Source organism: Pseudomonas sp. RT6P73, from assembly GCF_054897715.1.
In genome coordinates this window covers 3,074,929-3,131,050 of sequence record NZ_JBUBUV010000002.1, presented here as the reverse complement: position 1 = coordinate 3,131,050, position 56,122 = coordinate 3,074,929, and the positions used below count along the sequence as shown (strand labels likewise).

The 56,122-nt window shown below is 59.3% G+C and carries 53 protein-coding genes and 2 pseudogenes (2 of these 55 running past the window's edge); 22 read left to right on the top strand and 33 right to left on the bottom strand.

The genetic code is table 11. The annotated features are described in order from the left end of the window. Positions 1-9, bottom strand: partial view of a hypothetical protein gene (locus ACYZT6_RS14860; RefSeq protein ID WP_462027554.1) — the 5' end (the start) only. 732 nt of this gene lie to the left of the window's left edge; the window shows 9 of its 741 coding nt (coding positions 1-9); its start codon is at positions 7-9; the stop codon falls past the left edge of the window. Between the two features lie 132 nt (positions 10-141). Here ACYZT6_RS14860 and ACYZT6_RS14855 point away from each other — a divergent pair, with 132 nt between their 5' ends. Next, on the top strand, positions 142-702 hold the full coding sequence (locus tag ACYZT6_RS14855) for a MarR family winged helix-turn-helix transcriptional regulator (protein WP_462027553.1): 561 nt from the start codon (positions 142-144) through the stop codon (positions 700-702). 37 nt (positions 703-739) lie between these two features. Beyond that, positions 740-1,099 (top strand): hypothetical protein, encoded by a 360-nt coding sequence (locus ACYZT6_RS14850; RefSeq protein ID WP_462027552.1) that lies wholly within the window; start codon positions 740-742, stop codon positions 1,097-1,099. Here ACYZT6_RS14850 and ACYZT6_RS14845 read toward each other — a convergent pair. After that, entirely contained in the window at positions 1,096-1,488 is a 393-nt protein-coding gene (locus ACYZT6_RS14845) for a GFA family protein (RefSeq protein WP_462027551.1), read from the bottom strand. The genes ACYZT6_RS14850 and ACYZT6_RS14845 overlap by 4 nt on opposite strands. Before the next feature lie 219 nt (positions 1,489-1,707). Here ACYZT6_RS14845 and ACYZT6_RS14840 point away from each other — a divergent pair. Next, a pseudogene (locus tag ACYZT6_RS14840) lies at positions 1,708-2,463 on the top strand (MCP four helix bundle domain-containing protein); the annotation flags it as partial. Next, positions 2,458-3,321 carry a methyl-accepting chemotaxis protein gene (locus ACYZT6_RS14835; RefSeq protein ID WP_371922082.1) on the top strand — a complete coding sequence of 288 codons (864 nt, stop codon included), beginning with the start codon at positions 2,458-2,460 and terminating at the stop codon, positions 3,319-3,321. The pseudogene ACYZT6_RS14840 and the gene ACYZT6_RS14835, both read left to right, overlap by 6 nt. Positions 3,322-3,491: 170 nt before the next feature. Here ACYZT6_RS14835 and ilvD read toward each other — a convergent pair whose 3' ends face one another. Next, complete coding sequence (gene ilvD / locus ACYZT6_RS14830) at positions 3,492-5,174, bottom strand: dihydroxy-acid dehydratase (RefSeq protein ID WP_462027550.1); 1,683 nt, start codon at positions 5,172-5,174, stop codon at positions 3,492-3,494. Between the two features lie 91 nt (positions 5,175-5,265). Further along, positions 5,266-6,165, bottom strand: a complete 900-nt coding sequence (locus ACYZT6_RS14825; protein ID WP_462027549.1) for a LysR family transcriptional regulator — start codon at positions 6,163-6,165, stop codon at positions 5,266-5,268. Between the two features lie 128 nt (positions 6,166-6,293). Here ACYZT6_RS14825 and ACYZT6_RS14820 point away from each other — a divergent pair, with 128 nt between their 5' ends. Further along, the gene (locus ACYZT6_RS14820) at positions 6,294-7,697 is read left to right on the top strand and encodes an MFS transporter (protein ID WP_462027548.1); all 1,404 of its coding nucleotides are present in this window, start codon (positions 6,294-6,296) and stop codon (positions 7,695-7,697) included. A 245-nt stretch (positions 7,698-7,942) separates the two neighbouring features. Continuing rightward, complete coding sequence (gene treS / locus ACYZT6_RS14815) at positions 7,943-10,009, top strand: maltose alpha-D-glucosyltransferase (protein WP_462027547.1); 2,067 nt, start codon at positions 7,943-7,945, stop codon at positions 10,007-10,009. A gap of 251 nt (positions 10,010-10,260) precedes the next feature. Here treS and ACYZT6_RS14810 read toward each other — a convergent pair whose 3' ends face one another. The 15 genes from ACYZT6_RS14810 to rfaH form a co-directional block, all read right to left on the bottom strand. After that, on the bottom strand, positions 10,261-11,316 hold the full coding sequence (locus tag ACYZT6_RS14810; RefSeq protein WP_462027546.1) for an acyltransferase family protein: 1,056 nt from the start codon (positions 11,314-11,316) through the stop codon (positions 10,261-10,263). Positions 11,317-11,408: 92 nt separating this feature from the next. Beyond that, complete coding sequence (locus ACYZT6_RS14805; protein WP_462027545.1) at positions 11,409-12,884, bottom strand: family 16 glycosylhydrolase; 1,476 nt, start codon at positions 12,882-12,884, stop codon at positions 11,409-11,411. Then, positions 12,884-13,939: a UDP-glucose 4-epimerase GalE gene (gene galE / locus ACYZT6_RS14800; protein WP_462027544.1), complete on the bottom strand. Its 1,056-nt coding sequence runs from the start codon at positions 13,937-13,939 to the stop codon at positions 12,884-12,886. Before galE ends, ACYZT6_RS14805 begins: the two co-directional genes overlap by 1 nt. 29 nt (positions 13,940-13,968) lie before the next feature. After that, entirely contained in the window at positions 13,969-15,387 is a 1,419-nt protein-coding gene (locus ACYZT6_RS14795) for an oligosaccharide flippase family protein (RefSeq protein WP_462027543.1), read from the bottom strand. Between the two features lie 13 nt (positions 15,388-15,400). Further along, a complete protein-coding gene (locus ACYZT6_RS14790) occupies positions 15,401-16,354 on the bottom strand; it encodes a glycosyltransferase family 2 protein (protein ID WP_462027542.1) in 954 nt (317 codons plus the stop codon). A 17-nt stretch (positions 16,355-16,371) separates the two neighbouring features. Beyond that, positions 16,372-17,685 (bottom strand): O-antigen ligase family protein, encoded by a 1,314-nt coding sequence (locus tag ACYZT6_RS14785; protein ID WP_462027541.1) that lies wholly within the window; start codon positions 17,683-17,685, stop codon positions 16,372-16,374. After that, positions 17,682-18,794 carry a glycosyltransferase gene (locus ACYZT6_RS14780; protein WP_462027540.1) on the bottom strand — a complete coding sequence of 371 codons (1,113 nt, stop codon included), beginning with the start codon at positions 18,792-18,794 and terminating at the stop codon, positions 17,682-17,684. The genes ACYZT6_RS14785 and ACYZT6_RS14780 overlap by 4 nt, the downstream gene beginning before the upstream one ends. Further along, complete coding sequence (locus tag ACYZT6_RS14775) at positions 18,791-19,873, bottom strand: glycosyltransferase (protein ID WP_462027539.1); 1,083 nt, start codon at positions 19,871-19,873, stop codon at positions 18,791-18,793. The genes ACYZT6_RS14780 and ACYZT6_RS14775 overlap by 4 nt, the downstream gene beginning before the upstream one ends. A gap of 2 nt (positions 19,874-19,875) precedes the next feature. After that, complete coding sequence (locus ACYZT6_RS14770; protein WP_462027538.1) at positions 19,876-20,580, bottom strand: WecB/TagA/CpsF family glycosyltransferase; 705 nt, start codon at positions 20,578-20,580, stop codon at positions 19,876-19,878. A gap of 13 nt (positions 20,581-20,593) precedes the next feature. Next, complete coding sequence (locus ACYZT6_RS14765; RefSeq protein WP_462027537.1) at positions 20,594-21,934, bottom strand: UDP-glucose dehydrogenase family protein; 1,341 nt, start codon at positions 21,932-21,934, stop codon at positions 20,594-20,596. Positions 21,935-21,980: 46 nt separating this feature from the next. Further along, positions 21,981-23,372 carry an undecaprenyl-phosphate glucose phosphotransferase gene (locus ACYZT6_RS14760; RefSeq protein ID WP_462027536.1) on the bottom strand — a complete coding sequence of 464 codons (1,392 nt, stop codon included), beginning with the start codon at positions 23,370-23,372 and terminating at the stop codon, positions 21,981-21,983. A gap of 142 nt (positions 23,373-23,514) precedes the next feature. Next, the gene (locus ACYZT6_RS14755) at positions 23,515-25,827 is read right to left on the bottom strand and encodes a GumC family protein (RefSeq protein WP_462027535.1); all 2,313 of its coding nucleotides are present in this window, start codon (positions 25,825-25,827) and stop codon (positions 23,515-23,517) included. A 2-nt stretch (positions 25,828-25,829) separates the two neighbouring features. After that, positions 25,830-26,363 carry a polysaccharide biosynthesis/export family protein gene (locus ACYZT6_RS14750; RefSeq protein WP_462027534.1) on the bottom strand — a complete coding sequence of 178 codons (534 nt, stop codon included), beginning with the start codon at positions 26,361-26,363 and terminating at the stop codon, positions 25,830-25,832. Between the two features lie 11 nt (positions 26,364-26,374). Further along, positions 26,375-27,535 carry an outer membrane beta-barrel protein gene (locus ACYZT6_RS14745; protein ID WP_462027533.1) on the bottom strand — a complete coding sequence of 387 codons (1,161 nt, stop codon included), beginning with the start codon at positions 27,533-27,535 and terminating at the stop codon, positions 26,375-26,377. A gap of 36 nt (positions 27,536-27,571) precedes the next feature. Next, complete coding sequence (rfaH, locus tag ACYZT6_RS14740) at positions 27,572-28,108, bottom strand: transcription/translation regulatory transformer protein RfaH (protein ID WP_462027532.1); 537 nt, start codon at positions 28,106-28,108, stop codon at positions 27,572-27,574. A 614-nt stretch (positions 28,109-28,722) separates the two neighbouring features. Here rfaH and ACYZT6_RS14735 point away from each other — a divergent pair. Next, positions 28,723-29,700: an NAD-dependent epimerase gene (locus ACYZT6_RS14735; protein WP_462027531.1), complete on the top strand. Its 978-nt coding sequence runs from the start codon at positions 28,723-28,725 to the stop codon at positions 29,698-29,700. Between the two features lie 10 nt (positions 29,701-29,710). On the opposite strand, the gene ACYZT6_RS14730 is transcribed toward ACYZT6_RS14735, so the two are convergent. Both ACYZT6_RS14730 and ACYZT6_RS14725 read right to left on the bottom strand, forming a co-directional pair. Further along, the gene (locus ACYZT6_RS14730; protein ID WP_462027530.1) at positions 29,711-30,610 is read right to left on the bottom strand and encodes a bestrophin family protein; all 900 of its coding nucleotides are present in this window, start codon (positions 30,608-30,610) and stop codon (positions 29,711-29,713) included. Between the two features lie 298 nt (positions 30,611-30,908). Then, positions 30,909-31,673 (bottom strand): alpha/beta hydrolase, encoded by a 765-nt coding sequence (locus ACYZT6_RS14725; RefSeq protein WP_462027529.1) that lies wholly within the window; start codon positions 31,671-31,673, stop codon positions 30,909-30,911. A gap of 124 nt (positions 31,674-31,797) precedes the next feature. On the opposite strand from ACYZT6_RS14725, the gene ACYZT6_RS14720 reads away from it, so the two are divergent. Both ACYZT6_RS14720 and ACYZT6_RS14715 read left to right on the top strand, forming a co-directional pair. After that, entirely contained in the window at positions 31,798-33,075 is a 1,278-nt protein-coding gene (locus ACYZT6_RS14720) for an NTP/NDP exchange transporter (protein WP_462027528.1), read from the top strand. Further along, positions 33,072-34,016: an aldo/keto reductase gene (locus ACYZT6_RS14715; protein ID WP_462027527.1), complete on the top strand. Its 945-nt coding sequence runs from the start codon at positions 33,072-33,074 to the stop codon at positions 34,014-34,016. The genes ACYZT6_RS14720 and ACYZT6_RS14715 overlap by 4 nt, the downstream gene beginning before the upstream one ends. Positions 34,017-34,019: 3 nt before the next feature. On the opposite strand, the pseudogene ACYZT6_RS14710 reads toward ACYZT6_RS14715, so the two are convergent. After that, positions 34,020-34,136: pseudogene (locus tag ACYZT6_RS14710) on the bottom strand (glutathione S-transferase family protein); the annotation flags it as partial. A gap of 64 nt (positions 34,137-34,200) precedes the next feature. After that, positions 34,201-35,592, bottom strand: a complete 1,392-nt coding sequence (locus ACYZT6_RS14705; protein ID WP_462027526.1) for an aldehyde dehydrogenase family protein — start codon at positions 35,590-35,592, stop codon at positions 34,201-34,203. Between the two features lie 100 nt (positions 35,593-35,692). Here ACYZT6_RS14705 and ptrR point away from each other — a divergent pair, with 100 nt between their 5' ends. Continuing rightward, positions 35,693-36,571 (top strand): putrescine utilization regulator PtrR, encoded by an 879-nt coding sequence (gene ptrR, locus ACYZT6_RS14700; RefSeq protein ID WP_462027525.1) that lies wholly within the window; start codon positions 35,693-35,695, stop codon positions 36,569-36,571. Positions 36,572-36,767: 196 nt separating this feature from the next. Here ptrR and ACYZT6_RS14695 read toward each other — a convergent pair whose 3' ends face one another. Next, on the bottom strand, positions 36,768-37,664 hold the full coding sequence (locus ACYZT6_RS14695; protein ID WP_462027524.1) for a LysR substrate-binding domain-containing protein: 897 nt from the start codon (positions 37,662-37,664) through the stop codon (positions 36,768-36,770). Positions 37,665-37,810: 146 nt separating this feature from the next. Here ACYZT6_RS14695 and ACYZT6_RS14690 point away from each other — a divergent pair, with 146 nt between their 5' ends. Continuing rightward, positions 37,811-39,112: an NAD(P)/FAD-dependent oxidoreductase gene (locus ACYZT6_RS14690; RefSeq protein WP_462027523.1), complete on the top strand. Its 1,302-nt coding sequence runs from the start codon at positions 37,811-37,813 to the stop codon at positions 39,110-39,112. A 38-nt stretch (positions 39,113-39,150) separates the two neighbouring features. After that, the gene (locus ACYZT6_RS14685) at positions 39,151-40,239 is read left to right on the top strand and encodes a polyamine ABC transporter substrate-binding protein (protein ID WP_462027522.1); all 1,089 of its coding nucleotides are present in this window, start codon (positions 39,151-39,153) and stop codon (positions 40,237-40,239) included. A 46-nt stretch (positions 40,240-40,285) separates the two neighbouring features. Here the strand turns inward: ACYZT6_RS14685 and msrA are convergent, their stop codons facing one another. The 6 genes from msrA to ACYZT6_RS14655 all read right to left on the bottom strand — a co-directional run bounded on the left by msrA (position 40,286) and on the right by ACYZT6_RS14655 (position 44,330). Further along, complete coding sequence (gene msrA / locus ACYZT6_RS14680; protein WP_462027521.1) at positions 40,286-40,792, bottom strand: peptide-methionine (S)-S-oxide reductase MsrA; 507 nt, start codon at positions 40,790-40,792, stop codon at positions 40,286-40,288. Between the two features lie 5 nt (positions 40,793-40,797). Then, positions 40,798-41,259, bottom strand: coding sequence for a MarR family winged helix-turn-helix transcriptional regulator (locus ACYZT6_RS14675; RefSeq protein WP_462027520.1), 462 nt, complete (start codon positions 41,257-41,259; stop codon positions 40,798-40,800). Positions 41,260-41,403: 144 nt separating this feature from the next. Then, complete coding sequence (locus ACYZT6_RS14670) at positions 41,404-41,856, bottom strand: Ohr family peroxiredoxin (RefSeq protein WP_462027519.1); 453 nt, start codon at positions 41,854-41,856, stop codon at positions 41,404-41,406. 111 nt (positions 41,857-41,967) lie between these two features. Continuing rightward, positions 41,968-42,420, bottom strand: a complete 453-nt coding sequence (locus ACYZT6_RS14665) for an Ohr family peroxiredoxin (protein WP_462027518.1) — start codon at positions 42,418-42,420, stop codon at positions 41,968-41,970. A gap of 537 nt (positions 42,421-42,957) precedes the next feature. Further along, entirely contained in the window at positions 42,958-43,377 is a 420-nt protein-coding gene (locus tag ACYZT6_RS14660) for an organic hydroperoxide resistance protein (protein WP_462027517.1), read from the bottom strand. Between the two features lie 170 nt (positions 43,378-43,547). Then, the gene (locus ACYZT6_RS14655) at positions 43,548-44,330 is read right to left on the bottom strand and encodes an SDR family NAD(P)-dependent oxidoreductase (RefSeq protein ID WP_462027516.1); all 783 of its coding nucleotides are present in this window, start codon (positions 44,328-44,330) and stop codon (positions 43,548-43,550) included. A gap of 195 nt (positions 44,331-44,525) precedes the next feature. Here ACYZT6_RS14655 and ACYZT6_RS14650 point away from each other — a divergent pair, with 195 nt between their 5' ends. Together ACYZT6_RS14650 and ACYZT6_RS14645 are read left to right on the top strand one after the other, a co-directional pair. Next, entirely contained in the window at positions 44,526-44,975 is a 450-nt protein-coding gene (locus ACYZT6_RS14650; RefSeq protein WP_462027515.1) for a winged helix-turn-helix transcriptional regulator, read from the top strand. 145 nt (positions 44,976-45,120) lie between these two features. Continuing rightward, positions 45,121-45,573 carry a cupin domain-containing protein gene (locus ACYZT6_RS14645; protein WP_462027514.1) on the top strand — a complete coding sequence of 151 codons (453 nt, stop codon included), beginning with the start codon at positions 45,121-45,123 and terminating at the stop codon, positions 45,571-45,573. A 50-nt stretch (positions 45,574-45,623) separates the two neighbouring features. Here ACYZT6_RS14645 and ACYZT6_RS14640 read toward each other — a convergent pair whose 3' ends face one another. Together ACYZT6_RS14640 and ACYZT6_RS14635 are read right to left on the bottom strand one after the other, a co-directional pair. Beyond that, positions 45,624-46,751 (bottom strand): DmpA family aminopeptidase, encoded by a 1,128-nt coding sequence (locus ACYZT6_RS14640; RefSeq protein ID WP_462027513.1) that lies wholly within the window; start codon positions 46,749-46,751, stop codon positions 45,624-45,626. Positions 46,752-46,948: 197 nt separating this feature from the next. Beyond that, positions 46,949-48,052, bottom strand: coding sequence for an extracellular solute-binding protein (locus tag ACYZT6_RS14635; protein WP_462027512.1), 1,104 nt, complete (start codon positions 48,050-48,052; stop codon positions 46,949-46,951). Positions 48,053-48,163: 111 nt separating this feature from the next. On the opposite strand from ACYZT6_RS14635, the gene ACYZT6_RS14630 reads away from it, so the two are divergent. Then, the gene (locus ACYZT6_RS14630) at positions 48,164-48,937 is read left to right on the top strand and encodes a helix-turn-helix transcriptional regulator (RefSeq protein WP_462027511.1); all 774 of its coding nucleotides are present in this window, start codon (positions 48,164-48,166) and stop codon (positions 48,935-48,937) included. Between the two features lie 142 nt (positions 48,938-49,079). Here ACYZT6_RS14630 and ACYZT6_RS14625 read toward each other — a convergent pair whose 3' ends face one another. After that, the gene (locus ACYZT6_RS14625) at positions 49,080-50,021 is read right to left on the bottom strand and encodes a class I SAM-dependent methyltransferase (protein ID WP_462027510.1); all 942 of its coding nucleotides are present in this window, start codon (positions 50,019-50,021) and stop codon (positions 49,080-49,082) included. A 196-nt stretch (positions 50,022-50,217) separates the two neighbouring features. On the opposite strand from ACYZT6_RS14625, the gene ACYZT6_RS14620 reads away from it, so the two are divergent. The 7 genes from ACYZT6_RS14620 to ACYZT6_RS14590 all read left to right on the top strand — a co-directional run. Next, positions 50,218-50,838 carry a cytochrome b/b6 domain-containing protein gene (locus tag ACYZT6_RS14620; RefSeq protein ID WP_462027509.1) on the top strand — a complete coding sequence of 207 codons (621 nt, stop codon included), beginning with the start codon at positions 50,218-50,220 and terminating at the stop codon, positions 50,836-50,838. After that, entirely contained in the window at positions 50,835-51,614 is a 780-nt protein-coding gene (locus ACYZT6_RS14615) for a molybdopterin-dependent oxidoreductase (protein WP_462027508.1), read from the top strand. The genes ACYZT6_RS14620 and ACYZT6_RS14615 overlap by 4 nt, the downstream gene beginning before the upstream one ends. A gap of 52 nt (positions 51,615-51,666) precedes the next feature. Continuing rightward, the gene (locus ACYZT6_RS14610) at positions 51,667-51,942 is read left to right on the top strand and encodes a pentapeptide MXKDX repeat protein (RefSeq protein WP_462027507.1); all 276 of its coding nucleotides are present in this window, start codon (positions 51,667-51,669) and stop codon (positions 51,940-51,942) included. Positions 51,943-52,297: 355 nt separating this feature from the next. Beyond that, positions 52,298-52,810 carry a formaldehyde-activating enzyme gene (fae, locus tag ACYZT6_RS14605; RefSeq protein ID WP_462027506.1) on the top strand — a complete coding sequence of 171 codons (513 nt, stop codon included), beginning with the start codon at positions 52,298-52,300 and terminating at the stop codon, positions 52,808-52,810. A 10-nt stretch (positions 52,811-52,820) separates the two neighbouring features. Continuing rightward, entirely contained in the window at positions 52,821-53,855 is a 1,035-nt protein-coding gene (locus ACYZT6_RS14600) for an aldo/keto reductase (RefSeq protein WP_462027505.1), read from the top strand. Next, positions 53,852-55,285: an NAD-dependent succinate-semialdehyde dehydrogenase gene (locus tag ACYZT6_RS14595; protein WP_462027504.1), complete on the top strand. Its 1,434-nt coding sequence runs from the start codon at positions 53,852-53,854 to the stop codon at positions 55,283-55,285. The genes ACYZT6_RS14600 and ACYZT6_RS14595 overlap by 4 nt, the downstream gene beginning before the upstream one ends. A 158-nt stretch (positions 55,286-55,443) precedes the next feature. Further along, positions 55,444-56,122, top strand: partial view of an MFS transporter gene (locus ACYZT6_RS14590; RefSeq protein WP_462027503.1) — the 5' portion only. Its footprint extends 686 nt past the window's final position; the window shows 679 of its 1,365 coding nt (coding positions 1-679); its start codon is at positions 55,444-55,446; its stop codon lies off the right edge, out of view.

Here is a 56,122-nt window from a genome sequence, read left to right as displayed (position 1 = left end):
CGATTTCATGATGACCTCCATTCTCAGTGTGTGTTAAGTAGTTTCGAATCGATACCGACAAGCCTAAGGCAACGCTGAATTTTGTCAATATGGTTTTTATCCGATACTATTTATCAACACTCTTGATCTGGAAATTCCCCCGTGTTGTTCGATCTGCTGGAAAGACTGTCGAGCCTGACGCGCGTCTGGTTTCGCGAACACCCGAAACTGACGGATCTGCAGCCGATTCAATTGAGCGCGCTGATGTATCTGGGCCGCTGCAATCGTTACTCCAACACCCCGTTGGCGGTGACCGAATATCTGGGGCTGACCAAGGGCACCGTGTCGCAATCTCTCAAGGCACTGGAAACCAATGGGTTGCTGATCAAGACCCCGGACGCCAAAGACAAACGCAGCGTGCACCTGGAATTGACCGCGCCGGCCAGAGCCCTGTTGGATGCCGTGATGCCGCCGGATTTTCTGGTCGCTGCCGCCAGGCGAATGGGCGCTCGGTCACAGGATCTGGAAGGGCTGCTGCTGGAGCTGCTGAGGAATATTCAGCAAGGGGAAAATGTACCGGGTTTCGGGCTTTGCCGAAGCTGTCGCTTCCATCAGACAGTGGCAGGCGGGGCTTTTTGTGGGTTGACTCAGGAACCCCTGGAATCCGGCGAAATCGATTTGATTTGCAGGGAGCATCGAGTGCCCGAAGAGGTGCTCGATTGAGACTGATCCACAATTTCGACCATCAAAAGGATTCCCCATGGGTTTGAGCAAACGCGATCATGCACGCATCGAGCGTCGCCTGGTCGCCACTCTGACCGAGGCGTGTGAAACGGCCAAAGCGCAAATCGTCGGATTCGAATGGCTGACCCACGAAGTCGATTACGACGAATTTCCTTCCAGTCTGAGGGTTGTCTGGGTCTTTGACACCCAAGCCAACAAGGATCAGGCGCTGGCGAGCGGGCAGGGCGAGCGCATGGTCGAACTGACCGCTATCGCGTTAAACGAAGCGGAAGTACTCGTCAGCCAGGTCTCGGCCCATGTGCAGTTTGATTCTGAAGAGCAATGCCAGCGAGCCAATGGCGGCAATTGGCAGCAGCGTCTGGCACGAAAGCGCTAGGCCTGTAGCGAATCGGCTTCGTACCAGCAGACTTTTGACTCAATCCAGGTGTGTTTCTGCTTCAACGCCAGGAAAGGCGTATCCAGCGTACCGATCGCTATCGAAACCCACTCCGAAAACGCCCCCTTCGAATCTGACCAGAACAGCGAAGAGCCGCAGTTCGAGCAGAACTGGCGTGTGACGCCTTTGGACGATTCGTAACCCTTGAGCGCCGTTGCATCCGCAACGACAGAAACCGCCGACCTGGGAGCGCTCGCATACGTCGCGAACGCCGCTCCATGGCTCTTTTGGCATTGTTTGCAATGGCAATGGGTGACGGCTTTCAGCTCGGTGGATACGCGGTATTTAACGGCGCCGCATAAGCAGCTGCCTTGGTGAAGCTCGTCCATGGTCATGGGGTCCCTGATTTTCGTCGCGCTACTTTAGCGGTCTGGCGCAAGGTTTGGCCATGACTGCAGCGCTCAGAAAAAGACCGCACGGAATCAAGATCCCAGGTAGAACCTACCGCATGTCGCAAAACACCGAAAGTGCGGCGTCCGGCTTCAAAGAGTGGCCGACGCAGCCGATAACGTGTTCATAAAAGCGACGTACCGAGAGAGGGCTACCCCATGTCTATAAGATTACGCTTGTTGCTGCTGATTGGTACGAGCTTGCTCACCGCGTTGATCGTGAGCCTGGTCAGTTACGTGGGAAACACCCGAATGGCTGAAGCAGTGAATGACAACGAGGTCAGCATGACCGCGCTGCGCAATCACCTTGAAGCCGACATGATGCACGACGCCCTGCGTGCCGATGTGCTGTCCGCGATGGTGGTCGGGCTGGGCAAAAGCACCAGCAGCAAAGCCGAGGTGCGCAGTTCCATCGAGGAACATGCGGCGCATTTTCGTGAAGTGCTGGGTGAAAACCTCAAGCTGCCGGTCAACGACACCATCAAGACTGGCCTGAACAAGGTCAAGCCGAGCCTAGATACCTACATCGGTGCGGCCGAGCGCATTGTCGGTCTGGCCCTGGAAAATCCGGATTCCGCACAAAAGGAACTCGGCACGTTCAATACCGCGTTCAGCCAACTGGAAGACCAGATGGCGGCCCTCAGCGAACTGATCGAAACCAACACCCAACAGACCAGCCAAGGCACCGAGGAGGCCATCAGCAGCGCCAATTTCACGCTGGGAATCGTGCTCATCGCCAGCCTGTTGCTGCTGCTCATCCAGGGTCGCTGGGTGATTTTTAGCATCATGGGGCCCTTGCAGACCGCCAGCCGCATTGCCCAAAGCATCGCGCATGGCAACCTGAGCGAACCTATCGTCGAACCGACCCACAAGGACGAAGCCAGCGCATTGATCCGCAGTCTGGCGACCATGCAGCGTGACCTGCGCGGCATGATCGAGGTGGTGCGCAGCAATGCGCATGGCGTGAGTGGCATGAGCGTGCAACTGAGCAGTGGCTGCCATCAAGTCGCTGACAGCAGCCAACAGCAAAGCGTCGCGGCCAGCACTATGGCCGCCGCCGCGAGTGAAATGACTGCGAGTATCGAGGAAATCACCCGACACGCGGAGCGCGCGCTGAACATGGCCAACCAGGCCGAGGCACTGGCCAAGGATGGCGGTCGCGTGATTCATCAGGTGGTCAACGACATGGACGGTATTGCGCGTTCGGCGCAGCAATCGGCCCAAGTGATCCGCACGCTGGACAAGGAGTCCGAGGGGATTTTCAGCATCATTCAGGTGATCAAGGGTATCGCCGATCAAACCAACCTGCTGGCACTCAACGCCGCCATCGAGGCCGCTCGCGCTGGTGAGCAAGGCCGAGGTTTTGCCGTGGTGGCCGACGAAGTCCGCAGCCTGGCGGGGCGCACCAGCGCTTCCACCCAGGAAATTGCCAGCATGGTCTCGCGCATCCAGCAAAGTACCCGCGAAGCGGTGACCAGCATGGAGGCGGGCGTTGCGCAGGTCGACAAAGGCATGGCGGTGACTGCCGATGTCGAGCGCGCCATCCGAGAAATTCTCCAAGCCACGCTCAATACCACTGAGCTGGTGAATGACATCACCCGCACGATCGGTGAACAGAGTCTGGCCAGCAACGAAATCGCCCATCAGGTGGACATGATTGCCGGTATGTCGGAAGGCAACAGCAAGGTGATTGGGCAGACGGCTTCGACGACTGATGAGCTGTCGACTTTGGCGGGGAAGCTGTCGCAGTCGGTGGATCGGTTTCGGCTTTGAGGCTGATGTTTCGATCATTTGATTTTTGGTGATTGTCAGGGCCTCATCGCGAGCAGGCTCGCTCCCACATTTGTTTCGCGTTAAACACAAATCCTGTGTTCAATGAAGATCCAATGTGGGAGCGAGCCTGCTCGCGAAGGCGCCAGCTCAGACAGCGCAGCACCAATTCCTTAAAGGTATTTATCCGTAACTGCCCCCTCCGAGGCACTGGACACGGTCTTGGCATACTTGGCCAACACCCCGCGTTTGTACTTGGATTCCGGACGTACCCAACGGGCCTTGCGCTCGGCCAGCACAGCGTCGGAGACGTCCACCGTAATCTGCCGTGTTTCAGCGTCGATGGTGATCCTGTCGCCATCTTCAATCAGCGCAATCGGCCCGCCCTCAAAAGCCTCCGGCGTGATATGCCCCACCACAAAACCATGAGAGCCGCCGGAGAAGCGGCCATCGGTGATCAGCGCGACTTCCTTGCCCAGCCCTTTGCCCATGACCGCCGAAGTCGGCGATAGCATTTCACGCATGCCGGGTCCACCCTTGGGCCCTTCATAGCGAATCACGATGACATCACCCGCTTTGACTTCGCCATTGAGAATCCCGGCCAACGCGCCTTCCTCGCCGTGATATACGCGCGCCGTGCCTTCGAAGCGCAAACCTTCCTTGCCGGTGATCTTGGCCACCGCGCCAGTGGGCGAAAGGTTGCCGCGCAGGACCACCAAATGGGAGTCTTTTTTCACCGGGTGGTCGAACGGCAGGATCACATCCTGGCCTTCGGGGTAGTCGGGCACGTTTTCTAGGTTTTCTGCCAGGGTCTTGCCGGTCACCGTCAGCACATCGCCGTGCAGCATGCCGGCGGCGAGCATGCGTTTCATCAGCGGCTGGATGCCGCCGATGGCAACCAGCTCGCTCATCATGTATTGACCGCTGGGGCGCAAGTCGGCCACCACCGGGGACACCTTGCCCAGCTCGACGAAATCATCCAGCGTCAGCTCGACATCCACCGCATGCGCCATGGCCAGCAGATGCAGCACGGCATTGGTCGAGCCGGCGAGGGCGATCACCACGCGGATGGCGTTTTCGAAGGCCTTGCGGGTCATGATGTCGCGCGGCTTGAGGTCCAGCTTGAGCAACTCCATAACCTGCTGACCGGCGCGGAAGCTGTCTGATGCCTTATCGCTGCCGACGGCATCCTGAGAACTGGAACCGGGCAGGCTCATGCCCAATGCTTCAATGGCCGAGGCCATGGTGTTGGCCGTGTACATGCCGCCGCAGGAGCCGGGACCGGGAATCGCCACTTCCTCGATCTGCTTGACCTGAATCTCGTTGATATCGCCGCGTGCGTGCTGACCCACCGCCTCGAACACGGAAATGATATCGGTGTGGCCAGCGCCCGGGCGGATGGTGCCGCCATAGACGAAGATCGACGGGCGATTCAGCCGCGCCATGCCGATCAGGCACCCCGGCATGTTCTTGTCGCAACCGCCCACGGTCACCAGACCGTCAAACCCTTCGCAACCGGCCACCACCTCGATGGAGTCGGCGATCACCTCCCGCGACACCAGCGAATACTTCATGCCTTCGGTGCCGTTGGCGATGCCGTCGGAAATGGTGATGGTGTTGAAAATGACGCCCTTGGCGCCCGCGGCATTTGCGCCTTTTTCCGCTTCAACGGCGAGCTTGTCGATGTGCATGTTGCACGGCGTGACCATGGCCCAGGTGGAGGCGATGCCGATCTGCGGCTTTTTGAAGTCTTCATCCGTAAAGCCCACGGCACGCAGCATGGAACGGCCGGGAGCGCGCTCCACGCCGTCGACCACTTGAGAGGAGTACTTGCGTAAATCGACTTTGTCGCTCATGACGTTCCCTCATATCCAGATCGCTGGCCCGACCGGTGTGGCCCGAAGCAACGGATAGAGTCTAGTCCCGACAGCGACAAAAATCAGTGTGCTAGACAAAGGGCCCCGCACACACCTCCCGAATACATCCACGCAACCACTGGTGCGCGGCATCGGCGTCCATTCGTGGATGCCAGAGCATAGAAATGGTGATCACTGGCGTGGCGACTGGAAGGGGGAAACTGTGCAGGCCAGCGCGCAGATTATGGGTGTGGCGTTCGGGCACTGTGGCGATCAGGTCCGACGCCCGGGCTAGCGCCAGCGCTGCGGAGAAGCCGCCGACGATGGTGACGATCTCCCGCGCCAGTCCAAGCGGTTTCAAGGCGTCATCCATGGGCCCTTTGTCCCGTCCACGCCGCGAGACCAGGACATGCCGGCCGGACGCATACCGGGCGGGCGTGATCTTGCCCTTGCTCAGCGGATGTCCCTGGTGGACCACGCCGATGAAGCGGTCCTGGTACAACGCGCGGGTGCGCACTTCCGGGCTGGTGGTGTGCGCGACAACGCCGGTCTCCAGATCGACCGTGCCGTCACGCAGCAGCGAGCTGTCCTGGTTCAGTTTCTGCAAAAAATGCAGCCGTACACCGGGTGCTTCTTCGTTGAGGCGAGCAATCAGCGCCGGTCCGAAGTTCTCGACAAACCCATCGCTGGTGCGCAGCGTGAAGGTTCGCACCAGTTGCTTGAGGTCGAGTTGCTCGGTGGGGCGCAGCACCGCTTCGGCGTGCTGCACCAGTTGGCTGACGAGCTCGCGCAGCTCCAGCGCCCGGGGTGTCGGCACCAGGCCGCGTCCGGCGCGGACCAGCAGTGGATCGCCGGTCGTTTCACGCAATCGCGCCAGCGCCCGACTCATCGCCGACGGGCTCAGTCGCAATCGTTGGGCGGCACGCGCAACACTGCCTTCGGCGAGCAGCGCATCAAGGGTAATCAGCAGATTCAGGTCGGGAGTCGTCATGCTTCAACGGTAGCACGGCTGAGTGATGACATGGCGCCGCGTGCAGGTATCAAGTGCAAGTGGTGCGTCTTCCGCCATGTCAGGTGCGGGCATACGCTGGAGGCCAACACTTCATCAAGGCGCCAACCATGACACTCACCACGCAATCCGGCTCGGTCCGCTGGGCACTCGCCAGCCTTTCGCTGTCGATGTTGATGGCTTCCCTCGACACCAGCATCGCCAATGCAGGCTTGCCGACCTTGTCCCAGGCACTCGACGCTTCTTTCCAGCACGTGCAGTGGATCGTCCTGGCGTATCTGCTTGCGATCACGACATTGATCGTCAGTGTCGGGCGCTTGGGGGACATCGTCGGTCGCCGTCGCTTGCTGCTGGTCGGCATCGCCATTTTCACGCTCGCTTCACTGGCGTGTGGCCTGGCGCCGTCGCTGGGGTGGCTGGTCGCTGCCCGGGCGGTACAAGGCCTCGGCGCGGCAATCATGTTGGCGCTTACCGTGGCGTTTGTCGGTGAGACGGTGCCCAAGGCGCAAACCGCCAGCGCCATGGGATTGCTCGGCACGATGTCGGCGATCGGCACCACGCTGGGGCCATCGCTCGGTGGCGTGTTGATCTCCGGCTTCGGCTGGCAGACGATTTTTCTGGTTAACCTGCCGTTGGGTGTTTTGAACGGCGTGCTTGCTTACCTCTATTTGCCTGCCGATCGCCAAACGTCGAAGGCTCAGCGTGGTGGTTTTGACGTTGCAGGTACGTTGGTTCTGGCGCTGACACTCGGCGCTTATGCGCTGGCAATGACGATGGGTGGCGGTGACTGGGGTTCGATCAACCTCGCGTTATTGCTGATCGCGGCTGCCGGTACCGGGATTTTCCTGTTCATCGAGGCGACGGTTGCATCGCCGCTGATCAAACTGGCGCTGTTGCGTGATCGAGGGTTGAGCGCGAGCCTGGCCATGAGCATGCTGGTCTCGACGGTGATGATGTCGACGCTGGTGGTCGGGCCGTTCTATCTCTCGGGCGCGCTTGGTTTGAATGCAGCGCTGGTCGGGCTCACATTGTCAGTCGGCCCGCTGGTTGCCGCGCTGGCTGGCGTACCCGCCGGCCGTCTGGTAGACCGTTTCGGCGCACAACGCATGAGCGTTTCCGGGCTTGTTGTGATGGCGCTTGGTGCATGCGTTCTGTCCATGATGCCGACGCGTTTCGGCATTCTCGGCTACCTCGTGCCCATTGCTGTGATCACCACCAGTTATGCGCTGTTTCAGGCGGCCAACAACACGTCGATCATGACCGGCGTCAGCCAGGATCAGCGAGGCGTCATTGCCGGCCTGCTCAGCCTGTCGCGCAACCTCGGGCTCATCACCGGCGCCTCGGTCATGGGCGCAGTGTTTGCGTTGGCTTCATCGGCGACCGACGTCACCAGCGCACCGCCAGAAGCGGTCGCCCGTGGCATGACATTCACTTTTGCAGTTGCGGCAGGGCTGATTGGCCTGGCACTCGTCATCGCGTTGCCAGCCCTGAAACGTGAACGCGCAGTGGCGTAAATCCGGAGCACAAAAAAGCCCGCCAAAAAACGGGTTGGTTGGCAGGTTTTATGGCTCGGCTGAGTGAGTCGTTGCCGTTAGCAAGCCTGTTGTGGCAAGGAGGGCAATGCCCAATCCTGAATCCTCAAGCGTCAATGCAACGAATGCCGCCTCAGGGCCTCATATGAAAAGGACGGGTCCACCGGTGCAGGTACGCATGGGATGGCCGAGCGTAAATTTACCCCCGACAACAGGTGACTGTTTTTATGACTGCGGCTGACAAGAATCATGTGACCTGGCTGGTTGAACAATCGATGCTGCATGCCGCCAGGCAGCGCGCCAAGCTCTACTCCGGGCAAGGTCGGCTGTGGCAGCAGCCTTATGCCCATACCCGGCCCCGTGATGCTTCAGCCCTGGCGTCGGTGTGGTTCACCGCTTACCCGGCGTCCATCGTCACCCGCGAAGACGGCAGCGTGCTCGAGGCGTTGGGCGATGAAACCTTGTGGCACGCCCTGTCGAAAATCGGCATCCAGGGCATTCATAACGGTCCGCTGAAAATGTCTGGCGGCCTGACGGGCACCCAACGCACGCCGACCATTGACGGCAATTTTGACCGCATCAGTTTCGAGATCGACCCACAACTGGGCACCGAGGCGCACCTCCACGCGCTGGTCCGCATGGCCGCCGCGCACAATGCGGTGATCATCGATGACGTGATCCCTTCGCATACCGGCAAAGGCGCGGATTTCCGCCTGGCCGAGATGGCGTATGAAGACTATCCGGGTCTCTACCACATGGTCGAAATCCGTGAAGAGGACTGGCCGTTGCTCCCGGACATCGCCGACGGCCGTGATGCGCAAAACCTCAGTCCGCTGCAGGTCGACGTGCTCCGGGACAAGCACTACATCGTCGGCCAGTTGCAGCGGGTGATCTTCTTCGAGCCCGGGGTCAAGGAAACGGACTGGAGCGCGACACCGATCGTGATCGGCGTCGATGGCAAACCGCGGCGCTGGGTCTATCTGCATTACTTCAAGGAAGGGCAGCCGTCACTGAACTGGCTGGACCCGACCTTCGCCGCGCAGCAGATGATCATCGGCGATGCCCTGCACGCCATTGACGTCATGGGCGCGAAAATCCTGCGTCTGGACGCCAACGGATTCCTCGGCGTGGAGCGTAAGCTCGACGGTACGGCCTGGTCTGAGAGCCACCCGTTATCGATCACCGGTAACCAGTTGCTGGGCGGGGCGATCCGCAAGGCCGGCGGTTTCAGTTTTCAGGAACTCAACCTGACCGTCGACGACATCGCCAGCATGTCCCACGGTGGCGCCGATCTCTCATACGACTTCATCACCCGCCCGGCCTACCAGCACGCGTTGCTGATGGGCGATACCGAGTTTCTGCGCTTGATGCTGCGCCAGATGCACACCCTCGGCATCGACCCCGGCTCGCTGATCCACGCCCTGCAAAACCACGACGAACTGACCCTGGAGCTGGTGCATTTCTGGACGCTGCACGCCCATGACACCTACCTCTATCAAGGACAGACCTTTCCGGGCAGCATTTTGCGTGAACACATTCGCGAGCAGATGTACGAACGTCTGGCGGGCGAGCACGCGCCTTACAATCTGAAGTTCGTCACCAACGGCGTGTCTTGCACTACCGCCAGCATCATCACGGCGGCATTGGGGATTCGAGATCTCGACGCAATCACGGCGGCGGATATTCAGCAGATTCGCCAGGTACATTTGCTGTTGGTGATGTACAACGCCATGCAACCGGGCGTGTTCGCGTTGTCCGGCTGGGACCTGGTCGGCGCGCTGCCGTTGCCGGCCGAACAGGTTGAGCACTTGATGGGCGACGGCGACACCCGCTGGATTCATCGTGGTGCCTACGATCTGGTGGACCTCAATCCGGAGGCACCGCTGTCGGCGGGCCAAATGCCGCGTCCGAAGACTTTGTATGGCAGCCTGCCCAGCCAATTGAAAGACCCGGATTCGTTCGTCTCGCAACTGAAAAAAATCCTCGCCGCGCGCCGCGCCTACGACATCGCCGCCAGTCGTCAGATCCTGATTCCGGATGTCCAGCATCCAGGGCTGCTGGTCATGGTCCACGAATTGCCGGCCGGCAAAGGCACGCAAATCACCGCGCTGAACTTTGGCTCGACGCCGATTACCGAAACCCTGCACCTGCCCAATATCGCGCCGGGGCCGGTGGTCGACATTATCAACGAGCGAGTCGAAGGCGATCTCACGCCTGAGGGCGACTTCACCATTACGCTGGATGCCTACGAAGGGTTGGCGTTGCGGGTGGTGAGCAGCTCGCCGATGATTTAAAGGGGGGCCGGAATTCGTGTGGTGTTCTTCAGTCGAGTGGGATCGGCGAGATTGCATCGGAACCTGTGGGAGCGAGCCTGCTCGCGATTGCGGAGTGTCAGTTGACAACAATGTTGGATGACACGCCCATCGCGAGCAAGCTCGCTCCCACAGGGTTTAGTGCTTGGCAATCAGTCTTGGTAGACCGGAAAATCACTGCACATCGCAGACGGCTTGTCTGGCGACGGTTCCACCTGACACAAGGAACTCTGTCAGGGGTGATCAGCCTGAATGCGGTTGAAGGATAATAGAAGGAGTTTTTTCATTAGCCTGGCAATGGGCGTTTCTATTTGTTTGTGGATGATATAAGAGGCGCCTATCATCAAGGCCATGGTGCCCCATAACAATAGGTGCGGGTTCACAGCCGGATAAGCAATATTAAAGATCATAAAGCCGATCATTTGATGTAATAGATAAAGTGGGTAGGTTAGTGCTCCTAATGCAGTCCAGTTCAATGCCCCTATGGTTGCCATTTTGTCCGTTGCGACCAAGAAGAACGTTATAAAGAAAAGGGTGATTACACTGCATACGATCAGAAGATTGTAGTCGGTTGCATATTTTGTTTCGAGCAGTTCGGCCCATACAATTGCGGTGTAGCAGGCCAATGCCAATGCACCCGCCAACAGGAGAACGCGTGTTTTTGTGATGCCCTTTGCCCATATTATGTAGAACGTTGCACCCGCTATGAAATAGGCCGCGTAATCGGTGACTAATATCGAGCGCATCTTTTCTAAAGTGAATGCTTCAGCTATCGCAGAGATCAGCAGCCACAGCACGAGGTAGGTCTCTATTTTTTCTATTTTCTTGAAGGCCAACACAATGGAGATCATTAGATAAAATTTTATTTCTGCAAATAGAGACCAATAAACGCCGTCAATCGGCGTGACACCCATCACGTCGCTAAGTAATGTCATGTTCGCGATGTATTGATAAAGATCAGCGGTATATCGTGGTTGTCCAATGGCAAGTGTGATTAGGAAAGTGATGGTGCAGCACACCCAGAAAGCCGGGCAGATACGAACGACTCGGGATATGAAAAATACTTTGAGATTATTGCTCGAAGCGGTCATCAGAATGACGAATCCGCTGATCATGAAAAACAGTTCGACGCCCAAGTAACCGTATTTGGCAGGCTCAGCCAATAGCGGGTAGGGCATTGTCGACATGTCGCCCTTTGCATATCCGCGAAAGGCATAGTGAAAAAACACGACTGCGATAGCCGCCAGGAAGCGCAGCAAATCTAATTCTTTCAGCCGGCGCTTGATCATTTGAATGCGCTCCAGACGTGTTAGCGCTAATTGAAAACTGACCATCTGCCGATTGAGACTTGAACCGGGCGGTTGTCGATTGGGTGTGGCGGCTATCGACTGCGTTGCCACACCTTGACGTAGTCGACGCTGAAGGTAGAGGGCAAGTCAGCATCGTCCACCACGCCGAACCACTGCCACATGGCCTCACTGTCGAAGACGATCTGCATCGGGAAGAAGAAATGGCTGTTCTTCGATTCCCTGACCAGCACGCCATCGACGTACCAGCGCAGGGTGTCGGGCTGCCAGTCGAAGCCGTAGACATGGAAGCTGTCCGCCAGGCGCCATGGACTGACCCAGGTGCTGCCATCGGCGACATGTTCGGTGCTTTGCGGCGTGGCCCACAGGTGGGCATTCATGTTGTAAAAACGGTCCAGGGCAGCGTCTTTGGTCTTGCCGCCGATTTCGAAGATGTCGATTTCGGTGGCGTTGTCAGTCATGCCCGTCCACGCGAGCCAGAATGCGCTGGAGCCTGCCGAGTCCATGGGTTTGGCGCGCGCCTCGTAATACCCGAAGAGCCCACGCGAATGGGTGCGAACCATCGCCGAGGAGTAGTCCTTGAAGCCGAGCTTGACGTACTTCTGCGGCAAGGTGTCCTTGCGGAAGACGATGTTCAGGTTGCCGTTCTTGACGCTGGCATTGTCCGGCTTGAACAGCGCCGGTTTGCGTCCGAGCGATTCGTTCCCTTGGGCATTGTTGACGTGCCAACGTACAGGATCGAGGGTGCTGCCGTTGAAGTCGTCGGACAGGTTGGTGTCGAGTGCCCACTGGCCGGCATTGGTCTGATCGGACAGCGGCAGGTTGGGGTTGCTATGGACCGGCAACGTGCCCAGCGGTCCGACACGGGTCCAGGTGTCAGCCAGTCTGGGAACGACAATGGACCATTTGTCTGCCAGGTACTCAAACGCTTGTTGCCGCTCTGCTAGGGAGGCGAACGGGCGGTCGTAGACCAGCACTTCGGCGATGTCGCCGCGGAAGTTTTCGGCCTTGCCGACCACGTTGCGCCCGACGGCGTACGGACCGATCGGCACATCGAAAAGCTCCAGCACGGAAATGGTCGGCGCATACGCGGTGGTCTGTCGCAGGCTGATGGCGAAATTCGGCAACACGTTATCGTTGTTGGCGATTTGCGGTCGCGAACTGAACAGCCGCTGCCAGGGATCAACATTGGCTTCTGCTGGCCGAAGGGATACGAGCAACACCGTGACCGGACCTTTTGCGCTGCGGATGTTTTTGCCCACAAACCCCTCAACGCCAGTGAAACGCACCACCGATTGACCATTCAGGGCGTTCGCCACCTGCTTCGGTCCCAAGGCGGCATCGTCTGCCGTGGCGTCGTTGGACTGGCCGGATTTGTCGCGCCAGTTCTGCACACGGTCCTGTGCATCGACGGTCATGGTCGATGCATCGGCCGCGTCGAGCCACAGCATCAGCCCGCTGGCCGGCGGACGGGAGGGCGCTTGCGCCGCCGTGCCGGCCAGTGAAACTGACCACAGCAGGACCAGCAGATATTTGCTGAGCATCTGCATTACTTCGCCGTCACCAGGGCCGGTATGTCGAGTGACGACTGGTACCCCAGTGGATTGCGCGACTGCCACCGCCAGGTATCGACGATCATCTGTTCCAGGTCACGTTGCGCGCTCCAGCCCAGGTCACGTCCTGCCTTGCTCGGGTCGGCCCAGCATTTGGCGATGTCACCGGCACGTCGCGGGGCGAAGCGGTAGGGGATGGTGATGCCGGTAATGTCCTCGAAACTCTGGATCATCTGCAGCACGCTGTAGCCGATGCCGGTGCCCAGGTTCCAGGCGTTGATGCCCCCTTTGCCCCGCAACACCTCCAGAGCCTTGAGATGGCCGATGGCAAGGTCGACAACGTGGATGTAATCGCGCACGCAGGTTCCATCCACCGTGGGATAGTCGCAGCCGTACACCGTGAGTTCGGGAATCCGTCCGATCGCAACCTGGGTCAGGCACGGCAGCAAATTGGCGGGGCGGCCGCTGGGGTCTTCGCCGATCATCCCGCTTTCGTGGGCGCCGATCGGGTTGAAGTAGCGCAACAAGGCAATGCTCCAGCGCGGATCCGCGTGGCACAGGTCGGTCAGCAACTCCTCGATCATGAGTTTGGTACGGCCATAGGGATTGACCGGTTTTCCGGTACCGATGTCTTCCAGGATCGGGGTTTGCGCAGGGTCGCCGTACACCGTCGCCGAGGAGCTGAACACCAGATTGAACACTTCATGACGCACCATCGCCCGGCAAAGATTGAGTGTCCCGGCGACGTTGTTGGCGTAATAGTCCAAAGGCTTGCGAATGCTTTCTTCGACGGATTTGAGGCTCGCAAAATGCACCACGGCATCGACGTCGTAACGGCTGAAAATCTCGTCGAGCAAGATCGAGTCACCAATATCGCCATTGATGAAATCGACCCGGGTGTGGGTCAGCAGCTCAAGACGCGCGATGCACTCTCGACAGCTGTTGCACAGGTTGTCGAGCACCAGCACAGAGTGCCCGGCATTGATGAGCGCCAGGGCGGTATGGGAGCCAATGTAGCCGGCCCCGCCAGTAATCAGCGTGGTTTTAGGCATGGTGAGGTGTTCCTGTCTCAGGGGGGAATTCAGCGCGCGGTGAAAACCGTTTTGAATTCTTGCGGCCAGCGCGGGTGCAATACGCTGTACGCCACGGCATAGGTCAGGGCGCCAATACCGATGGTGAAAATCAGGTTCAGATAGCCTTGAAAACCCACTCGGGGAGCCACCATCACGACGGTTGCGGCCATGACGAGCGAGGCAATCACGCTGCGGTAATTGGCGTCGAAGAACCGGTGCCAGCCATAGCCGATGGCCGTGTTGAGTCCGCGGATTTGCAGCGGCGTGATGATCAGCATTCTCGCCAGCAAAGCGAGGGCGGCCGCCATGCCGCCATAAAGACTGCCAAAGCTGTAAACCAGCGCCAGTGCCAGTAACGTGGTTGCCACTTCGGCCTTGATGGTCAGGTGGCTGCGATTGACGGCGATCAGTGCGGTCGTGGCATACATGGCGGTATTGCCAATGGCTGCGGTGCACGCCAGCACTTGCAGCAGGGGAATGGCTTCGGTCCATTTGGCGCCGAAGATCAACAGGATCACGTCGTGCGCCGTGAGGGCGATGCCGATGAACAGGGGCGTCAGCAGGAAGCCGCTGACGGCAGTCGAATCGCTGATGATCGCGCGTAACCGTGAGGGGTCGGCGCTGCGTCGGGCAAACACAGGCAGCGCATAACTGATCAGACCGTGGTAGATCGCCGTACGCGGCAGATCGATGATGCGCATCGCCATGTTGAACATGCCCACCGCGTTGGTGCCGGCTGTCATGCCCAGGACCACATTGACCCCACGTTGCAGCGCTTGCGAGCTCAGCGCGTTGACGGCCACCGGCGCACCGGACTTCAACAGTTCGCGCAAGACCGGGCCGTCAATACGAAAGGCAATGCGTCGCGGGTCTGCGCGCATCAATACGATGATGGAGACGAACTCCATGATCAGTGCCTGGGCAACGACCGCCCAGGCCCCCAACCCCCACAGCGCGACAGCGATACCGCCGACGCCACCACACACCTTGCCCATTAAAGTGCGTGAAGCCAGCATCCTGAAGTTACCGCTGCGGCGCATTTGCGCCACATAGACCCGCGCCATCATGGTGAACAGGATTTTCACCGAGGCCACAGCCGTCATCCATTGCAACACCGGATCGGGCGTGTAAAGCATCGCTGCGCCCGAGATGACGACGATGGACACCAAACTGACGAGTACCGCCGCCCAGAACGCCGTGGTGATGTGCTTGTCCTCCAGCCGTTCGAGTCGTACCAGCGGGTCTTCCAGAACCGATGAATACATCAGACCGATCAACTCGACGATGGCAATGATGACAGTGCCCACACCCAGCTCTGCGGGCGACAACAGCCTGGCATACGCGACAAAGGTAATCATCGACAGGAAGATCAGTCCGAATTTCTCGGTGAAGATCCAGAGCAATGTCACCAGACGGTGATTGGCCATGGCGGATACCGGTTCAATGAGCGGTGGTTGATGCCGTTGCCTTGCGCAAGGTTCGAGCGCAGGCATAGAGGTAGCGCAAGGTCGGTTTGCCGCTGGCGAAGATCAGCGTTTGCCAGGAATACTCCAGCATTCGCCGGTACACGCCGATCACTTCGGCATGCTCGCCACGTCGGGAAAAGGCATTGAGAAAATCGGTGTGGTTGCCCAACACAAAATCGATCCGTTGCTGCTTGCTGAGCTGCGCGCCATAGCGGGCGAGGTACACGTCGATGAACCTGATTTTGTTCGCATAGTATTTTTTCGGTTGCGCGGTCATGTTGCCGCCGTTGACTGTGCGTTCCAGCAGCACCTGTGGCACCGTGTGGACCTCCCAGTGTTCGGCGATCCGGGTCCACATGAAACGGTCTTCGGAGTAACGCAGGCTGGCATCGAAGCCGCCGTATTGCATGATCACCTCGCGCTTGACCAGCGCGGTGGAGACGCCATTGAGCACGTTGGCGTGGATGAAATCGTAGAAATGCCGGCCGTTCTTGAGGTGGTTGTCCAGCTGCCGCCTGCCGTCGCTGTAATTGACCTGGGTGTAACAGTCGATCAGCCCCACCGACCGTCCCTGACGAGTGAGTTCGTCGTACAGCGCCAATTGCAGCTCGAGCTTTTGCGGACGAAATTGATCATCGGCATCGAGCAGCGCCACAAACGTCTCTTCACTGTGCCGCAATCCGTGGTTGCGGGCACTGGCCTGGCCTTCGTTGGCCTGCTGCAATAGCGTCAGGCGGAATGGCGCCACGAAGTCTCTGACCCGTTGTGGTCCGTCATCGGTGGAACCATCGTCGACGACGATGACGTGATCGGGCAGTCGGGTTTGCCCGACCAGGGACGCCAGTGTTTGCTCAATGCTGTCGGCGCCGTTGTACAGCGGGATCACGACGCACACTGAATGCGCTAAAGGGGGGGCTTGGTTGGGCACGGGTGTTTCTCCTTTTGTCACGCCTGGGCTGAATCGCGCGCTAAACCATTGCCAGACGGACGCTGACGCAGGGTTGTCGGTGATAACTCGGGGAATGTCGCGTGGTGATGCCGAAAGGAAAGGGCCAAGGTGCAGAACACCAGGAACTCGGCGGAGCGATAGTTGGGAATCACGTACGCCACATAATTGGTGACGACGAACAAGCCGATGATGACCAGGGCGCTGGCGCGAAACCGCGCCGCCTGGTTCGCCGTCACGGCGCGGTATTGTTTGAGCAGCGCTTCGCCCAGCAGCAGCGCCAGCGCAGTCAACTGGATAATGCCGCCGTTGAGCAGGGTCTCCATGTAGCCGCTGTGGGCGTTACCGATGTAGCCCCAGCGAGTGATGAAGGCACTGGCATCGGGGCTGGCCCAGAAGGCACCGAAACCGTAACCCTTGAGCCATTGTTCGTCGACAAACGGCGCGAGCAGCTCCCAGATCATCGTGCGGTCAGTGAGCGACGGATCGCGACCGGCGATCTCCAGCAGCCACGCAACGTGGCTGTACAGCAACAGGCAAACCAGCAGAAACACCAGCGTGCAACCGAAGAACAGCCACTGCGAGCGGTTGATATGCAAGCGGATCAGGGTGAGGAAATACCAGTAGCTCACCGTACCGGAAATGATCAATGCCACGCCGGTCGCCGACTGGGCGAGCAGGATGGCGATCAGCGAAAAAAACGAGCAGAACAGGGCCCAGCGATTGCGTTGGCGGATCATCGGCAGCAATAGCAGGATGGCGATTGCGTTGAGTCGTGCCCCGGCGTTCTTTTCGGCGAAAATCCCCTTGAATGCACCGTCGCGAATGCCACCGGACAAGAACGCGACGTCAGGCATGACCACGGCGAGCATCAACCCGATCAACGCTGCCACGCCGATGGCACAGCCGAGCATGAAGGTGATTTTTTCAAGGGGGTAGTTGTAGGCAATGAAACCGGCAAAAAACACCACGCTGAGCATCGCGATAAAGCGCTTGAAACTCAGCATCGGGTCGTGGGACCAGCCGATCGATGCGATGACACAGAACATGAACATCAGCAGAAAGAAGTTGCTGCGGTAAAAGGTTTTGCTGAGGAACACCTTGTTGCGGATGAAGAAGAACAACGGCACCAACAATGTGATGAGACCACAGACCTGGTTGGCGACGTTGCCTTCCAGGTCTTTATCGATGTCGCCGAAGCTGGACGCTCCACCCAGGCTGAGGACAAACGTGATCACCTGGATGTAGAACAGCACACCGAACAGAGTGAATGCGTCGCGTAGTGTGGAATATCGGATCTCCAGTGTGCTCATGGTGATGGCCTCCGGAGCAACGCGGTGAGGTAGGTTTCTACCGCGCTGGCATTCATGAAACGCGCGGCGGCATCGATGCGGGACTGGCGTTGCAGGTCTGGCGGTGTCGAGAGTTGCAGGGCGATGGCCTGCGCCAATGCGCTGGGGTCGTCGACGGCCACCAGCGGCGCGACGAGGCCACCGATGAGAATGTCTTGCGGGCCATGGGGGCAGCGGGTCGACACCACCGGGGTACCGGTGGACAAGGCCTCGACCAACGCGTTGGGGCTGCCCTCGAAACGTGACGACAGCACAAAGCAGTCGGCCGCGGCCACTTCTGCCATGGGATCGCGGGTGTGGCCTGGCAAGTCGAACCGATCGGCCACACCCAGCCTGCAGGCCTGCTCAAGCAACTGCGCCCTGAGCGTGCCTTCGCCAAAAATGATCAGGCGAACGTTCGCGTCCGGCAACCTCGCGAAGGCGTTGATCAAAGTGTCGAAGCCTTTTTGCGGGGCCAGGCGACCCACGGCGACAATCACCGGGCTGGACTTCTGCAACAGCCAGCGGTGACTCGGCCGACCCGGCGGCTTGTCGCGAAAGTCGTCGTCGAGGACCGGATTGTCGGCAATGGTCACGTCCTGGAGACGTGCAAGGGTGGTGTCGACCAGGTCCTGGGCGACGCCTCGCGAGACGCAGATCACCGGGTTGGGGATGAGCCGATACAGCAGGGGTGCCACCCGATACGCCAGCCGAACCATGAAGCCTTGGTTAACGTGCTTGTCATGGGAAAACGTGTTGCGTTCGCTGACGTGCAGCCGTGCCAGTGTCCCTGACAGTGAGGCGGCGAGGATGGCCACCACGTTGACGTGAGTGAGGGCCGCCAGTAGTGCGTCGAAGCGATTGGCGCGAAGAAATCGCGCGAGGGCTGGCACCGCACGGGCGGTGCGCTGGCTTTGCAATTCGACTTTCTTGACCCGCGGGTCGAGGTGCACCGCATGGACGCCGCCGCCGGTGAGCATCAGCAATGTCACATCATTGCCAGCGTCCACCAGGGCACTGGCGAGGCGCGCCATCATTTTTTCAGCCCCGCCGGCGCCGAGGTCATGCAGGATAATCAGCAACTTTTTCATTGGTTCCATACCTGGTAATACGCTTGCGCGGCGTACCGACTGGTGTACGGATGGATGGCATCACTGAGCATTTTTGCGCTTGGCGCAACGCCGCTCTGTGCCTCCAGGCTTTGAAGCATTCCCCGCGCCAACGCCGGTACGTCGTTGACGGCGACCAGTTGACCCAGGCGACCGTTGTCCAGCAGTTCCCTGGGCCCTGTCTCGCAGTCGCATGCCAGCACGGGCGTACCCAGTGCCAGCGCCTCGATCAGGACGGTCGGCATGCCTTCCTGCACGGAGCTCAGAATGAACAGCCGTGCGTGCCTCAGCAGTGGATAGGGGTTGCTCAGGAAACCGGTGAAATGCACCCGGTGCGCGATGCCCAGTCGGTTTGCCTGAGTGGTCAGTGCATCGAGCAAGGGACCGTCACCGACGATCACCAGATCCGGCAGTGCTTCGCTGCGCAACGCCAGGGCGTAGGCATCCAGCAACAGATGAAAGCCTTTAGGTTCCACCAGTCGGCCCAGGCTCAACCAATAGTCGCGGGGTAAATGGGTGGACAGTGGCGCTTGTGCGGCTTCAAGCAGTTGTTCGGTGACGACGGCGTTGGGGCAAAAACGGATCCGTTGCCGGCCCCAGGGCATCCAGTCGACGAGGGACTGGCGCAAGGCCGTGGAGACCGTGACCACCTTGCCGCTGCCGCAGAGGTACAACGTATAGAGCAGGCGCAGGCTTGAAGGGCCGGTTTTCTGTTCAGTGCAATCCAGTGCCGCGTGGCGGCTATAGATGACTTTGCAAGGCCGGCCCAAGGTGGCGATCCAGGTGCAGAGATTGGCCTGCTCCTTGGCGGAAATCAGGTGGGTGACGCCCTCACGGCGAATGAGCCGACGCAACAGCACAATGGACTTGAGCAGGCCGACGATGCCGCTGCCGGTGCCGCTGGCGAGCATTGGCGCACCTTCAATGTCCGGCGTGTCACCGTTCATGACGAAAAAACTCACACGCTGGCCGTCCTTGAGAAACTGCTCGGACAACCGTTGCTGGACGCGCTCGACGCCGCCACCGGATTTGAAGTCCTTGAGAATGAACAGGATGTGCATGGTCATTCCCCAACGCTGATGGCAACTTTGCGTTGAACGATCATCCTCAACAGGTGCAAAAAATTGCTGGGGTAGTCGATGAGGTAGCGTTTGATCGTATGGGGTTCGCGATACATCCGATAAAACGCGCGCATATGCAGTTGATTGATCACCGCCGGGTAGTATTGCTGCGTGGCCATGGCTTCCTGGCGTATGAACCCGCCACAGGTGAAGGCGACACCCCGAAAACCTGCGCGCAGCGCATCCTGTTGGAACTGCTCCTGCAGCCCGGCACCCAGGCCGACGATCAGGATGTCTGCTTCGCTGCGGCAGATGTCCGCCTGAATGCACCGGGCCTGGGACGTATCGAAGTAGCCGTTGTGATAACCGGCGATGGTCAGCCTCGGATAGAGCATCTTGATCTTGCCGACAAACAGATCCAGTTCAGCCTGGCGGGCTCCGACGAAATACACGCGCTTGCCCTGTTGCTCGGCGCTGCTGAGAACAGCGTCGGCAATCGAGGTGAAATCAAAGCTGACCCGGCCGATCGTACGGCCGGTCACGCGTGACATGAACGTCGACATCAGCATGCCGTCGCAAAAGTAGGCGACGGTGCCTGGGGCCTGTTCGAAAAGGCAGCCGATAGAAGCAAAGTTGATGAAGGAATAGGCCTGGTTGGCGTCGAGTAACTTCGGTGAGTAATGCCTGACTATTTGCAACCTGATCATGGCGCGGCTCCCTTCAGATGACCGGGTAGGTCTGTCGACCCACGGAGACGTAGGTGAAACCGCGTTTGCTCAACCGCTGCGGATCGAACAAGTTGCGTCCGTCGAAAATCAGCGGTTGCTTGAGCTGCCGGCTGAGCAGGTCGAAGTCAGGCGCGCGAAACGATTGCCACTCGGTGACGATGATCAAGGCGTCGGCGTTTTTCAGCGCCGCTTCCTTGGTGCCCGCCAGCGTCAAGTCATCGCGCGAGCCATAAATACGCTGGGCCTCCTCCATGGCTTTGGGGTCGAACGCCTGGACGCTGGCGCCGGCACGCCACAAGGCTTCCATCAACACTCGGCTGGGGGCTTCGCGCATGTCGTCGGTGTTGGGTTTGAAGCTCAGGCCCCACAGGGCAAAGGTCTTGCCGCGAAGTGCGCCGTCGAAGTGATTGAAAATCCTGGTGTACAGGCTGGCTTTCTGTTCGTCGTTGCGCGACTGGACGGCCTTGAGTACCCGAGCATCGATGTCGACGCTGGCGGCGGCGTGTATCAGCGCCTTGACGTCCTTGGGGAAACACGAACCGCCGTAGCCCACGCCCGGATAGATAAATTGATAACCGATGCGCGGATCAGAGCCGATGCCATGCCTGACCATTTCGATATCGGCACCCAGTTTTTCGGCGAGGCTGGCCATTTCGTTCATGAAGCTGATCTTGGTCGCCAACATGCTGTTGGCGGCGTACTTGGTCAGTTCGGCGCTGCGCAGGTCCATGACGATGATCTTTTCGCGGTTGCGACTGAACGGTTCGTACAGTTCTCGCATGACCTCTTCGGCGTGCTGGCTGTCGGTGCCGATGATGATCCGGTCCGGGCGCATGCAGTCATCGACCGCGCAGCCTTCCTTGAGAAACTCGGGGTTGGAGACCACGTCGAAGGTCAGGTCGCCGCGACCGTTGTCGGCCAGCACCTGCTCGATGTGCGCCCGTACCCGGTCGCCGGTCCCGACGGGGACGGTGGATTTATCGACGATGATGTGATGCCGGTCCATGTTCAGCGCGATGGTTTGCGCAACGCTCAGTACATGTTGGAGGTCTGCCGACCCGTCTTCGTCAGGCGGTGTACCCACCGCAATCAACAGCACATCGCCATGGTGGACAGCGCTGGCAAGGTCGGTGCCGAACTGCAGTCGTCCACTTTGGTAATTGTTGTGGACCAGGCTTTTCAGGCCCGGCTCATAGAGCGGCAGCGTGCCATTCTTCAACGCCTGTACCTTGTCGGCGTCGACGTCCACGCACAGGACGTTGTGGCCCACTTCTGCCAGCGCCGCGCCTTGGACAAGTCCAACGTAACCAATACCGAATACGCTCACATTCATGATCAAACCTCGGGTCGTCGTGACAGCGATCAACGATGGGCAGGGGTCAATAGATGTTTTTCGAGAACAAGGTGAAGGGCGTCTTGATGAGGATCTTGATGTCCAGCCACAGCGACCATTGGTTGATGTAGTTGAGGTCTTGGGCGACGCGCAGCTGCATCTTTTCCACCGTTTCGGTTTCGCCTCGATGCCCGGTGATCTGGGCCAACCCGGTAATCCCCGGTTTGAGGCGGTGACGGGCCATGTAGGCGCGCACTTTGCCGGTGTAGTAAATGTTGTGGGTGACGGCATGCGGGCGGGGGCCGACCAGGGCCATTTGCCCGAACAACACGTTGAACAGCTGCGGTAACTCGTCGATGGAGCTGCGGCGCAGAAAGCGTCCGAGCGGCGTGACGCGATCATCGTCACGGGTGGCCTGGTGCACTTCGCGATCGTCGTGGAGGCGCATCGAACGAAATTTCCAGACCTTGATCACTTCGCCGTTGCAGCCGTGGCGATTTTGCTTGAACAGCACGGGACCGGCGGAGGTCAGCTTGACGGCGATCGCTACTGTCAAGAGCAACGGACTGAGGGCAATAATGGCCACGGCGGCCAGGCTGCGTTCGAACAGGTCCTTGCAAAACAGGCTGGCGGGGTGCGAGCTGATCAGGCTCTCGTTGAGGTAAATCGCCGGCATTCGCTCGATTTCAGAGATCGAGTGATTGAGCAGCACCATGCTGCCGAAATCCGGAATCCACACCACGTCGACGTTCATGTCCAGCAGATCGATATAGAGCGCTTCGATGGTGGCGGCATGCGCCATCGTCAGGACAATGTAGACGCGGCGTACGTCCAGGCGGGTGATGATCTCGCGGATCCCATCGACGTGACCCAGCAGGGGCAGAATGCTCGGTGCCGGGCCGCTGTTATCGGCGGCGGCGATGAAACCCAATACCAGCGCGCGGTTCGGCTGGGAGAGTTTTTTCGCGAGTTCATGGGCGGTCGGGCAAGTGCCGATGATCACCGAGCGGCGTTCCCTGCAGATCATTCGCGAATGCAGCCGGGCGAAATAATGCAAGGGCAGGAAAGTCGCCGCCTGGACGAAAAAGCCCAGCACTGCCCAGACCATAATGACCTGGCGCGAGTAAATCGCACTGGTCTGGGTGGTGAAAGCAATGGCCGCCAGCACCGCCAGCAGGATCAACCAGCCGGCGAGTAACCGGCCGAGCCCGACCACCAGGCCGTGTCGCTTGTGGTAGACCTGCATCATGCTGTAGATGGGCACCGAACCGAGCACGGTCAGAATCATCAGGATGCGGTATTCGCTGGTCAGACTGCCAACACGCCAATACACCAGTAGCGTCAGCAGCGAGATGGCCAGTGTCATCGCACATAACCACTGGCCCCAGAACGTCAGGCCTCGGCGATGTGCAATGTGAGCGGTGTATTGCGGAGTCATGGGCTTGACCTCGAGGCATGAGTGATCTATCGGCACTGAACGGCAGCCACGACGTGGCTTCCGCAGGGCTTTTCCGTAGCTCGGCAGAGGTGAAGCAGGGTGTGAGGAGCAGATAGAGGTAGAGCAAAAGCGTGACCGGCTGTTACCTGGGCACGAAGTCGTAGTTGTAGAACGTTCGGGAATGGTTGTAGCCGTACTTGCGCGCCTTGCGCAGATCGACTTGATTGAGCACTGCGCCAAACACCGGCACGTGGCTTTGTTGCAACATTGAAATGCCTCGCTGCACCTGATTGATTGGCGTGCTGTCGGCCTTGACCACATAGATCACGGCATCCGAATGCCTGGCCAGCAACAGCGCGTCGCTGATCATCTCTGCCGGGGGAGAGTCGATGATGATGTGGCGGTAACGCGTCTTGAGCACCTCAAGCATGCGCGCCATCCGCGGTGAGCTGAGCAGGTCCTGTGGCGGCGGCTGGCGTGTCGAACTGAGCGTGTCCGCAGGGGATGGCAGGCGCGGTGCGCTGAACAGATCCTGCGATACAGGCGCCATCCTTCCGGCCGGCAGCATGTCCAGGTTGCCCACCGAAACGATGCAGTCTTCGAGCCGGGCAGTGCCCGCAATCACATTGGCCAGTCCCGGACTGTCAGGCGGAAAGTCGAAGTTCAGCGACAGGGTTGGCTGACGCATGTCTGCATCGATCAGCAGCACACGCTCCAATGGTGTAAGTGAGCTGGCCAGGTTGTTGGCAATCGTGCTTTTCCCTTCACCGGCAACGGTCGACGTGACCAGTACCACCTGCGACGGCATGTCACTGCTTTGCAACATCAGCCAAGTGCGCAGGTTGCGAATGGTCTCGGAAAAGCGCGGGTTTTCATTGTCTTCGAACAACCGCGCCAGTTGCCGACGGCTTTTCTTCATGACCAGCGGAACGACGCTGAGCAGCGGTATGTTCAGCGTGCTTTCGATCGACTCATCAGTCTTGAAGGTGTTGCTCAGTTTGTCCATGAGCAAGGCCAGCGCCATGCCGATCACCGTCGCGATCAAACCGACAATCCCCACAATCAATGTTTTACGCGGCTTGCTCGCATCGACAGGAACAATGGCCGGATCGACGATGCGCACTTTGGTGGAGTCCATATCGGCGGTGGCGGCAGTTTCCTTCAAGCGGGTGACGAAGGTTTCATACAGTGCGCGGGTGCTGTCGACTTCACGCTGGAACTCGCGCAACTGGAATTCCTTGCGGGCGATGTCCTGGATCTGCGCCTTGTTACTGTTGAAGGATTGGCGTAGCGAGGCTTCGCTGGCCGAGGCGAGCTGGAATTGGCGTTCGATCCCGGCGACCACTTGCTGAACCTGCAACTGCAGGCTGGTGGTCGCGGCGCGCAATTCGGATTGCGCGGAAATCAGGCTTGGGTGTTTCGGCCCATAGCGCCCCGCCAGCTCATCGAGCTTGGCTTGTGCCTTGGCCCGATCCGCCTGGAACTGCTGGACCAATGGGTTGCTCAAAACCGCCGGCACACTGGAGAGCCGGCTCAAATCGCCGCTGCTCAGGGCCTTCGCCTGGCGGTATTCGCTCTCGGCTTCAGCGCGGTTGCGACGGGCGTCGACCATACGATTGCCGGTCATTTCCAATTCATTGGCGCTGATGGTTGCGACCCCTCCAACGTCGACCAGGCCTTGCTCCTCCCGGTATCCCTGAAGCTTTTTCTCGGCGGTGCGCAGGTTGTCACGCAGCTTGACGAGTCGTGTGTTCATCCACGCCGTGGTGGTCTGCGAGGACTTCTCGCTGGTGTCCAGTTGGCTGTCGGTAAAGCCTTGGGCCAGCGCGTTGGCCACCGCTGCTGCCAGAACCGGGTCGGGCAGTTCGACCTCGATTTCCAGCAGCTGGCTCTTGCCGACGAACTTGACGCTGGTGTGCAACATGAGGTTCTGCGTGACCTGATTGAAAACATCTTCCTCGCTGGGCGCGTCTTTCACCGGGGCCAACGTGCCCAGTCCTGGCAGCCATTGGTCCAGGTCGAGGTCCGCCAGCCATTTGCGCGGCGTGAACCACGGCTTCGGTTGCTGGCGCGGGTCGGTGACCGGGTGAGTCGTCAGGTTGAGTTTTTTCACCGCGCGCTCGGCAAGGTCCCTTGATTGCAGGAGCGCCTGTTGCGTCTGCAAGTATTCGGTGGCGTTGCTGCCTGAATCCTTGACCTGCTGGAAGGACATCAGGGGCGGTGTTTTATCGTTGAACAGCAAGGTGGTGCTGCCGATGTACTGCGGGGTAATGGCCGACACCGCAATGGCCGCCAGGGCACAGCAGAACAGGACCAGCCATCCGATGGACCATTTGGCGCGCCAGATCACCCTCCAGATTTTGAGCAAATCAATGGTGTCCTGACGTTCGCTGTACGGCTGATGCACATGCGTTTGAAGAGGACGCTCGACGTAGGGGCTAGGGCTGTTGTCCATGGTCAGAAAAACCCTTGTGCAATGGAAATGGTATCGCCGGGGGCAATCGTGGTGCTTCGGGTGACCTCATCGGTGAGTGTGGCGCCGCCGTCACCGCGCACGATGGTCACGCGTTTGATCGAGGCCCGCTCGGTCAAGCCACCGCCCAGGGCGATGGCTTTCTCCAGAGTCAGTCCGGGTATGAATGGATAATTGCCGGGTTTTTTCACTTCGCCGTTGATGTAGAACGGGCGGTATTCGATCTGGCTCAAGCTGACTTTCGGGTCGGTCAGATACCCTTGTTTAAGTCCGTCGACGATGATTCTTTCGACTTGACCGGGGGTCAGTCCCGTCGCGGAAATCTCTCCCAGAAAGGGGTAGGAAAAGGTGCCGGCATCGCTGAGGCGGATCTTTTTCATGCTCAACTCTGGCTCGCCAAACACGATGATGCGCAAGACATCGCCAGCGGCCAGTTTGTACTGAGTGCCGGGGTCTGCTGCATAGGTATTGGGTAGAACCGCCAATGCGAACAACAAGCCGAGTGTGTGTATGTTCATGGCGAAACCCTCTAGAGGCTTACGTTGAAGCTGATCTGAACCACATTGCGGGTAAAACTTTCGTTGTCGGCATCGGAGTCGTTATCGCGGAACCGATAGCCGAGTTCGATATCCAGCCATCGGCGCATCGCATACACCACGGCCAGGTGGTAATCCTGCAAGTCGTCCGTGCGGCTTTGGCCCTCGTAGACATAACGACCGAACCCGGCTTGTGCCACGGTGGTGATCCGTTCGGTCCAGCCATGGCGCCAACCGACCTGGGTGAAGGTCGACTTGACGGCATCGGCGCCATCGTCGCCCTCGGCGAGGGCCTGACGGGCCACAAAAGTGAACGTTGAATAAGTTCGCGGTTTCCATTGCAGGTCCACTTGCCAGGTGGGGTTGTCGAGGTCCTTGGATTCGCTGCTGTCGAAGTCCTTTTTCTCATACCCGACGCGGACTTTGCCGGTGGTCTTTGCCGTGATATCCCAGACGGCACCGGCCAGCACTGCGTTGGATTTACTGCTGCGCAGGCTATCAGGTTGCTGGTAATCAAAATTGGTGTGGTCGTATTCGAGCAGGCCACGGGTATTGCTGCCGATGCGGTGATACCAGGTGGTGGTCAGGCCGGCGGTATTGCGCTCTTTGTCGTCATTGATGCCGTCGGCATTGTCGTAGCGGAGTTCTGCGTAGCTGGCGCCGAAATCGAGCTGATTGTCAGCGCTCTTGGCGCCGTAGGTGTAGAGGCCGCCCACCCGTTTGTTGTTGAGTTTGTCATTGACGCCTTCGACTGCAGTCGATTCGGTGCGCTCGTATTTTCGATACTCGGCTTCGAGCTTCAGACGGTGCCGGTCGGTGAATTCCATGACGCTGTCCGCCCGCACCCGTTGTGCGGTGTACGAGGCATCAGACTCGTCATGATAAATGTAGCGGGCAGGCTGCCAGATCAGTCGGGTGGCGCTGTTGCGATCTTCGGCCTTGAGTTCGAAGTTGGGCACCAGTTTGGTGATCATGGAGGATTGCTTATTGTTCTCAACCTCCCGGAAGTTATCGTCATGGCTTTCTGAAAACAGAAAGGTGGGTGTGAAATCGAACCCGTAAACGTCAATAGGCGCCGGATCAATACTCCAGGCCATTCCAGGGTAGAGAGAAGCCATGATCAGTGCAAAAGGGCAACGTGAATTCAAGGCCATGTCATGGCTCCTGGAAAAAACATGGAAATCAGAGAGTTAGAGAGTGGTGTGGAATGAGGCCTGCTGACGTTCAAGGTCACCTAATGGCAAGCAAATAGCCTGTTCCCGATTAAGAAACTGCATCAGGATCATGACGCGCTCAGACCCATGGGAAGCGATGAAAACACCTTCGAGCGTCGACAGCGGACCGCGGATGATTTGCAGGTGATCGCCGGGCGTCAGGGGTGGGTCATTGGGGGATTCTGCGGATTCGCCACAGCGCGCACGCAGATGCTCGATGACGTGCTCGGTCACCGTCGCAGGACCGTGATTGAATTCGACAATACGACTGACGCCGCGGGTAGATCGTATGGGCGCCCAGTTATCGTTACCGCCAAGATGGATAAACAGATACCCGGGGAAGAGGGACTCGCGCACGAGGTGTTGTTTGCCGCGAATCCTGCGTTCACTCAACAGTTGAGGGTGGAACACGACATAGTTTTGTTGAAGCAGGTTGATGTGGGCGCGTTCATCCTGCTGAGGCTTGCATTGCAACAGGTACCAATTGGAACGTTCGGAGCTGATGACTGACATGCTGGTAAACCTCGTGAAATATCGAAAGTTTAGGCAGGCAGAGGCTCTATTAAGGCCCGAAAAGTATTAAAACCAGACAGAATTGCTGTTCTTGTTTGAACGGGCGACAGTGCGTCTCAACAATGAGACACAACATGTTGCATTGTTGAAACAGTGCAGTAATAAGGGTGCGTTATATATGACAGCGTGCTGGGTATAAAGTCTAAGCATTTTGCCGAAGGCAAAGCTACCGCAGGGTCCCTGTCACGGGGCCATCAAAAACGAGGATTTCAGAAGTTATCTGACGAAGCAGCGCAAACAAAAAAACTGCACTCGTATTCTGTTCCACCAGACCATGGGTAGTTATTGACCAGTCTCGATAATCTGTCAAACGTTCCTTGTCAAAAAACATGCCTTTTGTCCAATAGTGCATTCGGCTGTAGTCAAGTGTTTGTTTTTACATGTGATTTGTTTTCCGGCAAACGGTTTAAACTTTTTATGATATTTATAGTCGTGCTCTGCCGAGAGGGCTGGAGACGGATTACCCATTGATGGGTCTTGTAATGGAATCTGGAACCTCGGCAACTGTAACGCTATAACTAATTGCCTTGGATCGGACAGGCGGGATAATCACTATGACCATTCTTGTGACCGGCGTGGCAGGTTTCATCGGGTATCACACCGTCAAACGATTGTGCCTGGAGGGGCGAGAAGTTGTCGGTATCGACAACCTTAACAATTATTACAGTGTGGAATTGAAACGCGCTCGGCTCAAACAGTTGAGCGAGTTGCCCGGTTTCCGTTTTCAAATAATGGATATTGTCGATAAACCGGCCTTGATGGCGTTATGCAAAGACACTGGGTTCACCGAGGTCGTGCATCTGGCGGCGCAAGCGGGGGTTCGTTATTCGCTGGATAACCCGGATGTGTATGCGCAGTCGAATCTGGTGGGATTCCTGAACGTGCTGGAAGCCTGTCGCCACTATCGGCCTGCGCATCTGATCTATGCGTCGAGCAGTTCGGTGTACGGCGCCAACAGCAAGCTCCCGTTCAGCGTCGATGACCCGGTCGATCAACCGGTTTCGCTGTACGCCGCCAGCAAGCGAGCCAATGAGTTGCTTGCCCACAGCTACTGCCATCTCTACGGTCTTCGCGCCAGCGGCCTGCGTTTTTTTACCGTATACGGGCCTTGGGGCCGTCCTGACATGGCTCTGTTCACGTTTACTGAAGCGATGCTCAATGGCCGGCCGATTGATATTTACAACCATGGCCAGATGGCGCGCGACTTTACCTATGTCGACGACATTGTCGAAAGCATCGCCCGCTTGCGTCCAAAGCCGCCGATACCGGACAAGGAGGCTGATGGCGCCAACCGGATTTTCAACATCGGGCGCGGGAAACCGGTCGCGTTGCTGGAGTTTGTCGAATGCCTGGAAACGGCGCTGGGCATAAAAGCTCAGCGCAACTATTTACCGATGCAAAAGGGCGATGTCTTCAAGACGTGGGCTGATGTGTCGGCGCTGGCAGACTGGGTCGGCTTCTCGCCCCACGTGGAGGTTGAAGCAGGCGTGAGGCAGTTTGTGCAGTGGTATCGCGACTTCTATCAGGTATGAATCTGACGCCTCACCCCAGCACGAAATCCACCGGTTCCAGCGCTGGAGGAAGCTTTGTTTCCCCTAATGCTGCAAGGATTTCCCGCTCGATGTTGCGCACGATGGCATCGATGGGCAGGTCGTTTTCATCGCGTCCAAACGGATCCTCCAGTTCATCGCCAATCGCATCCAGACCGAAAAAGGTATAGCTGACAATCGCCGTGAAAATCGGTGTCAGCCAGCCCAGCGGTTCGGCCATCGCGAAGGGCAAAAGGAAACAGAAGAGGTAGCTGGTCCGGTGCAGCAACAAGGTGTAGGCGAAAGGCAACGGCGTGTGTTTGATGCGCTCGCACACCGCTTGGGCCTGGGTCAGATGCGCCAGGTGATTGGTCATGATCGTGTAGCGCCATTCGTTGATCACCCCTGACTCGCTGAGCGCCGAACACTGCTGGCCGACCTGCTGCACAATCTGTCCGCTGAAATCAGGCGCGTGGTCCTCCGGTGCCGGGTTGAGCCAGCGGCTACTGGCGACCAGCTGATTTTCCAGGCGCAGCTTCGCGTTGAGCGCATGGGCGAACCCGCACAAGTGATGAAGCATTTTTCGGCGCTGATTGGCGTCCTTGATGACCCGGGTTTCGCGAATCATCGAGCGGATCGCGACCGTCACGTCGCCCCAGGCTTTGCGGGCTTCATACCAGCGGTCATAACAGGCGTTGTTGCGAAAACTCATGAAGATCGACAGCGACAAACCCAGTAGCGTGAAGGGCGTCGCGCTGACCTTGGAAAAATAGCTCGGGTGCCATGTCTCGACGAGCACGATGACCGAGGCGAGCAGCGTCACCATCAGGCAGCGCAGGGCAATCCGTTTGGCGATCGAGCCCTTGATCGCACTCACAATGTTGAGGAAAGTCGGTTTGGGTCTGACGATCATGGTGTTCCGCCTACGGAGAAAACGGGTGATTCAGATCGGGCGCAGGCTAAGAGCCTGTGGGCTGTCCGTCCAATCACTGTTGATGACCGAGTGATCGATGGGCTCTATGACTCACACACTTACTTTGTAGCAGCTGCCGAGCCTGCGAGGCTGCGTCCGGCTGCGAAGCAGTCGTAAACCCGGTTTCTGTGGTCTGTCTGATATACCGCGAGTTCTGATTTTACGACTGCTGCGCAGCCGAACGCAGCCTCGCGGGCTCGGCAGCTGCTACAAATCGCGGTGTGGCGTCGTAATTTGTTCACAACGCATCGCCAAGCAATTTTAGATACTCGGGGCTCTCGGAGATGGAATTGTGGCCCACACCCGGCACGACCCGCAGCGTGGCCACGCCTTTGGCGAAATGGGTGTAGAGCTGCTCCGTGCTTGAGCGCGGTATGACTTCGTCGTGCTCCGCGGCAATCAGCAGCGTCGGTAGGGTGATGTGGGCCGCGTACTTCCATGATTCAAACCGCTCCTGTAGCAGCCATTTCACCGGAAACCACGGGTACTGGCGCACGGCGAGGTCTTCCAGGCTGTTGTAAGGCGTGATCAGGATCAGGCTGGAGGCCGGGCGCTGGCTGGCGAGGCGCACGGCGACCCCCGAACCGAGGCTGCGCCCGACCACGGCGATGTGTGGGTGAGTGTCGTAGACCTTGTCGAACAAGGTCATGGCATCGCGCTGGATGGCCTCCTCGGAAGGCGAGCCGGAGCTTCCCCCGAAGCCTCGATAGTGCAGCAAATAGATCGCATGCTCCGGGAAGGCCTGCGTAAACCCGGGCAGGTTGCGAGAGACGTCCTCGGCATTGCCGCCGAAATAGATCAACGCCTTCGGTCCGTCGTGGGGCCTGACCGACACCACGACATCCGCATCGTCTACCGTCAGCTTTAGCAGCGTATCGGGCGTCTCGATGGCGCTGGGTTGCGGGAAGTAGATGAGCGCGCGCTGAAACACGAACAGCGCCGCACAGAGCGCCAGGTACAACGCAGCAAGGATGACGACGATTAACACCAGGGTTCGTGGCATTCGGCTAACTTTAGTGGGCGACATTGACGGCTCTGGGCTGAGGAACCCAATCCACGGGATCGGAGCCAGAGTTTAGTTCATCGGTAGCCGGGCACACCCAGCGCGGCTACAGAGGAGGGCGCCCATGCCCATCGCTGCACAGTGGCTCAACGTCCAGCCAGGCGAAAGAACGGCGCTGATGCTTGGGTTCGGGTTCCATTTCTGCGTGCTGGCCAGCTATTACCTGGTACGACCGCTGCGCGATGCCTTGGGCCTTGAGGGCGGTGCCGACAAATTGCAGTGGCTGTTCACGGCAACTTTCGTGGTGATGCTGCTGATGGTCCCGGTGTTCGGTGCGCTGGCCTCGCGGCTGCCGGCCACGCGTTTCGTGCCGCTGATCTACCGCGTGATCGCCGTATCGATGCTGGTATTTGGCGTGTTGATCGCCAACCACATCGCGCCGGTGGCCGTCGGGCGGGTGTTTTTCGTCTGGATCAGCATCTACAACCTGTTCATCGTCACGATTTTCTGGAGCGTGCTGGTCGACCGGTTTACCAGCGAACAAGGACGGCGGCTGTTCGGCTTCATCGCGGCGGGCGGCACCCTGGGCACGTTCATCGGGCCGTTGCTGGCGGCGACCATGGCCACGCGTCTGGGCCCGGTAGCGTTGACCGTCACGGCGGCGTTGCTGCTGGAAATCGCGGTGCGCTGCTATCGGGCGCTGCTGTTCCGGACGCAGTCACAGTCCGGCAGCCGCTTGCTGGATGATCGACGCATGGGCGGCAGCATGCTGGGCGGGATCACGCTGATTGTGCGTTCACCTTATCTGCTGGGGCTGGTGCTGTTCATGCTGCTACACACCAGCGCCGCGACCTTGTTGTATTTCGAGCAGGGACGGATTGTGGCGGGTAGCTATGCTGATGTGGCCAGCCGAACGCAATTCTTCGCCATTGTCGATTTGATCGTGTCGGCACTGACCTTGATCTTTCAACTGCTGCTGACGGCGCCGTTGATTCGTTTGATCGGTGTCGGCGGGGCGCTGGTGGCGTTGCCGTTGGCGACGATCGCGGCGTTTACCGCCATGGCCCTGGCGCCCGTGCCAACCACCGTCGCACTGGCGCAGGGGCTGCGTCGTGCGGTCGAGTTCGCCATCGTGCGCCCGGCGCGCGAGGTGTTGTGGACCGTGGTCAGCCGCGAGGAAAAGTACAAGGCCAAGAATGTGATCGAAACCCTGGTGTATCGCGGCGGAGACGCCGCCAGTGGCTGGTTGTCGGTCGGTTTGACGGCACTTGGCGCGGGTTTCGGTCTGGTGGCGCTGCTGATCGTGCCGTTTGCCGGGCTGTGGGGCTGGTTATGTCTGTGGCTGGCCAGGCGCCAGGAACAAACGGCTGACCGTAAAAATGTGGAAGGGCAAATTTCATGATCCACACTGATCGGTACACGCGTCGCCAAATACTCACGCTGGCTGCCGGTGCTTCGGCGGTTTTTACCTTCGGCTCAGCCTTTGCTGCCACCACGCCGTCGAAGGAAACAGGAGGCAAGAATATGCAGACCCGCGCCATTCCTTCCAGCTCCGAGCCATTGCCCATCGTCGGGTTGGGCACCTATCGCGGTTTTGATGTCGAGCCTTCGAGCCCCGCCTACAAACAGCTGCCCGCCGTTCTGCGGGCATTGTTCGAGAAGGGCGGAACGGTGATCGACAGCTCGCCGATGTACGGCCGGGCAGAAGAGACGACCGGTGAATTGCTGTCGATTCATGAGCCGCGCTCGCCTGCTTTCCTGGCCACCAAGGTCTGGACCCGGGGGCGCGAAGAAGGCATCGCGCAGATGGAGCAGTCCTTCAAACTGCTGCAAACCGACCGCATCGATCTGATGCAGATCCACAACCTGCTGGACTGGCAAACCCATCTGCCGACCTTGCGCAAATGGAAGGAAGAAGGGCGCATCCGCTACATCGGTATCACCCATTACACGGCGTCGGCGTATGAGGAAGTGGAAGCAGTGCTCAAGGCCGAGCCCCTGGATTTTTTGCAGATCAACTATGCGCTGGATGACCGTGGCGTCGAGAAACGCATCCTCCCGCTGTGTCGCGAGCGCGGCGTGGCGGTGATCTGCAATCGGCCGTTCGGTGGCGGCAACCTGCTCACCCGCTTGAAGGACAAACCCCTGCCGCGCTGGGCGGCGGACGTGAGGGTCAACAGCTGGGCGCAAATGGCGCTGAAGTTCCTGCTGTCGCATTCAGCGGTGACCTGCGTGATTCCCGGTACCGGCAACCCGCGCTACATGGCGGACAATGCGGGCGCCGGTTTCGGGCCGATGCTGACCGGCGCGCAGCGTGAGCAGTTGATCGATATCGTCGGCTAAGCCCTAGCGAAACCGTTCCGGGAGGGCCTCGGCAAACGGATACATCGAGAAGTAAGGTTTGGCTTCGTCGAGCACCCGCTGGACAGATGGCCGGGCCATCAGTCTTTCGAAATACGCTCCCATCAGCATAGTCCCCGCCTCCAGAGGCCCGGGAGTCAAAAGACTCCCGGGCCTCTGGAGGCGATCAGCGACGATCCAGCCACACGGTTTGCGCGTTGCAGAACTCACGTACCCCGAAGTGCGACAGTTCGCGGCCAAAACCGCTTTTCTTCACGCCGCCAAAGGTGACGCGCGGGTCGCTGGCGCAGTAGCCATTGATGAACACGCCACCGGTTTCCAGTTCGCTGGCCATCTGCTGGGCACGTTCGACGTTGCCGGTGTAGATGGTCGCGGCGAGACCGAACTCGCTGTCATTGGCCAATTCCAGCGCATGAGCTGCATCGCGCGCGGTGATGATCGAGGCCACCGGGCCAAACAATTCCTGCTTGAACGAGGTCATCTGGTCGGTGACATCACCGAAGACAGTCAGCTCGTAGAAGTTGCCCGGGCCTTCAGCCTTTTTGCCGCCGAGCAACAACGTCGCGCCTTCTTCCAGGGTGTCGCGCACCTGTTGATCCAGTTCATCACGCAGGTCAAAGCGAGCCATCGGGCCAATGTACGTCTCGGTCGCCAGTGGATCGCCGACCACCAGTTTGCGCGTGGCCTCGACAAACTTGCGGGTGAATGCTTCGACAATGCCTTGCTCGACAATCAAGCGTTTCGCGGCGGCGCAAACCTGCCCGGTGTTTTGATACCGACCAATCACGGCGGCTTTGACCGCTTCGTCGAGGTCGGCGTCGTTGAGCACGATGAAAGGATCCGAACCGCCCAGCTCCAATACGCATTTCTTTAGCGCTGCTCCGGCCTGCGCGCCGATGGCCATGCCGGCGCGCACGCTGCCGGTGAGGGTGACTGCCGCGATGCGTGGATCGGCGATGGCTGTGGAAACACCTTCCGGCGTGACGTTGATCACCTCGAACACGCCTTCAGGGAAGTCGGCTTGTTTGAAGGCTTCTTGCAGCAGGTAAGCGCTGCCCATCACGTTCGGTGCGTGTTTGAGCACGTAGGTGTTGCCGGCAATCAGCGCAGGAACGGCGCCACGCAGCACCTGCCAGATCGGGAAATTCCACGGCATCACCGCGAGAAGCGGGCCGAGCGGGCGATATTCGATGCGTGCTTTGCCACCTTCCACCAGGGTCGGCTCGGCAGTCAGCATGGCGGGGCCGTGTTCGGCGTACCACTCGCAGAGCTGCGCACATTTTTCAATTTCACCGCGCGCCTGAGTGATCGGCTTGCCCATCTCCAGGGTAATCATCTTGGCCATCGCTGCAGCGTTGTCGCGCAATGCCTGAGCCAGGGCAATCAGGAGTTGTGAGCGCTGCGCAACCGCCGTGCTGCGCCAGACGCGGTACCCGGCAGCGGCACGAGACAGTGCGGCTTGCAGCGCCGAATCGGATTCAAAAGGGTAGTGGCCGACCTGCTCGCCAGTGGCGGGGTTGATCGAAATGGCGTGGGTGTGGCTGGAAACGTTGGTCATGGCACCGTCCTGCAAGGTGGGAATGCGCTCAGGTTACGGTGGCGTTTGTTTTCTGGAAACTGAATAATGCTGAGCATATCGTTCACGTTTGGAGAATGACTTGGATCTGGTTCAGCTGGAAATTTTCAAAGCAGTGGCCGAGCACGGCAGCATCAGCGTGGCCGCCCAGCACATCCATCGGGTGCCGTCGAACCTGACGACGCGGATCAAGCAACTGGAGCAGGATCTCGGCGTGGACCTGTTTATCCGCGAGAAAAGCCGCCTGCGCCTGTCGCCGGCCGGTTGGAGTTTTCTGGATTACGCCCGGCGCATTCTCGACCTGGTCCAGGAAGCCCGGGCGACGGTGGCCGGCGAAGAACCCCAGGGCGCCTTTGCATTGGGTTCGCTCGAAAGCACGGCGGCGGTGCGCATCCCTGAGCTGTTGGCCGCCTATAACCAGAAGCACGCCAAGGTCGAGCTCGACCTGTCTACCGGACCTTCCGGGACCATGATCGACGGCGTGCTGTCGGGCCGACTGGCCGCTGCGTTTGTCGACGGACCGGTGCTGCACCCGGCACTGGAAGGCGTGCCGGCGTTCGAGGAAGAAATGGTGCTGATCGCGCCGCTCAACCATGCCCCGATCCACCGCGCGCAGGACGTCAACGGCGAAAACATCTATGCCTTCCGCTCCAATTGCTCGTACCGACACCACTTCGAAAGCTGGTTCAGCAAGGACGCGGCGGTGCCCGGCAAAATCTTCGAAATGGAGTCCTATCACGGCATGCTGGCCTGCGTCAGCGCCGGTGCCGGCCTGGCGCTGATGCCGCGCAGCATGCTCGAAAGCATGCCGGGCTGCACCACGGTCAGCGTCTGGCCGTTGTCGCAATCCTTCCGGTATTTGCGCACCTGGCTGGTGTGGCGCAGAGGGACGGTGTCGCAGAGCCTGACCATGTTTGTGCGCTTGCTGGAGGAGCGGGGCGTAGTACGGCAAGAAGCCTGAATCCCTGGATAAACGCAAAAACCCTGTAGGAGTGAGCTCTTGTGGCGAGGGGGCTTGCCCCCGTTCGGCTGCGCAGCAGTCGTAAACCCGTTTCATGCGATTTAACTTTGAAATGCCGGGGGCCGCTTCGCGACCCAACGGGGGCAAGCCCCCTCGCCACAAGAGCTCGCTCCCACATTGGGTATTCGTATCGACGTCAGTCGGCGTGCTGTTCAGCCTGCCCGGCAAACCATTGCATAACCTGCGCGCACGCCGGATGAGACACCGCCGACGGTTGCACGCACAGCGAATAGACGCCTCGGGTCTTCAATGGTCGACCGAACGGAACGACCAGCACCCCGCGATCAATTGATTCCTGCGCCAGGGTCAAGTCCGTCACCGCCACCCCCAGCCCGCGCGCCGCAGCATCAAGCGCCAACTCGTCGAGGTTGAAGGGAATGTGCCGATAGTCCCCCAGCGGCTTGCCGTCATTGGCGGCCAGCCACTCAATCCAGGCTTGCTGGTCGGCCGAACGGTGCAGCAGCGGGAAACGCACCAGATCCTCCATCGACGCCAGCGGTTGGGTTTCGCTGGCCAGACCGGGCGCACACACCGGCACCAGCGCTTCCTCGAACAGGGTCAGGCAAGCGGGGTCGCTGGACGGTTCGGGCAGGTAGAGAATGTAGGCGTCGCTGTCGCTGGCCGGCTCGACGATCTCGGTCGCCACGGTTTCGATAGACAAGGAAACGTCCGGGTGACTGCGATAAAAATCGCTCAGTTTCGGCAGCAACCAGCGCACCGCCAGCGACACATGCATGCGGATGCGGAACGGGCGTTTTTGCGGAGACAGCCGATCCTCAAGGGTTTTCAGTTGTTCGAGGATAGTGCGCGCGCTGGCCAATACCTGTTCGCCTTCCGGTGTCAGGCGAATGCTGCGGCTGCTGCGGACGAACATCGGCACGCCGAAATGACTTTCCAGCTGCTGGATTTGCCGGCTGACGGCGCTCTGGGTCAGGCAAAGCTTATGCGCCGCTTGGGTAAAGCTGCCCGAGTCAGCAACTTCCACCAGCGCCTGCATGGCTTGAAGGGAGGGGACGTGACGAATCTTATCCATGCGTTTTATGAATGGCTCAATGAATTTATAACGTTGGTTGTATCACCGAAGACCTAATAAATTCTAGACGTAGTAGCCGCCATCACTCATTGCCTATGCAATTACCGCATGCGCTGGCTAAGAACGACAGTCTAGGCAGGTGACGCATGAATAATGAATGTGGCTGGATCGCGCAAGCCGGGAGTGCTCCGGCGCGTGATCGTCTGATCGGCGCGCAAAAAGCCGATTGGCTGATCATCGGTGCCGGCATTACCGGCCTGAGTGCCGCCCATGCGCTGGCGCAAATGCACCCGCAGGCGCGCATCGTGGTGGTCGACCGGCAGCGCGCAGCGCAGGGCGCTTCGGCGCGTAATTCCGGATTTGTGGTGGCCCATGAACACCCCGCCAACGATGAATTGATCGGCAATTGCGGGTTTGCCGGGTTTGAAGTGGACACGACGATTTCACGAGCCGCCACTGCGGAAGTGCGCGAGGTGATTGCCCGTCATGGCATCGAGTGCGACTTCCGGGACTCGGGCTATTTCTTTGCCGTCAGCGATCCCGGCAAGTTGACCCACATTGACGAAAAGCTGCACATCTTGCGGGCACTCGGCGCATCCGCAGAGTTTCTCGAAGGCGAGCAACTGAATCAGAAACTCGGCACCCGGCATTATCGCGCCGCGATCTGGTGCGGCAAGGGCAACGCGTTGCTGCAACCGGCGAAGTACGTAAAGGGTTTGCTGGAGGCACTGCCGGAGACTGTCACCGTCTACGAAAACACCGACATCACCGGCCTCGAACGTTTGGGTAAAGGGCGTGTGCGGGCCAACGGCATCGATGGCAACATCGAGGCGAAGCAAGTGTTGATCTGCCTCAACGCCTTCGTGCCGCGTGCCGGCATTCAGGACAGCGGCACCTTCGCCATGGAACTCAGCGCCAGCCTTACGCGGCCGTTGAGTGACGAAGAATTTCGCAACATCGGCAGTGTCGAGCCTTGGGGCGTGCTGTCTACCCGTCCGCTCGGCGCCACGGTACGGCTGACGCCCGATCGTCGGGTGATGATCCGCAACACGGCGGAATACCGCTCGCGGGATTTGTCCGGCCATGAACTGGCGATCCGTCGCCAGCACCATGTACTGGGTTTGCAGCGGCGTTTCCCGTGGCTGACCGAGCAGGATATCCAGCACACCTGGACCGGACACCTGAGCGCCTCGCGCTCCGGGCAACCGTTTTTTTCCAGGGTGGAAGAGGGCGTGTTTGCCGTGGCCGGCTGCAATGGTTCGGGCGTGGCGCGCGGCACTCTTTGGGGCCGACTGCTCGCTGAACTGGCATCGGGTGTTGGCTCGTCGCTGCTCAAATCCGTGATGGACAGAGCCCAGCCTGGCTGGCTTCCGCCGCGACCCTTGCTCGACATCGGCGCCCTGTTTCGGATGCGCGTCGAAGCCGTCCGGGCCAGGACAGAAATCTAAATTCCGGTTATCACAAAAGAACAAAAAGGTGATTGAACATGCAGGTCAATACTATTCCCCTGATGGTCGCGCTCACGGCGTTTTCGGCGGTTACTCAAGCGGCTGAAGAGGTCAACATTTCCAACTGGAACGGCTACATCGCCGACGACACCTTGAGCAACTTCACCAAGGAAACCGGGATCAAGGCGACGTACGACATTCATGACAGCAACGAAGTGCTGGAATCGAAACTGATGACCGGCAACACCGGTTATGACGTGGTCAGCCCCTCGAACCATTTCCTGTCGCGACTGATCAAGGCCGGGGCGATTCAAAAGCTGGACAAAAGCCAACTGCCCAACTGGAAAAACCTCGATCCGGCGCTGATGAAAAAGCTCGAGGTCAACGACCCGGGCAACCAGTACGGCTATCCGTACATGTGGGGCACGGCCGGTATTGGCTACAACGTCGAGAAAATCAAAGCGATCTTCGGCACCACCGACGTCACCCATTCCTGGAGCCTGATTTTTGATGAGAACAACATCAAGAAGTTGAGTGAGTGCGGCGTGGCGATTATTGATAACCCGACGCAAATCCTGCCGATCACCCTCAATTACTTGGGGCTGGCGCCTCATAGCCATGAGCCGGCGGATTACAAGAAAGCCGAGCAGGCGTTACTGAAGATCCGGCCTTACATCCAGTATTTCCATGCGTCCAAGTACGTCAGCGACCTGGCCAACGGCAATATTTGCGCGGTGATTGGCTTCAACGGTGACGTGGTGCAAGCGGCGGCCAGTGCCAAGGAAGCCAAGAATGGCATCGAGATCGCCTATTCGATCCCGGACGAAGGCTCAACCCTGTGGCTGGACATGGTGGTCATGCCCAAGAGCGCACCCCACGAGAAGGATGGCTACGCGTACATGAACTACCTGTTGAAGCCTGACGTCATCGCCAACATCAGCAACAGCATCCATTACGCCAACCCGAACCTGGCGGCGGACACCCTGGTCAATCCGGCGGTGAAGCAGGACCTGGCGATTTACCCGCCGAAAAACGTGATGGACAAGTTGTTCACCGTCGAGGATCTGCCCGCCGCGATTGCACGGCTGAGCACACGTCTGTGGACCAAATTGAAAACCAACACCTGACGGAATGGCGCCCGGGTTCCGTGGCTGGAACCCAGGCTTTACCGCGTCATGCTCGCTTCGGCAGTTTCCAGTTCGGCCGAATGAAGTGACAGGTGTAACCGGTCGGCAGTCGTTCAAGGTAGTCCTGATGCTCCGGTTCTGCTTCCCAGAATGGGCCGGCGGGCACGATCTCGGTCACGACACGGCCGGGCCAGATTTTGGAGGCATCCACGTCGGCTGCGGTGTCCTCGGCCACTGCTTGCTGCTCTTCGTTCAGATAGAAAATCGCCGAGCGGTAACTTAGGCCGATGTCATTGCCCTGACGATTGGCGGTCGACGGGTCATGGATCTGGAAGAAAAATTCAAGGATCTGACGGTAGCTGGTGAGGGCCGGATCAAACACGACCTCGATCGCTTCGGCATGGGTGCCATGGTTGCGATAAGTCGCATTGGGCACATCGCCGCCGGAGTAACCGACGCGCGTCGACAGCACACCTGTTTGTTTCCTTATCAGATCCTGCATGCCCCAGAAGCAGCCACCGGCCAGGATTGCGGTTTCAGTTTGCGTGGTCATAGCGCTTACTCCTCAGTGTTCATTGATTTGATCAGGTTGTTGCGCAGGGTCACGATCGCCTTCTGCAGTAACGTGAACTCGTCTTGCGTCAGGCCCGTCGCGCCGGCGAGGCCGTTTTCCGGTTGGTCTTCGCGCAACGCCTTGCCTTGTTTCGTCAGGTTGATGCGCACCTGACGCTCGTCCTCAGGGTCGCGCTGGCGTTGCAGGAAGCCCATCGCTTCCAGTTTCTTCAGGATCGGCGTGAGCGTGTTCGATTCAAGAAACAGCTTTTCGCCGAGGCTGCCGACGGTCTGATTATCCTGCTCCCACAGCGCAACGATGGTGATGTATTGCGTGTAGGTCAGGCCCAGGTGTTCGAGGATCGGCTTGTACGCCTTGCCGAACGCGAGGTTGGTTGAATAGACCGCAAAACACAGGAAGTCGGAGAGCTTCAGGTCTTCGGGTACCGTTTTGTCGGTGGATTTCATGTGTTGCCTCGTTCGTCAAAGACGGCTTTGTCGCCTGCGTGAAATATACCTCGTGTGCGATGGTGTCGTAAGTGCTCTAAGCCGGGACTTGATAAACGGCAAGGGCAGGTTCGACGCAGGGAGTCGAACCCTCCGTGCCGTGCATCACGCCGTGAGGACGTTCAAGTCCACGTCGATGTTGCCGCGCGTTGCCTTCGAGTACGGGCAGATCTGGTCGGCGGTGTGCGCCAGTGTTTTCGCAATGTCGTCTGCGAGGCCGGGTACACGCAGGGTCAAGCGAGCTTGAAGGGAGTACTGCGCACCGGTCTGGCCGACGTCAACTTCGATGTCGACGGACATGTCCGCCGGCAGCACCACGTTCAGGTCATTGGCCACCAGCCCGACGGCGGCGGTGTAGCAGGCCGACCAAGCGCCGGCGAACAGTTGCTCGGCGGCCGGGTGCGGCTGGGTTGCGGCGAACACGTGCGCAGGCTGGGCGTTGCCGGGCGACGAGATGGCGATGTCGAGGCTGCCGTTATGGCCGCGCGAGGTGTTGCCGGTGCGGCTGGCGGTGGTGTGGGTTTTGCCGGTGGCCAGTACTTTTTCGATCTTGCTCATGGGTGATTACCTGAATGTTTCAATAAGGTTGATGTTCGTATGCGCTTACATCGCATGCGATATATAAGATGCTTCTACACATGCAAAAGGGTACTAAAGCTTCCCGGTATTTCAGGCCGTGAGAACGTTCAGGGCCACGTCGATGTTGCCGCGTGTTGCTTTCGAGTACGGGCAGATCTGGTCAGCTGCGTGGGCGATTTCCGTCGCTACACCGTGATCCAGGCCTGGAGCGCGCAGTGTCAGGCGTGCCTGGAGGAAGTAAGCGTCGCCGGTCTGGCCCAGGTCGACTTCGATATCGACGGACAAATCGGATGGAAGCTCAACGTTGCGCTGCTTGGCGGCAAGACCGACGGCGGCGATGTAGCAGGCCGACCATGCACCGGCGAACAATTGCTCGGCTTTCGGGTGCGGTTGGGTGCCTTCGAATTCGTGGACTGGCTTGGCGTTGCCGGGCGACGAAAGCACGATGTCGAGGCTGCCGTTATGGCCGCGGGAAGTGGTGCCATTGCTGCTCATGGTGGTGTGGGTTTTGCCGGAGGCCAGGACTTTTTCGATCTTGCTCATGGGGTGAATCCTCAAAGGTGCATTAGGGCTTGTTTATGTATCGTATGCGTTTGTGTCGTATGCGATAGAAATAATACTCTCGCAGTCGCCAATCCAAGTCAAGAGGGGGAAGGGGGACTTGGCGACGAATGGTCGAATGACTGCGGAGGTGGCATGGCTCCCGATTCTGCGCAACGAAAAAGCCCGCACAGGGCGGGCTTCGGAATCGAGTAGGTGGCCAGCGCTGGTCTCTGGCTTACAAGGTTTATCAGGCTTCTGACAGAACAGTTTTGTGCTGTCCTGCTTCACACGGCATAAGGGCTGGACCTCACCTCGGAGATCTTTCTAACCGTGTACCCTTAGGAGCGCGCCCCACGCTTCCTCGCTATCCTCTTGCGCATCAGTCTGCGTCTTCACCTACAGAATTTAGAATAGCAAAGGCTGCGCAGCGCATACCGGGCTTTTTAGACCGATTTCGTCCTTGCGCAAAAGTGGCAGGATGGAAAACTGCTATCAGCTACAGCCTGCCGGGAAGGCAGGCCGCAGTGGGTGCCTGAATCAGACCAGATTGATCGTGACGTCGATGTTGCCACGGGTCGCTTTGGAGTACGGGCAGGTCTGGTGCGCGGCATCGACCAACGTCCGTGCAACAGCAGGCTCAAGGCCTGGAAGGCTGACATTGAGGCGCGCCTGGAGGAAAAAAGCGTTTTCGGTCTTGCCCAGATCCACTTCGGCATCAACGGCGACGTTACTCGGCAAAGTCACCTTCAACGCGGCAGCTGCTTTACCGATTGCACCGATGAAACAGGCTGACCAACCTGCAGCCAGCAGCTGTTCCGGATTGGTCCCGGCGCCTGAAGAGCCGGGCGGGGAAAGCTTGATGTCCAGACGTCCATCGTCGCTTCGCGACTCGCCGTTGCGGCCGCCAATCGTGTGGGTCTTGCCGGTATAGAGCACGGTGTCGATTTCATTGATCATGACGGGGTTCCTGCTAGAGGTTGGGGGCCTCACCTGTTGCCGCCGGTTCTTTGGGCGAAGGGGTGAGGCCCCCACTTTTTCACCTTTATGTAGTGCCTATGTGTCCTGATCCTGTGGTTGTGTAACGCTGTGTAAGATCGTCAGCGAACATACACACCGATACAAACCCGTTACGCCTGCCAGTTTTTTCTGTGAGCCGGTGCGCCCAGAGGCGAACTGGTTGCACCGCCATCGACGACTATCTCTGCGCCTACGACGTTTGAAGAATCGCTGGAAGCGAGAAACAAGGCGACGGTGGCGACTTCATGCGCTTCACCGATGCGACCGAGGGGGATGGTGGTCTTCAGTTTTTCCTCCAGTGCATCCATTCCAACCGAGGCGGCGTGCGGGTTCCAGACCGGCGTACGTGCAGCCCCGGGCGTGATCTGGTTGACGCGAATGCCACGTGGAGCAAATTCTGCGGCCATCACTCGTGTCATCGAGCGAACGGCGCCTTTGGTGGCGGCGTAGGCGCTGTATGCCGGCCAGCCCATGTCGGCGTGCACTGACCCGTTCAAAATGATCGAAGCCCCCGGGTTGAGGTGCGGTTCGGCCGCTTGCACGGTAAAAAACGTGCCGGTGAGGTTGGTGTTGATGATGTTCTGGAACGTTTCCAGCGTGGTGCCGCCGACCGGGGTCAAGCCCGCAATGCCGGCATTGGCGAACACGATATCCAGCTTGCCGAATACCGCGACCGCTTCTGATACGGCGCGCTCGATCTCTTTCACGTCGGTCAGGTCTGCCTTGATCGCCAGCAGGTTTGGCCCCAGCGCCTCCCGGGCTTCATCCAGGGTTTTTTGACTGCGACCGGTGATCGCCACTTTTGCGCCTTCAGCGATGAACAGTTTGGCGGTGGCCAGGCCGAGGCCGCTGTTGCCGCCGGTGATGAATGCAGTTTTTCCAGCCAGTTTCATTGGGAAACTCCTACGGTTTTATAATGCAACCATTGATGACGAAGTGGCTGTGCGTATGGCACAGAGAACGGGTTACTGGTTTTGTAATGAAACTAAGTGCTGTGATTTTTACCAGCGTTGGTTGTATTATGCAACCACTTGCCGGCTGAAACATTTACATCAGCGTTGGCACCCTTTTGTTGGAGGTTCGTTTACGTGAAGCGCAAAAGCTTGCAGGGCAATCCCTGTCCAGTCGCTCGATCCCTGGATCTGATTGGCGACTGGTGGTCGTTGCTGATCATTCGTGATGCGCTCTCTGGCACGAAGCGCTTCAGTGATTTTCAGAAAAGCCTGAATGTCGCGAAAAACATTCTGAGCACCCGTCTCAAAGGCTTAGTGGCAGAAGGTGTGATGCGCATGGAACCGGCCGCTGACGGCAGTATTTACAAGGAGTATGTGCTGACCGAAAAGGGCAGGGCCTTGCAGACCGTCCTCATTGCCTTGTCGCAGTGGGGCAACGAGTTTTTGTACGAGCCGGGCGAAGCGGGGTCCGTCATGGTCGACGCAAAAGATCGTCAGCCGATCCAGAAGCTGCAATTGGTTTCAACAGACGGACGACCTCTCAAGCCAGAAGACATCGTGACCAAACTGGGCGTACCGCACTGAAGTGCGCCCGCGGTTGTATCCGAACGTATCTCCGACGCCGGCAGTTACCTGGGCATACAAAACCACGCTTTTCTCGACACCTGCGCGATACACCGCGACCTCCTAATGAAGCCACCGCAACCGCGGCTTTCTTTGGAGAATTGCGATGTCCCGTATCAAATCCCGTCACACCGCAGGCCTGCTCGGCATCGCCCTGGCTGCCGCCGTTTCACTCAATGCATTCGCGGCTGAAGAAGCAAAAGCGCCCGCGCAAGCCACTCCGGCGAAAAGCTGGCAGACAGGCCTTCACCGCACGGACCTGGTACGCCAGGACCTCGACATTTCCAAGGGTGAGGTGATTCAGGTTCGTGTCGATTTCGACCCGGGCGTCGTATCCCCCAAGCATTCGCACCCTGGGGTGGAAGTCGCTTACGTGATCTCGGGCACATTCGAGTATCAGCTTGAAGGGCGGGCGCCGATCACGCTTAAGGCCGGCGACTCCTTGTACATCCCCGCAGGCACATCGCACGTCGCGAAGAACGTCGGTGACGGCAAGGCCTCGGAGCTGGCGACTTACCTCGTGAAAAAAGGCACACCACTGTTGATCCTGGATAAATAAGCGATAGCCGCCCGATGCAGTGCATCGGGCGTCATCGTTAAACCGAGTCTTCAGATCCCGCCTGTTTCTCCTGGCCAACCGGCCTGACGCATCGCCTTGAGCAGTGTTTTTGCGTCCAGTCCCGGCACGGTGTGGCCGTTGCCTTCAGTCGTTTCAGCGGCCAGCAGGGCGTTGATAATCGCTTCCTCCACCGCTTCAGTCGCGGCCAAAAACAACTCGCTGATGTGGTCGTTGTTGACCATGCTCAGGTTGTCGCAGGTGGGCGCACCTTTGCCTTCATATGCGGCCGGTGGCACGTGTTGGTTGCCGGTGGCGAAGGCGATGAAGATATCGCCGCTGTGGTCTTCGTTGCCGCCGCCGGTACGCGCAAGCCCGAGGCTGGCGCGCTGTGCGAGACGCGTGCATTGATGCGGCAGCAGCGGCGCATCGGTGGCCAGGCAAACGACGATCGAGCCCATTCCCGGATACGGCAGCGATGCCCTGAGGAACGGTGAGTCAGCCTGCTCCATATAGCGCCCGACCGGGTAACCATCGACACGCAGCTCATTGCGAATGCCATGGTTGGCCTGGACGATGGCGCCGACGGTCCAGCCGCCCTGAGCCTTGCTCAATTGCCGCGACGACGTGCCGATGCCCCCCTTGAATTCGTGACAGATCATCCCGCTGCCGCCGCCCACCGCGCCTTCCATCACCGGTCCGCCCGCGGCATTGCACTGGGCCTCGGCCACATGCTCGGGCTTCACATGAAAGCCGTTGATGTCGCTGAGCAGACCGTCGAAGGTCTCCAGCACCACCGGCATGTTCCAGTAAAGTCGCCCGTCATCGGGCTGAGCTTCTCGATCCAGAGCAATCAGCGCATCACGCACCACGCCCAGGCTGTGGGTGTTGGTGAAGGCGATCGGGCTGGTCAGCAGCCCGGCTTCACGAATCCACTCAAGACCCGTGGCGTCGCCGTTGCCGTTGAGCACATGGACACCGGCAAAACACGGTTGCTGATTGGTGGACCCGACGCGAGGTTCGATCAGGGTTACGCCGGTGTAGATGTCGCGGCCATTGGCCGTGCGGCCACGCACATCGCTATGGCCGACGCGCACGCCGGGCACATCGGTGATGGCGTTCAGGGGGCCGGGTTGCAGTTGGCCGAATTGGATATTCAAATCGCGGGCACGTGGTTTCATCGTTTTTCTCATCTTCAATTCATTCAAAAAATGCGTGGCTGACGCGATCCCTGTAGCAGCTGGCGAAGCCTGCGTTCGGCTGCGCAGCAGTCGTAAAACCGGCTTGCTCGGTACGCCTGACATACCGAGTGCTCTGAAAAGACGACTGCTTCGCAGCCGAACGCAGGCTTCGCCAGCTGCTACAAGTCTCGTTGCGGTTACTGCCCGTTCTTCACCTTGCTCCAGATCCGCGTGCGCACCCGCTCAGTGGCAGGCGGCAACGGCTGAAGGGTGAACAACGTGGCCAGCGCTTCGGCCGACGGATAAACAGCCGGGTTGTTGCGGGTCGCTTCGGCCACCAGCGGTGTCGCGCTGCGGTTGCCGTTGGGGTAGGACAGGTGATCGCTGACCGGGGCGATGACTTCGGGGCGCATTAGGTAGTCGATGAAGGCCAGGCCTTGCTCCGGATGCGGTGCGTCCTTGAGCAACACCAGCGTATCGAACCAGACCGGCGCACCTTCCTTCGGCAGGCTGTAAGCGATCTTCACGCCGTTGTTGGCCTGCTCGGCATTTTTCCTGGCTTCGAGCATCGCGCCGGACCAACCCACCGCCACGCAGATGTTGCCGTTGGCCAGGTCGCTGATGAACTTCGACGAGTTGAAGTAGGCAATGTGCGGACGCAGTTTGAGCAGCAGCGCTTCGGCCTTTTTGTAGTCCGCGGGGTTGGTGCTGTTCGGTGGCAAACCCAGGTAGTGCAGAGCGACCGGCAGCATTTCCGACGGCGAATCGAGCATCGCCACGCCGCACTGGCCGAGCTTGGCCAGGTTCTCTTCGTTGAACACCAGGTCCCATGAATCCACTGGCGCCTTGTCACCCAACGCGGCACGCACCTTGTCGATGTTGTAGCCGATGCCGTTGGTGCCCCACAGGTACGGCACCGCGTATTGGTTACCTGGATCGTTGTTGGCCAGTTTCGCCAGCAAGTCGGTGTCCATGTTCTTGAAGTCCGGCATCTGTGCGCGGGGCAGTGGCGCCAGGGCTCCGGCCTTGATCAGGGTCGGCAGGCTGAAGTTGCTCGCCACCACCACGTCGTACCCACTGCGGCTGGTCAGCAGTTTGCCTTCGAGCACTTCGGCGCTGTCGAAGGTGTCGTAGACCGGCTCGATACCGGTGTCGCGCTTGAAGTCGTGCAGGGTGGTGGGACCGATGTAGTCATACCAGTTGTAGACATGAACCGTGGGACCCTCGGCAGCCACCGCCGACAACGAAACGCACAAACAGGCGCTCAGTCCAAGATTGATCTGTTGACGGGGACGACTCATGATGCGGCACTCCTGGCCTGCTGTAGGCCGGTGATGAACAGGTGCTTGCAGCGTATCGGCAGGCGGGGTACTCACCCATTCCCATCATGGGTTACTCGAAAGGGGTAGTGCGTGGACGCGTTGTTGAAAGAGTTGCCGGTGCACCAGGGGCTGGCGCGGGTATTTGGCGCGTTGGGTCAGGACGGTTTCTGGCGCGCGCTGGTCGACACGCTGCGGCTGCTGGTGCCACTGGACAACGCGTTGGTCGCGGTTATGAGGGCGGGGCGGGTGCCACGCTTGCTGATCGACTTCGACTCAAAAGGTGGCGCCACCGAGCAAGAAGAACTGGCGGACTACAGCGCTGGCATGTACCTGCTCGATCCGTTTTACCAGGCCGCTTGTGCCGGCATTGCCGATGGCTTGCACGGCCTGGATTCGGTGGCCCCCGACCAGTTTCAGCAAAGCGAGTATTACCTGAGCTACTTTCGCTCGGTGGTGGGCGGTGACGAATTGCAGTTCATGGTCAACATCGACGGCGCCGTGCTCGGTTTATCGCTGGGGCGCTCGACGCGGTTCACCCTCGAAGAGCAGGGACGTCTGCTGTGCGTGCGGGATTGGGTACTGTCGGCAATGCGCCGGCATCTGCAGTTGATGCCGCCGGAAGGCACGACAGCCGAGGCCGTGGCCGGCGATCTGGCGACCTTGCTGGATCGCTTCGACGCGCGATTGTCCATGCGGGAAGTAGAAACGGCGCGACTGATTCTCCAGGGCTTCTCCAGCAAAGCCATCGCCCAGCAAATGGGCATCTCCCCGGAGACGGTGAAGGTGCATCGACGCAATCTCTATCACAAGCTCAACGTGAACGGTCACGGCGAGCTGTTTGCGCTGGTGTTGCAGCCGCGTTGAATCCGAGGCCGCCTACATATCTTGGGTCCGCTACAGATCCCTGTGGGAGCGGGCTTGCCCGCGATGGCAATGTAATTGACGAAATCAATGTTGGATCTGACGGCCTCATCGCGGGCAAGCCCGCTCCCACAGTGAACAGCACTTAGCTCCCCAGTTTGAACACCAACGCCTTCAACCCGCACTCAACATCAGCATCCGGAAACTCCGGCGGATTCTCCAGCCGCCGCTCAAACCGCAAACCTGGCGCTTCACGCATCACACCCTCAATGAGGAAGTCCGCCCCGAACGCCGGATCGTTCATGCACGCCAGCACCGTCCCCTCAGGGCTGAGCAACTCCGGCAGCCGACGCAACACGCGCTGGTAGTCCTTGGTCAGCAGAAAACTGCCTTTCTGAAACGACGGCGGGTCGATGATCACCAGGTCGTAAGGTCCTTTGCCGATCACCTTGCCCCAGGACTTGAACAAGTCGTGGCCAAGAAAACTCACCTTGCTCATGTCGTGGCCATTGAGCCGATGGTTGTCGCGACCACGGTTCAGGGCCGGGCTGGACATGTCCAGATTGACCACGTGCTCGGCGCAACCCTCGATGGCGGCGACTGAAAAGCCGCAGGTGTAGGCGAACAGATTCAACACGCGCTTGCCATCGGCATTCGCCCGCACCCAATCACGGCCATAACGCATGTCGAGGAACAACCCGGTGTTCTGCTTGCGGCCCAGGTCCACGCGATAACGCAAACCGCCTTCGGTGATGATCAATTCCTCAATCGCTTCCCCAAGTAGCCATTCGGTGGTGCTTTGCAGCAGGTAGCGGTGTTGCAGCAGCAGGGTATGCGCCCCTGATTTTTTCCACTGCGCCGACTCAGTGACCGACATCAGCAACTGCTTCAAATCTTCCAGCTGCGCCGCTTCAGGTTCCTTGAACAGCGACACCAGCACCACGCCCTGCAGCCAGTCGACGGTCAACTGCTCCAGCCCCGGCCAGCAGCGTCCACGACCGTGGAACAGCCGGCGGGTTTCTGCGGGTGCCGTTGCCAATGCGGTCAGCAGATGATCGTGGAGGGTGGTGAGCGCTTCTGAATTCATCGGGTCGGGTCGGTCATTTGAGGGGGCGGCATTTTAACCACAATTGCGGCGCAAGGGCCGCTGCCGGGGATTAAGAGTTATCACGGTTAATTTAACTTTACGTGAGGATTTGGCGACTTGTCGGCTCCCATACTCGGCTCCAACAACAACAACAACAACAACAACAACAACAAACAACAACCGCCGGGAGCCCATCATGTCGCAGTTGCCTGATTCGCCCACGGTCAGCACGCACCCACGCTGGCTACGGCTCACCCATTGGCTGAACGCCCTCGCGGTGCTGGTCATGGTCACCAGCGGTTGGCGCATCTACAACGCGTCGCCGCTGTACGACTTCAGTTTCCCCAAAGGCATCACCTTGGGCGGCTGGCTCGGCGGTGCGTTGCAATGGCATTTCGCTGCGATGTGGTTCCTCGCCATCAACGGTCTCGTCTACCTGATCATCAACCTCGCCAGTGGCCGTCTGTCACGACGCTTTTTCCCCGTGTCGCCAAAAGGCGTTTTGCACGACCTGTGGGCCGCATTACGCGGCCGGCTGGGGCATGCCGACTTGAGACATTACAACCAGGTGCAACGGCTGGCGTACCTGTTCGTGATGGTCGACATCACGCTGTTGGTGATCTCCGGGCTGGTGTTATGGAAGTCCGTCCAGTTTCCGCTGTTGCGTGAACTGCTCGGCGGCTACGAAACCGCGCGCCATGTGCACTTCATCGCGATGACGCTGTTGATGGCCTTCGTGGCAGTGCATCTGGTGATGGTCGCGCTCGTGCCTAAAACGCTGTTGGCCATGATCGTCGGTCGCAAGGAGCCCGTATGAAACAGCGCATCGAAGGTCTGGACGAGTCTTCCATCCTGAAAGACGCCCGGAAAATCATTGCGCCACAAATCGAGGACCGCTCACGTCGCTCGTTCCTGATGCGTGGGCTGACCCTCGGTGGCGTGGCCCTGTTGTCTGGCTGCAACATCACCGACAACGACAGCGTCGAGACCGCGTTGTCGTCCATGTCGCGGTTCAACGATCGGGTGCAGGGCTGGCTGTTCAACCCCAACGCGCTGGCGCCGACCTATCCAGCGTCGATGATCACCCGGCCGTTTCCCTTCAATGCCTTCTACGGCATCGACGAGGCGCCGATCGTCGAGGAAGAAAGCTATCGACTGGAAGTCACCGGACTGGTCGCCGACAAACGCAGCTGGCGCCTCGAAGAGCTGCGCACTATGGCGCAGAACGAGCAGATCACCCGGCATATTTGCGTCGAAGGCTGGAGCGCGATCGGACGCTGGGGCGGCGTGCGGTTCAGCGATTTCCTGAAACGGGTCGGTGCCGACACTGATGCCAAATATGTCGGTTTCAAATGCGCCGACGATTACTACACCAGCATCGACATGGCGACCGCGCTGCACTCACAAACCTTGTTGGCGCTGACCTATGACGGCGCGGTGCTGCCGCGCGAATACGGCTTCCCGATGAAGCTGCGCATGCCCACCAAGCTCGGCTACAAAAACCCCAAGCATATCCAGGCGATTTTCGTCAGCAACACCTACAGCGGCGGCTACTGGGAAGACCAGGGCTACAACTGGTTCGGTGGCAGCTGATGGCGCCCGACAAGTTCACTCGTCCACCACCTGCGCTTCAAGGAGTTTCATCATGAAAAAATTAACCACCGTCGTTCTGTCCATGTGCCTCGCCGTGGGCGCTGCCAGCGTATTTGCCGCCGAAACTACCAACGGCATGAGCAATGACAGCATGAGCAAAGATTCGATGTCCAAGGACGCCATGAAAAAAGACACGATGAAAAAGGATGCCATGAGCAAGGACACGATGAAAAAAGACGCCATGTCCAAGGATTCGATGAAGAAGGATGAAATGAAAAAAGACGCCATGTCCAAGGACACCATGAAGAAGGACAACATGTCGCAATAATCCAATACAACGCGACCCCTGTAGGAGCAGAGCTTGCTCGCGAAAGCGGTGTGTCGGCCGACATCATCGTTGCCTGACACACCGCTTTCGCGAGCAAGCTCTGCTCCTACGGGGCTATGTATTTCAGGGTATGACTTGAAGTCATACCCCCATGACTTTTAATGGTTACAGCCCCTCAGTCCCCCAGTGTTAAAAAATCGCAAACACAGCTCATCAACAACAAAAAAGAGCGTTTGCACCCATGACTGATTCCCTCCGCCACGTCCTTCGCTCTTCGACCCCCGACCAATGCCACGCGACCTCCACGGTCTGCGTGCGGTTCTGATCACCCAAAATCCCTGAAGAGTAACAACTCATGAAAGAACTCGACCTGTACATCGGTGAAGGCTTCGAAGGCCCAGGCGTGAACGCCGCACACATCAATATTCTGATCGGCCCGCGCAACGGTCCGGCGGGGCAGGCGTTTGCCAACAGCCTTGCGTCGCCGAGCCAGGGCCATTGCCCATTCATGGTCATCGCCCAGCCGAACATCCCGGTCAAGCCGATGACCCTTTACGTCAACAAAGCCGCGATCAGCAGCGACCTGCACGGCAACGCCACCTGGGGCGCGTCTCAGGCCGGGATCGCCAAGGCTGTTCTGGAGGCGCTGCTCGACGGCACCTTGCCGCCGGAAGCCGAAGACGAGTGGGCGATCGTCACCGCCAACTGGGTCAACCCGTCCTGCGACGACCTGGATGCGGTCTACCTGAACAATTACAACGCCTGCCGCACGGCGATCCGGGCGGCGCTGACCGGCAAGCCGGAAACCGCGCAACTGGCGGATGTGGTCAATCACATCAGCAACCCTTTCTACACGCCAAAAGCCTGAGGTCCGCGCCATGCAATACATTCGTCTTGGCCACTCCGGCCTGCAAGTTTCCCGCCTGTGCCTGGGCACCATGAACATGGGCACCCCGGACTGGAAGCCGTGGATCTTCGATGAGAAGAAGAGCGAACCGATCGTTGCGCACGCGCTAGACAACGGCGTGAACTTCATCGACCTCGCCGACTTCTATTCGGCCGGTGTCGGCGAGGAAGTCGTCGGGCGCATCGTCAAGCGCCTGGCCCGTCGCGAAGACCTGGTCATCACCACCAAGGTCGGCTACGGCACCCGGACCGGGATCAACGCCAGCGGCCATTCGCGTAAGCACATCATGGACAGCATCGACGCCTCTCTGAAGCGCCTGAACATGGATTACGTCGATGTGTTCATGCTGCATTACTTCGACGTGAACACACCGGTTGAAGAAACCATGAGCGCCATGAACGACATAGTGCGTTCCGGCAAGGCCCGTTACATCGGCGTGTCGACCATGCTCACCGGGCAACTGGCGAAGATCCTCTTGGCCTGCGAGCGCAACGGTTGGGTCAAACCGATCAACATGCAGTTACAACTGAATTGCGCCTACCGCGAAGAAGAGCGCGAGATGATCCCGTTCTGCCGCGATCAGGGCTTGGGCGTCTCGGTGTTCAGCCCGCTGGCCCGCGGCTTGCTCACTGGCGACGTGCAGTCGACCCGCAACCAGACCGACTTCTTCACCCAGCAGATGTACAGCGACGAAGCCTCGTTCCAGATCGCCCATTCGGTACAGCGCGTGGCCCGGGCCCGTGGTGTGTCGAATGCACAGATCGCCCAGGCCTGGGTCGCCAACCATCCGGGCGTGGATTGCATGCTGGTGGGCGCCGACACCACCGAGCAATTCGACAGTGCCCTGGCCGCGCTGGACACCAGACTCGACGCCGAGGAGCTGCACGAGCTGGAACGCAATTACACCCCGTGCGACGTGATCAACGATTACACCGCCGGCAAGCGCATCTTGCGTTCGGCCCGTCCGGGTCTGGAACGCTTCAATCTGACTGAGGCTGTGGCATGAGCGCGCTGATCCGTAACGGCAATTTCATCGACGGTCAATGGTCCAGCGGTGGTCCGACCTACCCGGTGTTCAACCCGGCCAACGGTGAGTTGATTACTGAAGTACAAAAGGCCGGCGCCGATGCCACCAACCTGGCCATCGACGCCGCCAACCGCGCCTTGCCGGCCTGGCGCAAGTTGACCGCCAAGGAACGCAGTAAGAAGCTCAAGCGCTGGAGCGAGCTGATGCTGAGCAACCAGAAGGACCTGGCGACCTTGCTCAGCCGCGAACAGGGCAAGCCGCTGGCCGAAGCCATGAGCGAAGTGGTCTACGCCGCGAGCTTTCTGGAGTGGTTTGCCGAAGAGGCCAAACGCGCTTACGGCGACGTGATCCCGAGCCACAAGGCCGATGCACGGATCATCGTGGTCAAGGAAGCCATCGGTGTGGTTGCAGCTATCACCCCTTGGAATTTCCCGCTGGCCATGGTCACCCGCAAGGTCGGCCCGGCGCTGGCGGCGGGTTGCACGATGATTCTCAAGCCATCGGAAGAGACGCCGTTGTCGGCCTTTGCCCTGGCGGTACTGGCCGAGCAGGCCGGGATTCCAGCGGGTGTGTTCAACATCGTTTCGGGCGACGCCGTGGCCATTGGCGGCGCGCTGCAAGCCTCCGGTATCGTCCGCAAGCTGTCGTTCACCGGCTCCACCCGCACCGGCAAATTGCTGATGCGCCAAGCGGCGGACACACTGAAAAAAGTCTCGCTGGAGCTGGGTGGCAACGCGCCGTTTATCGTGTTCGACGATGCCGATCTGGACGCCGCCGTCAAAGGCGCGATGGCCTCGAAATTCCGCAATACCGGGCAAACCTGCGTCTGCGTGAACCGCTTCTTCATTCAGGACGGCGTCTACGAAGCCTTCACCGGCAAACTCGCCGAAGCCGTGGCGGCGATGCGCGTCGGCAGTGCGCTGGACGGTGAGACCGAGCAGGGCCCTTTGATCAATGCGGCAGCGCTGGCCAAGGTTGAACTGCACGTAAGCGACGCGCTGCAGAAGGGCGCGAAGCTGTTGTGCGGCGGCCGTCGCCATGCGCTCGGCGGCACTTTTTATGAGCCGACCATCCTCGCGCAAGCCAACAGCGACATGCTGATCGCCCAGGACGAAACCTTCGGGCCGGTGGCCGCTTGCTTCCGCTTCAAGGACGAAGCCGAAGTGCTGCAAAAGGCCAACGACACGCCCTACGGTTTGTCCGCTTACTTTTACAGCCGCGACATCGGCCGTGTCTGGCGCATGGCCGAAGGCCTGGAAGCCGGCATGGTCGGAATCAACGAAGGGATCATTTCCACGGAAGTGGCGCCGTTCGGTGGCATCAAGGAATCGGGCCTGGGTCGCGAGGGTTCGAAGTACGGTCTGGATGACTACCTGGAAATCAAATACCTGCTGATGGGCGGCCTCTAAACCCCACACAACCCTGTAGGAGCGAGGCTTGCCCGCGAAGGCGGAGTGTCTGGCAACTCAATGTCGACTGACACGCCGCCTTCGCGGGCAAGCCACGCTCCTACAGGGTAAAGCTATCGGTTTCATTTCTCCGTCAATAACAACAATTGGAGACTTACATGTCCGTACAACCGGTAAAAATCGACGACCTGCCCATCGGGCGCTTCCACCTCAAAATCGCCGGACTGACCTTCGGCGCGCACTTCACCGACGGCTACATCCTCGGCCTGATCGGAATCGCGTTCACGTTGCTCAGTCCGCAAATGCAGCTGGATGCGTTCTGGCAAGGATTGATCGGCGCTTCGGCACTGATCGGTCTGTTTCTCGGCAGTCTTTTTTTCGGCTGGATTTCCGACAAGGTCGGCCGGCAGAAAATCTTCCTGGTCAGCTTCGTGCTGATCACCATTGCCTCGGTCATGCAGTTCTACGCCGAGACAGCCATGGGCCTGTTTCTCTGCCGGGTGTTGATCGGTATCGGGCTAGGGGGTGACTTCAGCGTCGGCCACGCCATGCTGGCCGAGTTCGCACCGAAGAAGCATCGCGGTGTGCTGCTCGGTTCGTTCAGCGTGATCTGGACCTTCGGCTACGTCGCGGCCACCTTCGTCGGCACCGCCATGCTCAGCCTTGGCGACGATGCCTGGCGCTGGATGCTGGCCTCGTCGGCCATCCCGGCGGCGTTGATCCTGATTGCCCGCATTGGCACTCCGGAGTCGCCGCGCTGGCTGGTGAACCAGGGTCGAATCGCCGAGGCGCGCGCGATCGTCAAGAAACACCTGGGTGACAACGTCGAACTCGACG

What these genes read in the sequence shown, in the direction of transcription:
- rfaH (WP_462027532.1), bottom strand. Translation starts at nt 28,108, where the DNA reads ATGTCAGTCATCAGCTCCGAACGTTCCAATTGGTACCTGTTGCAATGC.
- ACYZT6_RS14600 (WP_462027505.1), top strand. Translation starts at nt 52,821, where the DNA reads ATGCAATACATTCGTCTTGGCCACTCCGGCCTGCAAGTTTCCCGCCTG.
- ACYZT6_RS14755 (WP_462027535.1), bottom strand. Translation starts at nt 25,827, where the DNA reads ATGGACAACAGCCCTAGCCCCTACGTCGAGCGTCCTCTTCAAACGCAT.
- ACYZT6_RS14725 (WP_462027529.1), bottom strand. Translation starts at nt 31,673, where the DNA reads ATGCCACGAACCCTGGTGTTAATCGTCGTCATCCTTGCTGCGTTGTAC.
- ACYZT6_RS14715 (WP_462027527.1), top strand. Translation starts at nt 33,072, where the DNA reads ATGATCCACACTGATCGGTACACGCGTCGCCAAATACTCACGCTGGCT.
- ACYZT6_RS14720 (WP_462027528.1), top strand. Translation starts at nt 31,798, where the DNA reads ATGCCCATCGCTGCACAGTGGCTCAACGTCCAGCCAGGCGAAAGAACG.
- msrA (WP_462027521.1), bottom strand. Translation starts at nt 40,792, where the DNA reads ATGACCACGCAAACTGAAACCGCAATCCTGGCCGGTGGCTGCTTCTGG.
- ACYZT6_RS14635 (WP_462027512.1), bottom strand. Translation starts at nt 48,052, where the DNA reads ATGAGTCGTCCCCGTCAACAGATCAATCTTGGACTGAGCGCCTGTTTG.
- ACYZT6_RS14835 (WP_371922082.1), top strand. Translation starts at nt 2,458, where the DNA reads ATGCAGCGTGACCTGCGCGGCATGATCGAGGTGGTGCGCAGCAATGCG.
- ACYZT6_RS14845 (WP_462027551.1), bottom strand. Translation starts at nt 1,488, where the DNA reads ATGGACGAGCTTCACCAAGGCAGCTGCTTATGCGGCGCCGTTAAATAC.
- fae (WP_462027506.1), top strand. Translation starts at nt 52,298, where the DNA reads ATGAAAGAACTCGACCTGTACATCGGTGAAGGCTTCGAAGGCCCAGGC.
- ACYZT6_RS14615 (WP_462027508.1), top strand. Translation starts at nt 50,835, where the DNA reads ATGAAACAGCGCATCGAAGGTCTGGACGAGTCTTCCATCCTGAAAGAC.
- ACYZT6_RS14690 (WP_462027523.1), top strand. Translation starts at nt 37,811, where the DNA reads ATGAATAATGAATGTGGCTGGATCGCGCAAGCCGGGAGTGCTCCGGCG.
- ACYZT6_RS14850 (WP_462027552.1), top strand. Translation starts at nt 740, where the DNA reads ATGGGTTTGAGCAAACGCGATCATGCACGCATCGAGCGTCGCCTGGTC.
- ACYZT6_RS14750 (WP_462027534.1), bottom strand. Translation starts at nt 26,363, where the DNA reads ATGAACATACACACACTCGGCTTGTTGTTCGCATTGGCGGTTCTACCC.
- ACYZT6_RS14625 (WP_462027510.1), bottom strand. Translation starts at nt 50,021, where the DNA reads ATGAATTCAGAAGCGCTCACCACCCTCCACGATCATCTGCTGACCGCA.
- ACYZT6_RS14735 (WP_462027531.1), top strand. Translation starts at nt 28,723, where the DNA reads ATGACCATTCTTGTGACCGGCGTGGCAGGTTTCATCGGGTATCACACC.
- ilvD (WP_462027550.1), bottom strand. Translation starts at nt 5,174, where the DNA reads ATGAGCGACAAAGTCGATTTACGCAAGTACTCCTCTCAAGTGGTCGAC.
- ACYZT6_RS14670 (WP_462027519.1), bottom strand. Translation starts at nt 41,856, where the DNA reads ATGAGCAAGATCGAAAAAGTACTGGCCACCGGCAAAACCCACACCACC.
- ACYZT6_RS14795 (WP_462027543.1), bottom strand. Translation starts at nt 15,387, where the DNA reads ATGGCCAATCACCGTCTGGTGACATTGCTCTGGATCTTCACCGAGAAA.
- ACYZT6_RS14780 (WP_462027540.1), bottom strand. Translation starts at nt 18,794, where the DNA reads ATGAAAAAGTTGCTGATTATCCTGCATGACCTCGGCGCCGGCGGGGCT.
- ACYZT6_RS14785 (WP_462027541.1), bottom strand. Translation starts at nt 17,685, where the DNA reads ATGAGCACACTGGAGATCCGATATTCCACACTACGCGACGCATTCACT.
- ACYZT6_RS14640 (WP_462027513.1), bottom strand. Translation starts at nt 46,751, where the DNA reads ATGAAACCACGTGCCCGCGATTTGAATATCCAATTCGGCCAACTGCAA.
- ACYZT6_RS14685 (WP_462027522.1), top strand. Translation starts at nt 39,151, where the DNA reads ATGCAGGTCAATACTATTCCCCTGATGGTCGCGCTCACGGCGTTTTCG.
- ACYZT6_RS14745 (WP_462027533.1), bottom strand. Translation starts at nt 27,535, where the DNA reads ATGGCCTTGAATTCACGTTGCCCTTTTGCACTGATCATGGCTTCTCTC.
- ACYZT6_RS14730 (WP_462027530.1), bottom strand. Translation starts at nt 30,610, where the DNA reads ATGATCGTCAGACCCAAACCGACTTTCCTCAACATTGTGAGTGCGATC.
- ACYZT6_RS14645 (WP_462027514.1), top strand. Translation starts at nt 45,121, where the DNA reads ATGTCCCGTATCAAATCCCGTCACACCGCAGGCCTGCTCGGCATCGCC.
- ACYZT6_RS14825 (WP_462027549.1), bottom strand. Translation starts at nt 6,165, where the DNA reads ATGACGACTCCCGACCTGAATCTGCTGATTACCCTTGATGCGCTGCTC.
- ACYZT6_RS14665 (WP_462027518.1), bottom strand. Translation starts at nt 42,420, where the DNA reads ATGAGCAAGATCGAAAAAGTCCTGGCCTCCGGCAAAACCCACACCACC.
- ACYZT6_RS14620 (WP_462027509.1), top strand. Translation starts at nt 50,218, where the DNA reads ATGTCGCAGTTGCCTGATTCGCCCACGGTCAGCACGCACCCACGCTGG.
- ACYZT6_RS14695 (WP_462027524.1), bottom strand. Translation starts at nt 37,664, where the DNA reads ATGGATAAGATTCGTCACGTCCCCTCCCTTCAAGCCATGCAGGCGCTG.
- ACYZT6_RS14775 (WP_462027539.1), bottom strand. Translation starts at nt 19,873, where the DNA reads ATGCACATCCTGTTCATTCTCAAGGACTTCAAATCCGGTGGCGGCGTC.
- ACYZT6_RS14660 (WP_462027517.1), bottom strand. Translation starts at nt 43,377, where the DNA reads ATGATCAATGAAATCGACACCGTGCTCTATACCGGCAAGACCCACACG.
- ACYZT6_RS14610 (WP_462027507.1), top strand. Translation starts at nt 51,667, where the DNA reads ATGAAAAAATTAACCACCGTCGTTCTGTCCATGTGCCTCGCCGTGGGC.
- ACYZT6_RS14675 (WP_462027520.1), bottom strand. Translation starts at nt 41,259, where the DNA reads ATGAAATCCACCGACAAAACGGTACCCGAAGACCTGAAGCTCTCCGAC.
- galE (WP_462027544.1), bottom strand. Translation starts at nt 13,939, where the DNA reads ATGCCTAAAACCACGCTGATTACTGGCGGGGCCGGCTACATTGGCTCC.
- ACYZT6_RS14820 (WP_462027548.1), top strand. Translation starts at nt 6,294, where the DNA reads ATGACACTCACCACGCAATCCGGCTCGGTCCGCTGGGCACTCGCCAGC.
- ACYZT6_RS14805 (WP_462027545.1), bottom strand. Translation starts at nt 12,884, where the DNA reads ATGCAGATGCTCAGCAAATATCTGCTGGTCCTGCTGTGGTCAGTTTCA.
- treS (WP_462027547.1), top strand. Translation starts at nt 7,943, where the DNA reads ATGACTGCGGCTGACAAGAATCATGTGACCTGGCTGGTTGAACAATCG.
- ACYZT6_RS14705 (WP_462027526.1), bottom strand. Translation starts at nt 35,592, where the DNA reads ATGACCAACGTTTCCAGCCACACCCACGCCATTTCGATCAACCCCGCC.
- ACYZT6_RS14595 (WP_462027504.1), top strand. Translation starts at nt 53,852, where the DNA reads ATGAGCGCGCTGATCCGTAACGGCAATTTCATCGACGGTCAATGGTCC.
- ACYZT6_RS14765 (WP_462027537.1), bottom strand. Translation starts at nt 21,934, where the DNA reads ATGAATGTGAGCGTATTCGGTATTGGTTACGTTGGACTTGTCCAAGGC.
- ACYZT6_RS14810 (WP_462027546.1), bottom strand. Translation starts at nt 11,316, where the DNA reads ATGATCAAGCGCCGGCTGAAAGAATTAGATTTGCTGCGCTTCCTGGCG.
- ACYZT6_RS14770 (WP_462027538.1), bottom strand. Translation starts at nt 20,580, where the DNA reads ATGATCAGGTTGCAAATAGTCAGGCATTACTCACCGAAGTTACTCGAC.
- ACYZT6_RS14655 (WP_462027516.1), bottom strand. Translation starts at nt 44,330, where the DNA reads ATGAAACTGGCTGGAAAAACTGCATTCATCACCGGCGGCAACAGCGGC.
- ACYZT6_RS14760 (WP_462027536.1), bottom strand. Translation starts at nt 23,372, where the DNA reads ATGACTCCGCAATACACCGCTCACATTGCACATCGCCGAGGCCTGACG.